The sequence below is a fragment of the Fischerella sp. genome, assembly GCF_013388695.1.
GTDB lineage: Bacteria > Cyanobacteriota > Cyanobacteriia > Cyanobacteriales > Nostocaceae > PCC9605.
The window spans coordinates 1-57671 of the sequence record NZ_JACAEU010000092.1; the positions used below are offsets into that span (position 1 = coordinate 1).

57 protein-coding genes and 1 other RNA gene (1 of these 58 running past the window's edge) are annotated in these 57671 nt (G+C 44.0%); 24 read left to right on the plus strand and 34 right to left on the minus strand.

What is annotated here, in order from left to right:
- Window positions 1-204: 204 nt before the first annotated feature.
- The 12 genes from HXY43_RS12140 to nifH form a co-directional block, all read right to left on the minus strand.
- Complete coding sequence (locus tag HXY43_RS12140) at window positions 205-576, minus strand: iron-sulfur cluster assembly accessory protein (RefSeq protein ID WP_290883475.1); 372 nt, start codon at window positions 574-576, stop codon at window positions 205-207.
- A gap of 94 nt (window positions 577-670) precedes the next feature.
- Window positions 671-1459: a HesA/MoeB/ThiF family protein gene (locus HXY43_RS12145; protein WP_290883476.1), complete on the minus strand. Its 789-nt coding sequence runs from the start codon at window positions 1457-1459 to the stop codon at window positions 671-673.
- A gap of 10 nt (window positions 1460-1469) precedes the next feature.
- On the minus strand, window positions 1470-1787 hold the full coding sequence (gene nifW, locus HXY43_RS12150; protein ID WP_290883477.1) for a nitrogenase-stabilizing/protective protein NifW: 318 nt from the start codon (window positions 1785-1787) through the stop codon (window positions 1470-1472).
- Window positions 1784-1984 carry a CCE_0567 family metalloprotein gene (locus tag HXY43_RS12155; RefSeq protein ID WP_290883478.1) on the minus strand — a complete coding sequence of 67 codons (201 nt, stop codon included), beginning with the start codon at window positions 1982-1984 and terminating at the stop codon, window positions 1784-1786. Before HXY43_RS12155 ends, nifW begins: the two co-directional genes overlap by 4 nt.
- A 101-nt stretch (window positions 1985-2085) precedes the next feature.
- Window positions 2086-2562 carry a NifX-associated nitrogen fixation protein gene (locus HXY43_RS12160; RefSeq protein WP_290883479.1) on the minus strand — a complete coding sequence of 159 codons (477 nt, stop codon included), beginning with the start codon at window positions 2560-2562 and terminating at the stop codon, window positions 2086-2088.
- On the minus strand, window positions 2559-2969 hold the full coding sequence (gene nifX / locus HXY43_RS12165) for a nitrogen fixation protein NifX (protein WP_290883480.1): 411 nt from the start codon (window positions 2967-2969) through the stop codon (window positions 2559-2561). The genes HXY43_RS12160 and nifX overlap by 4 nt, the downstream gene beginning before the upstream one ends.
- A gap of 196 nt (window positions 2970-3165) precedes the next feature.
- Window positions 3166-4491 (minus strand): nitrogenase iron-molybdenum cofactor biosynthesis protein NifN, encoded by a 1326-nt coding sequence (gene nifN / locus HXY43_RS12170; protein WP_290883481.1) that lies wholly within the window; start codon window positions 4489-4491, stop codon window positions 3166-3168.
- Window positions 4491-5948, minus strand: coding sequence for a nitrogenase iron-molybdenum cofactor biosynthesis protein NifE (gene nifE, locus HXY43_RS12175; RefSeq protein ID WP_290883482.1), 1458 nt, complete (start codon window positions 5946-5948; stop codon window positions 4491-4493). Before nifE ends, nifN begins: the two co-directional genes overlap by 1 nt.
- Before the next feature lie 144 nt (window positions 5949-6092).
- The gene (locus tag HXY43_RS12180; protein ID WP_290883483.1) at window positions 6093-6419 is read right to left on the minus strand and encodes a Mo-dependent nitrogenase C-terminal domain-containing protein; all 327 of its coding nucleotides are present in this window, start codon (window positions 6417-6419) and stop codon (window positions 6093-6095) included.
- Between the two features lie 155 nt (window positions 6420-6574).
- Window positions 6575-8113 (minus strand): nitrogenase molybdenum-iron protein subunit beta, encoded by a 1539-nt coding sequence (gene nifK, locus HXY43_RS12185; RefSeq protein WP_290883484.1) that lies wholly within the window; start codon window positions 8111-8113, stop codon window positions 6575-6577.
- 109 nt (window positions 8114-8222) lie between these two features.
- Window positions 8223-9713, minus strand: a complete 1491-nt coding sequence (gene nifD, locus HXY43_RS12190) for a nitrogenase molybdenum-iron protein alpha chain (protein WP_026731054.1) — start codon at window positions 9711-9713, stop codon at window positions 8223-8225.
- A 138-nt stretch (window positions 9714-9851) separates the two neighbouring features.
- Window positions 9852-10742 (minus strand): nitrogenase iron protein, encoded by an 891-nt coding sequence (nifH, locus tag HXY43_RS12195; RefSeq protein WP_290883485.1) that lies wholly within the window; start codon window positions 10740-10742, stop codon window positions 9852-9854.
- Between nifH and HXY43_RS12200 the strand changes: the two genes are divergently transcribed.
- Window positions 10741-10914 (plus strand): hypothetical protein, encoded by a 174-nt coding sequence (locus HXY43_RS12200; protein WP_197035982.1) that lies wholly within the window; start codon window positions 10741-10743, stop codon window positions 10912-10914. The genes nifH and HXY43_RS12200 overlap by 2 nt on opposite strands.
- A gap of 35 nt (window positions 10915-10949) precedes the next feature.
- Here HXY43_RS12200 and nifU read toward each other — a convergent pair whose 3' ends face one another.
- The 4 genes from nifU to HXY43_RS12220 form a co-directional block, all read right to left on the minus strand.
- Window positions 10950-11837 (minus strand): Fe-S cluster assembly protein NifU, encoded by an 888-nt coding sequence (gene nifU, locus HXY43_RS12205; RefSeq protein WP_290883486.1) that lies wholly within the window; start codon window positions 11835-11837, stop codon window positions 10950-10952.
- A gap of 64 nt (window positions 11838-11901) precedes the next feature.
- Window positions 11902-13107, minus strand: coding sequence for a cysteine desulfurase NifS (gene nifS / locus HXY43_RS12210; RefSeq protein ID WP_290883487.1), 1206 nt, complete (start codon window positions 13105-13107; stop codon window positions 11902-11904).
- A gap of 88 nt (window positions 13108-13195) precedes the next feature.
- A complete protein-coding gene (locus HXY43_RS12215; protein WP_290883488.1) occupies window positions 13196-13540 on the minus strand; it encodes a 4Fe-4S binding protein in 345 nt (114 codons plus the stop codon).
- A gap of 118 nt (window positions 13541-13658) precedes the next feature.
- Entirely contained in the window at window positions 13659-13955 is a 297-nt protein-coding gene (locus HXY43_RS12220) for a NifB/NifX family molybdenum-iron cluster-binding protein (RefSeq protein WP_290883489.1), read from the minus strand.
- 1467 nt (window positions 13956-15422) lie between these two features.
- Here HXY43_RS12220 and HXY43_RS12225 point away from each other — a divergent pair.
- Window positions 15423-15917 (plus strand): GNAT family N-acetyltransferase, encoded by a 495-nt coding sequence (locus HXY43_RS12225; RefSeq protein WP_290883490.1) that lies wholly within the window; start codon window positions 15423-15425, stop codon window positions 15915-15917.
- 173 nt (window positions 15918-16090) lie between these two features.
- Here the strand turns inward: HXY43_RS12225 and HXY43_RS12230 are convergent, their stop codons facing one another.
- A complete protein-coding gene (locus HXY43_RS12230) occupies window positions 16091-16315 on the minus strand; it encodes a hypothetical protein (protein ID WP_231510200.1) in 225 nt (74 codons plus the stop codon).
- A 314-nt stretch (window positions 16316-16629) separates the two neighbouring features.
- Between HXY43_RS12230 and HXY43_RS12235 the strand changes: the two genes are divergently transcribed.
- The 4 genes from HXY43_RS12235 (at window position 16630) to HXY43_RS12250 (ending at window position 21844) form a co-directional block, all read left to right on the plus strand.
- Window positions 16630-18966: an ATP-binding protein gene (locus HXY43_RS12235; protein WP_290883491.1), complete on the plus strand. Its 2337-nt coding sequence runs from the start codon at window positions 16630-16632 to the stop codon at window positions 18964-18966.
- A 67-nt stretch (window positions 18967-19033) separates the two neighbouring features.
- Window positions 19034-19495: a response regulator gene (locus tag HXY43_RS12240; protein WP_026731043.1), complete on the plus strand. Its 462-nt coding sequence runs from the start codon at window positions 19034-19036 to the stop codon at window positions 19493-19495.
- Window positions 19496-19653: 158 nt separating this feature from the next.
- Window positions 19654-21321 carry a hybrid sensor histidine kinase/response regulator gene (locus HXY43_RS12245; RefSeq protein ID WP_290883492.1) on the plus strand — a complete coding sequence of 556 codons (1668 nt, stop codon included), beginning with the start codon at window positions 19654-19656 and terminating at the stop codon, window positions 21319-21321.
- A gap of 358 nt (window positions 21322-21679) precedes the next feature.
- Window positions 21680-21844, plus strand: coding sequence for a hypothetical protein (locus HXY43_RS12250; protein WP_197035981.1), 165 nt, complete (start codon window positions 21680-21682; stop codon window positions 21842-21844).
- 123 nt (window positions 21845-21967) lie between these two features.
- On the opposite strand, the gene HXY43_RS12255 is transcribed toward HXY43_RS12250, so the two are convergent.
- A complete protein-coding gene (locus HXY43_RS12255) occupies window positions 21968-22765 on the minus strand; it encodes a D-alanyl-D-alanine carboxypeptidase family protein (protein ID WP_290883493.1) in 798 nt (265 codons plus the stop codon).
- 101 nt (window positions 22766-22866) lie between these two features.
- On the opposite strand from HXY43_RS12255, the gene HXY43_RS12260 reads away from it, so the two are divergent.
- Both HXY43_RS12260 and HXY43_RS12265 read left to right on the plus strand, forming a co-directional pair.
- Window positions 22867-23793, plus strand: a complete 927-nt coding sequence (locus HXY43_RS12260; RefSeq protein WP_290883494.1) for an AEC family transporter — start codon at window positions 22867-22869, stop codon at window positions 23791-23793.
- 226 nt (window positions 23794-24019) lie between these two features.
- Window positions 24020-24442, plus strand: a complete 423-nt coding sequence (locus tag HXY43_RS12265; RefSeq protein ID WP_290883495.1) for a DUF6658 family protein — start codon at window positions 24020-24022, stop codon at window positions 24440-24442.
- 293 nt (window positions 24443-24735) lie between these two features.
- Here HXY43_RS12265 and HXY43_RS12270 read toward each other — a convergent pair whose 3' ends face one another.
- Window positions 24736-25248 (minus strand): phosphoribosyltransferase, encoded by a 513-nt coding sequence (locus tag HXY43_RS12270; protein WP_290883496.1) that lies wholly within the window; start codon window positions 25246-25248, stop codon window positions 24736-24738.
- Between the two features lie 70 nt (window positions 25249-25318).
- On the opposite strand from HXY43_RS12270, the gene HXY43_RS12275 reads away from it, so the two are divergent.
- Entirely contained in the window at window positions 25319-26764 is a 1446-nt protein-coding gene (locus HXY43_RS12275) for an MFS transporter (protein WP_290883497.1), read from the plus strand.
- Between the two features lie 17 nt (window positions 26765-26781).
- Here the strand turns inward: HXY43_RS12275 and HXY43_RS12280 are convergent, their stop codons facing one another.
- Window positions 26782-27240 (minus strand): RRXRR domain-containing protein, encoded by a 459-nt coding sequence (locus HXY43_RS12280; RefSeq protein WP_290883498.1) that lies wholly within the window; start codon window positions 27238-27240, stop codon window positions 26782-26784.
- A 406-nt stretch (window positions 27241-27646) separates the two neighbouring features.
- On the minus strand, window positions 27647-29749 hold the full coding sequence (locus tag HXY43_RS12285; protein ID WP_290883499.1) for a cytochrome c peroxidase: 2103 nt from the start codon (window positions 29747-29749) through the stop codon (window positions 27647-27649).
- 526 nt (window positions 29750-30275) lie between these two features.
- On the opposite strand from HXY43_RS12285, the gene HXY43_RS12290 reads away from it, so the two are divergent.
- The gene (locus HXY43_RS12290; RefSeq protein ID WP_290883500.1) at window positions 30276-30950 is read left to right on the plus strand and encodes a HEAT repeat domain-containing protein; all 675 of its coding nucleotides are present in this window, start codon (window positions 30276-30278) and stop codon (window positions 30948-30950) included.
- A gap of 189 nt (window positions 30951-31139) precedes the next feature.
- On the plus strand, window positions 31140-31706 hold the full coding sequence (locus HXY43_RS12295; RefSeq protein WP_026731034.1) for a phycobiliprotein lyase: 567 nt from the start codon (window positions 31140-31142) through the stop codon (window positions 31704-31706).
- 76 nt (window positions 31707-31782) lie between these two features.
- Here the strand turns inward: HXY43_RS12295 and HXY43_RS12300 are convergent, their stop codons facing one another.
- Window positions 31783-33270 (minus strand): site-2 protease family protein, encoded by a 1488-nt coding sequence (locus HXY43_RS12300; protein WP_290883501.1) that lies wholly within the window; start codon window positions 33268-33270, stop codon window positions 31783-31785.
- A 152-nt stretch (window positions 33271-33422) separates the two neighbouring features.
- Here HXY43_RS12300 and HXY43_RS12305 point away from each other — a divergent pair, with 152 nt between their 5' ends.
- Window positions 33423-34109 (plus strand): MBL fold metallo-hydrolase, encoded by a 687-nt coding sequence (locus tag HXY43_RS12305; protein ID WP_290883502.1) that lies wholly within the window; start codon window positions 33423-33425, stop codon window positions 34107-34109.
- An 89-nt stretch (window positions 34110-34198) separates the two neighbouring features.
- Here the strand turns inward: HXY43_RS12305 and ctpA are convergent, their stop codons facing one another.
- On the minus strand, window positions 34199-35446 hold the full coding sequence (ctpA, locus tag HXY43_RS12310; protein ID WP_026731031.1) for a carboxyl-terminal processing protease CtpA: 1248 nt from the start codon (window positions 35444-35446) through the stop codon (window positions 34199-34201).
- Between the two features lie 716 nt (window positions 35447-36162).
- Here ctpA and petB point away from each other — a divergent pair.
- From petB to HXY43_RS12325, 3 genes are all read left to right on the plus strand, one after another.
- Window positions 36163-36810: a cytochrome b6 gene (gene petB, locus HXY43_RS12315; protein WP_026731030.1), complete on the plus strand. Its 648-nt coding sequence runs from the start codon at window positions 36163-36165 to the stop codon at window positions 36808-36810.
- Window positions 36811-37075: 265 nt separating this feature from the next.
- Complete coding sequence (gene petD, locus HXY43_RS12320) at window positions 37076-37558, plus strand: cytochrome b6-f complex subunit IV (protein WP_026731029.1); 483 nt, start codon at window positions 37076-37078, stop codon at window positions 37556-37558.
- 289 nt (window positions 37559-37847) lie between these two features.
- Complete coding sequence (locus tag HXY43_RS12325; RefSeq protein WP_026731028.1) at window positions 37848-38291, plus strand: anti-sigma regulatory factor; 444 nt, start codon at window positions 37848-37850, stop codon at window positions 38289-38291.
- A gap of 184 nt (window positions 38292-38475) precedes the next feature.
- Here HXY43_RS12325 and ssrA read toward each other — a convergent pair.
- From ssrA to HXY43_RS12375, 10 genes are all read right to left on the minus strand, one after another.
- Window positions 38476-38864: a transfer-messenger RNA gene (gene ssrA / locus HXY43_RS12330) on the minus strand.
- A gap of 163 nt (window positions 38865-39027) precedes the next feature.
- On the minus strand, window positions 39028-39975 hold the full coding sequence (locus HXY43_RS12335) for a F0F1 ATP synthase subunit gamma (protein ID WP_026731027.1): 948 nt from the start codon (window positions 39973-39975) through the stop codon (window positions 39028-39030).
- A gap of 150 nt (window positions 39976-40125) precedes the next feature.
- Complete coding sequence (gene atpA, locus HXY43_RS12340) at window positions 40126-41646, minus strand: F0F1 ATP synthase subunit alpha (protein WP_026731026.1); 1521 nt, start codon at window positions 41644-41646, stop codon at window positions 40126-40128.
- Window positions 41647-41744: 98 nt separating this feature from the next.
- Complete coding sequence (gene atpH, locus HXY43_RS12345; RefSeq protein ID WP_290883503.1) at window positions 41745-42299, minus strand: ATP synthase F1 subunit delta; 555 nt, start codon at window positions 42297-42299, stop codon at window positions 41745-41747.
- 2 nt (window positions 42300-42301) lie between these two features.
- Window positions 42302-42847, minus strand: coding sequence for a F0F1 ATP synthase subunit B (locus HXY43_RS12350; RefSeq protein ID WP_290883504.1), 546 nt, complete (start codon window positions 42845-42847; stop codon window positions 42302-42304).
- A 318-nt stretch (window positions 42848-43165) separates the two neighbouring features.
- The gene (locus HXY43_RS12355; protein WP_290883505.1) at window positions 43166-43597 is read right to left on the minus strand and encodes a F0F1 ATP synthase subunit B'; all 432 of its coding nucleotides are present in this window, start codon (window positions 43595-43597) and stop codon (window positions 43166-43168) included.
- 155 nt (window positions 43598-43752) lie between these two features.
- Complete coding sequence (gene atpE / locus HXY43_RS12360; RefSeq protein WP_016874655.1) at window positions 43753-43998, minus strand: ATP synthase F0 subunit C; 246 nt, start codon at window positions 43996-43998, stop codon at window positions 43753-43755.
- A 123-nt stretch (window positions 43999-44121) separates the two neighbouring features.
- Window positions 44122-44877, minus strand: coding sequence for a F0F1 ATP synthase subunit A (atpB, locus tag HXY43_RS12365; protein ID WP_290883506.1), 756 nt, complete (start codon window positions 44875-44877; stop codon window positions 44122-44124).
- 101 nt (window positions 44878-44978) lie between these two features.
- Window positions 44979-45431, minus strand: a complete 453-nt coding sequence (locus HXY43_RS12370; RefSeq protein ID WP_290883507.1) for an ATP synthase subunit I — start codon at window positions 45429-45431, stop codon at window positions 44979-44981.
- A 202-nt stretch (window positions 45432-45633) separates the two neighbouring features.
- On the minus strand, window positions 45634-46818 hold the full coding sequence (locus tag HXY43_RS12375) for a class I SAM-dependent methyltransferase (protein ID WP_290883529.1): 1185 nt from the start codon (window positions 46816-46818) through the stop codon (window positions 45634-45636).
- A 261-nt stretch (window positions 46819-47079) separates the two neighbouring features.
- Here HXY43_RS12375 and HXY43_RS12380 point away from each other — a divergent pair, with 261 nt between their 5' ends.
- From HXY43_RS12380 to HXY43_RS12405, 6 genes are all read left to right on the plus strand, one after another.
- Window positions 47080-47229 carry a hypothetical protein gene (locus HXY43_RS12380; RefSeq protein WP_290883508.1) on the plus strand — a complete coding sequence of 50 codons (150 nt, stop codon included), beginning with the start codon at window positions 47080-47082 and terminating at the stop codon, window positions 47227-47229.
- Window positions 47230-47242: 13 nt separating this feature from the next.
- Window positions 47243-47809 (plus strand): 2-phosphosulfolactate phosphatase, encoded by a 567-nt coding sequence (locus HXY43_RS12385; RefSeq protein WP_290883509.1) that lies wholly within the window; start codon window positions 47243-47245, stop codon window positions 47807-47809.
- Between the two features lie 353 nt (window positions 47810-48162).
- Window positions 48163-51573, plus strand: a complete 3411-nt coding sequence (locus HXY43_RS12390; protein WP_290883510.1) for a phycobilisome rod-core linker polypeptide — start codon at window positions 48163-48165, stop codon at window positions 51571-51573.
- A 479-nt stretch (window positions 51574-52052) separates the two neighbouring features.
- Window positions 52053-52538, plus strand: coding sequence for an allophycocyanin subunit alpha (apcA, locus tag HXY43_RS12395; protein ID WP_026731016.1), 486 nt, complete (start codon window positions 52053-52055; stop codon window positions 52536-52538).
- A gap of 65 nt (window positions 52539-52603) precedes the next feature.
- Window positions 52604-53089 (plus strand): allophycocyanin subunit beta, encoded by a 486-nt coding sequence (gene apcB / locus HXY43_RS12400; protein ID WP_026731015.1) that lies wholly within the window; start codon window positions 52604-52606, stop codon window positions 53087-53089.
- Window positions 53090-53315: 226 nt separating this feature from the next.
- On the plus strand, window positions 53316-53519 hold the full coding sequence (locus HXY43_RS12405; RefSeq protein WP_026731014.1) for a phycobilisome linker polypeptide: 204 nt from the start codon (window positions 53316-53318) through the stop codon (window positions 53517-53519).
- A gap of 194 nt (window positions 53520-53713) precedes the next feature.
- On the opposite strand, the gene HXY43_RS12410 is transcribed toward HXY43_RS12405, so the two are convergent.
- On the minus strand, window positions 53714-54709 hold the full coding sequence (locus tag HXY43_RS12410; protein WP_290883511.1) for a hypothetical protein: 996 nt from the start codon (window positions 54707-54709) through the stop codon (window positions 53714-53716).
- A gap of 754 nt (window positions 54710-55463) precedes the next feature.
- Between HXY43_RS12410 and HXY43_RS12415 the strand changes: the two genes are divergently transcribed.
- The 3 genes from HXY43_RS12415 to HXY43_RS12425 all read left to right on the plus strand — a co-directional run.
- Window positions 55464-56234: a class I SAM-dependent methyltransferase gene (locus tag HXY43_RS12415; protein ID WP_102146221.1), complete on the plus strand. Its 771-nt coding sequence runs from the start codon at window positions 55464-55466 to the stop codon at window positions 56232-56234.
- Window positions 56231-56977: an iron-containing redox enzyme family protein gene (locus HXY43_RS12420; RefSeq protein WP_235657166.1), complete on the plus strand. Its 747-nt coding sequence runs from the start codon at window positions 56231-56233 to the stop codon at window positions 56975-56977. The genes HXY43_RS12415 and HXY43_RS12420 overlap by 4 nt, the downstream gene beginning before the upstream one ends.
- A 208-nt stretch (window positions 56978-57185) precedes the next feature.
- Window positions 57186-57671 carry the 5' portion of a heme NO-binding domain-containing protein gene (locus HXY43_RS12425; RefSeq protein WP_290883512.1) on the plus strand. The gene runs 66 nt beyond the window's last position, so 486 of the gene's 552 nt are visible here — the first part of the coding sequence; its start codon is at window positions 57186-57188; the stop codon falls past the right edge of the window.

The following is a 57671-nucleotide window of genomic DNA, read 5'->3' on the forward strand; positions in this document are numbered from 1 at the left end:
ATATGAATTTACAATTCACGGGTATGACCAGACGTAGCATTGCTACGTCTCTACAATGATTTGGCATCGAGCTACAAAAATGTATGCAAACATAATTCATGACCAAATTCAGCAACGCCGTTGGTTGATAGTTGTTAGTTGATATTTGTTAGTTATTAGTAGTTGTTTGTTTCCCACTAACCACTAACTACTAACCACTAACCATTAGTTGCAAGGTACACCAGCTGACTGACAGTCAGCTGTTTTAAATGACTTGCCACAACCGCAGGTTTCAGTTGCATTAGGGTTGATAAACTTGAAGCCGCTTTCCAGCACACCGTCAATAAAATCGATGACAATCCCTTCTAATAACGGCGCACTTTTAGCATCAACATAAATGGTTACTTTGCCTTGCTGGATTACCAAATCTTCTGGTTGTGGCTTGCTGGTAACATCCATTGCATATTCATAACCACTGCAACCACCATCACTAACAGAGATGCGGATACCTTTAGTTGCATCATTGGTATCAGCAGCAGAACCTGCTAAAAATGCCCGCAGACGAAATTCTGCTTTTTCTGTCAAAGTAACAGTCATCCAACCTCCTGACTTTTAAAATTTGTTGTTTGTTGGTAGTTGGTGGTTGGTTGTTGTTCCAAACAACAAAGAACAAACAACAAACAACAATTTACTAATGACTAATGACTGTAGATTTAGATTGCAAGTATCTCCAAGGTGCATTGTTACCGCAGACTGGACAACAGCGATCGCGATAAGAACGGCGCTTAGCAAATTCCATGCGAGTCAAATCCATTGTCAGCAGTTGCGATAATAGAGGTTGACTAAACCCAGTGATGAGCTTGATTGCTTCCAGTGCCGTCAGACAAGCGAGAGTGCCAGACACAGCACCTAACACTGCAAAACCACGCCTATCCCAATCTGGCTTCTCTGGAAACAAACAAGATAAACAAGGTGTTACACCAGGAATAATCGTAGTCAGGTAAGCCTCCATTCCGTCCATTGCTGCTTCCACCATTGGCTTACGCCAGCGTACGCAAGCTGCATTCAACACATCGCGCTCTGTAAAATTATGGGCGCAGTCAAGTGCCATATCAGCGGATTTCACCAAAGAGTCTACATTCTCTGGGGTGATATATTCATGAATCGCTTCCACCTTGATATCAGGATTGATGGCTTCTAGAGTTTCTTTTGCCTTGAAGACTCTTGGCTGACCAACCCAATCGTGCGTCATCAAAATTTGACGATTCATATCATCCAACCGCAAGTCGCCACCCCGGACTAGGATCAGCCGCCCAACGCCTGCTACCGCTAGGTAAAGCGCTGCCGTACCGCCTAATCCTCCCACACCTGTTACCAGAACTGTCGCTGACTTTAGGCGCTTCTGCGCTGTCTCGCCAAAATTAGGGAGCATAATTTGGCGACGGTAACGTTCTAACTCGGTAGGCGTCAGGTCTATCACTTTTTACCTCCTAATCAGAAGTGATTTCTGTCAGCGTGATTACATTTTTAGGCTTCTGTTTAAATACTTTGAACAGCTTTTGTTCTTGAGGTGTGGATTCGAGAAAAATCTGATAAGCTTTTTCCAAAGCCTCACAATATTTATTTAATCTATCTTCTACACTAATATCAGTATAATTCTCATCAATTTCTTGAATATATTGTGAGAATTTTTTCAAAATATGCAGACGATTTATACTTACAATTTTCTGATCGTAAGGTAATTGAAAAAACTCAAAATATTCCTCCGCTTGTGTGAGCTTTTGGAATTTGTTCCAATCTTCGCTCATTTGCCTTGCTCCATATTTTTTAGTTGTTGCTTCAGTTCTTCTAACTGACGATAAATTTCATAAGTTGCAGCAGCAACATCCATAATTTTTTGGTAATCTGTTGGCAACCCCTCTGCTAAATCGTGCAGATCCATTTTCATTTGACCTGCTTTACTGTTGAGGCGTTTTATCTGAGTTTTTAGTTCTTCAATGGTCATTTGTGATGTGTTTTTTGTTGGCTGTTGTTTGTTGTTTGTTGTTTGTTGTTGGTTGGTTGTTACAATTAACTACCAACTAACAACCAATATTTAATGGCTAATTACAATCTTCCAACTTCAGGAAATTTCTGAGCCAATTCCACGCCTTTTTGGACTAACTTTTCTCCTTCTTCTGCTACTTTTTCTAGTGATTCAAAACCAAAACGATGAGCATCTCGCAAGGTTTTCACTGTCAGTAAAAGACGACCAGAAAAGACCAGCGCCCAGCCAAATCCTTCGTGGCTCAAGTCAACTACAACCTGAGATAACAAACCGGTTTCTTGCTCAATACGGGCAGCTACAGCGCGATAAAATGCCATAATCCGTCCAACTGTTACCGGATCGACATCACCCTCAACAGAAATTTCGCGTTTCTTTTGTTTGCTAATAACATACGGTTTGAGAATTAATTCATCTGACCAATTCCGATAAACACCGTAAGTATCTTGACCCCGGATTTGTTGAACGATCGCTTTCAGAAAAGGTGAAGTTACAACTTCATTAGGGACGGTTCCATTAACACTATTAGTTGCACTCATACAGTGGTTTCTTCTTCCAATTCATCAAAGTTCAGGTTTTTTTGTTGTAAAGCTTTACGCAGCCAAGGTGGTGGGCTTCCTTTGAGAGTTTGAACTAATTTATTGAGCACATCAGTAATTTCTTCTTGGTCTGAACGTGCTTTGACAGGAGTGACACCTTTTTTGATTAATTTGGCAGCCGCAGTTCCACCAATTGCCGAAACATAAACAATCGTGCAATCATTCAATGCATCAAGTTTAGGGGCAACTTTGTCCTCGTTGCCATCTTGTTTGAGGTCGCCATCAAAATTGAGAGTTTCCACAAATTGATAACCCTCTGAGGAAATCTCATAAACATCAATCATCTTTGCCCAACCGAAGTGAGCATTGATATGAATTTGGTCACTAGTTGTGAAGGCTATTTTCATTGTTTGGTTAGTAGTTAGTAGTTAGTAGTTAGTAGTTAGTAGTTAGTAGTTAGTAGTTGGTAGTTGGTAGTTAGTAGTTAGTAGTTGATTTTTTACCACTAACCACTATTCACTAACCACTCACCACTATCTCTTTTAGTAGTTAGTGGTTAAATTTCCTACTAACCACTATCCACTAACCACTAACTCTTTCTTATTACCAATCACCTTGAACATCTCTATCTCTGACTTTTGCTTCCTCTTCATGCAAAAAGAGATTGCCCAAATCAAATAAAAACTCCATTGTGCCTCTGTAACCCACTTTGGTAAATTGACCATTACCTAAACGGTCAAAAATGGGGATACCTTGGCGATAGAGGGGAATTCCCAAGCGTTTGGCGATCGCATTTGTATGAGAGTTACCAATCAACAGATCAGAACCAGCAGCAAGGATCTCAAAGTCTTCAAAATCACCGATGGTGACGCTATCGATGGGGAGTTTTTCCAAAAGTGGCGATCGCGTCGTAGTCACAGCAGCTTGAATTTCTGCACCCATTGATTGCAGAAAATACACTGTTGACCACAGTAAATCCGGTTCCAGCGCCAGAGACACCTTTTTCCTACCGAAATAAAAATGAGTGTCCAACATTGCGTCTTGTAGTTGGCGGCGTTGGCGGCGGTATTTTTCCGGAACTGCATTCCCGCTCAAATTCGCTAAAAATAGCATGAATCTGTCTACCGCTTCCAACCCAGTCAGTTCGGTAAACACTTCGTAAGGTGTGCCAAATTTTTGTTCCAGGATTTTGGCTGCACCCCGCATACTTTCACCCAGCGCCAAGGTATAGACAGAACTACCGACTTTGTGGAGTTGCACTAAAGTTGTACCACCGCCAGTGATGGGACTGTAGGAATCATCCAAGTGACCATCCAAAGAAGCGGAAAGATCGGGAACAACAATTGGCGTCAGCCCAAAAGTGCTGACAATTTCCTTGATTTGCTGCACATCCCCCGGTGTGAAAGCAGAACTCATCAAAATTGTCACTTGTTGCGTTTTCGGTTCTCCTGGTTGGGGAACTTCTTTGACGATGCTTTCCACCGCCGCTGCAAAACCATCTTGCAGTGAGCCTTTAAAATCCGGTGAGGAGACTAATATAATTGGCAACTCATCCAACTCTGGGTGACGTTGGCGAAAATCCCTGAGAATGCCGTCCATATCATCTCCTCTGGTTTCCGTCAGCCCAGTAGTACACAAACCGATGATTTCTGGTTGAGACTTCTGTACCAAGGTGAGAATTGCTTGTTCGACATTCTCCTCACCACCCAAGATGGTAGTGACTTCCGTCATTGCGGTTGTAGAAAGGGGAATCGCCTCTCGGAAATGCCGCACTAGTATGACTTTAGCGAAGGCAGTACAACCTTGGGAACCGTGGAGTAAAGGCATCATCCCTTTCAAACCCAAAAAGGCCAGGGCTGCACCTAAAGTTTGGCTTTGCTTAAGGGGATTGACGATAACTGGCTTGTTAGGAATGACAACCTTTGCCATTATTCATCCTCCTCTAAAGATAAGGAGATGGAAAGACGTGGTGACGTGGTGACATTTTCTTGGTCGTCTTCCCAAGGTGCTGGTTTGCGGACTTGCTCCCACACGGGGCTGTAGAGGGCTTCATCCAGTTCTCGCGCCATTTCTACCATACCGCTATAACCAGCGTAGGCGTGGTGGCGTTCCTGGTTGATGTCGAGGAAAGGAATCCGGGCTTTTAGAGCAGTGTATTGGTTACGACCCCCAGCAATCAACATCTCTGCGTTGGTTTCGTTAATCACTCGCAGTATTTCTTGAGGATTGCCCTTTTCCAACGTAATGCCATCTTGACCGAGTAACTGCTTGATGCGGGCTTTGTCTTCCTCAGTACTTTTCTTGGTACTGGTAGCAACAACTTCCATCCCCAAGTCCTTTGCTGCCGAGATAATAGACCAGCTTTTCACACCTCCGGTATAAAGGACAACGCGCTTGCCCTTGAGGCGATCGCGATAGGGAGCGAGTTTTACATTTAAAGCGGCAGTTTCTTCGGCAATCAGCTTTTCTGTTCGCTCTTGCAAATCGCGTGAAGCGGAGCTATCCCGAAGGGACTCGCCCAATTTTGCCGCAATGTTTCGCAAACATCGATTTATATCTTCTACACCGTAGAAAGACTCTTCGATGTAGGGGATGCCGTAACGCTCCTCCATTTTCCGCGCCATGTTGATCAGGGCTTTGGAGCAAATCATCACATTGAGTTTGGCACGATGGGCGCTGCAAACTTCCTTGTAGCGAGCATCGCCTGTAATTTTTGCCAAGACGCGGATGCCTAATTTTTTGAATAACGGCAGCACATTCCACATTTCACCGGCGATATTGTATTCACCAATGAGGTTGATGTCGTAAGGTGTGGTGTATTCTGGTTCTTCAGTACCGACGACGTATTCCAGTAAAGCTTCGCCACCGATGCGGTTGCCAAGATTTTTACTACCAACAAAGCCAGGGGAATTTACAGGGATGATGGGAATACCGATTTTCTTAGCAGCAGCTTTGCAGACTGCATCCATGTCCTCACCGATGAGAGCAGTGACACAGGTAGAGTAAACAAACACCGCCGCAGGTTGGTAACGTTTGTGAATGTCCAAAATTGCTTTATAGAGCTTTTTCTCTCCACCGAAAATCACATCATTTTCACTCAAATCGGTGGTAAAGCCAAATTTGTAAAGCTGAGGCCCGGAGGAAAGACTGCCGCGACTGCCCCAGGAATTGCCAGCGCAGGCGATTGGCCCGTGGACTAAATGAGCAGCATCAGTAATGGGTACTAGGGCAATCATTGCACCGTCAAAGGCACAACCCCCTTGAGCGGCTCCAGGCTGAGCTTGTTGTTTGCAAGCCTTATTTTTCTTGTCTCCATGCGTGTGTTGATTATGTTCGCATCCTGACTCAGAGAGCAGCTCGTTGATTTTGCCTTGGGTGATTATCATCTCTTTCCTCGCGCTGGATAAAGTTTGCTAGTAGTTAGTAGTTAATAGTTAGTAGTTGTTTGTTGATTCTTTCCCCACTAACCACTAACCACTAACTAATTAGTAATCGATAATGAGTAATGAATAATGAGTAATATGTAACGACTAGCAAATATATTTCGTGACATCTTCTCCACATTCATCGCTGAGGAAAGATAATGCACGAAAACGCAATCCTACAAAGTTGTCATATAAAGGATTGAGTTTGCACAGTGCAGGAATATGGAAGTTACGTCCAAACAATCTAATTTTCCGCTCAAAGGGGCAACAACAAGGAATAATTTGGCAAATTAGATGAGCAAGACGATAATTTTTGATCTGGATACTATCTACTAACCTGCGTAATGGATGTAGAATATCAAAACCGCCAGATTTTTGATAGTTAGGTGGGTGGTAATTAGGATGGATATGTGTGTGATTTACAGAAGTCATATGCACTACTTAGGTAATAATTTACAAGGAAAAGGTAAAAGGAAAAGAAAAGAATTATGAATTATGAAATATTTGATTCATTCATAATTCATAATTCATAATTCATAATTTCTAATCCTTTTCCTTTGTTGGCACGCTGCGAGTTGATGAGATGATTAACGAATCAAGTCGAAGGAAATATCGGTCTTACCAGCAATGTTGGTGTTGCGATCCAGTTCATCGAGAATGGTGTTGACAACCCAGTTGAGCAGGTTGAGTCCACCTTGATAACCGATGGTAGGATAGCGGTGTAAGTGATGGCGATCGAAGAGAGGATAACCAATCCGTACCATTGGAATCTTGGTATCACGCCACAGATACTTACCGTAGGAGTTACCAACAAAGAAGTCTACGGGTTCGGTGAACAGCAAACTCCGCATATGCCACAAGTCTTTTTGAATCCAAACTGTAGCTTCTTTTCCGAAGGGGCTAGCGCTGAGGATTGCTTCCATTTCTTTCTTGAATTCCTCGTCGCCGTTGTTGCAGAGGATATGTACTGGTTCAGCACCCAACTCTAACAAGAAACTAGTGACACTGTAGATTAAATCTGGGTCGCCGTAAATTGCAAACTTCTTGCCATGAATCCAAGCGTAGGAGTCGGTCATTGCGTCTACCAAACGACCGCGCTCATCTTCCAACTCTTTGGGAATGGGCTTGCCGGTCATTTCAGACAATGTCATCAAGAACTCATCGGTTCCCTTGACACCCCAAGGACGCAGAACAGTGGTCTTTTGATTCCACTTAGTTTCGATATATTCGCGAGTCTTAGGTGTGGTGTAGCGTTGCAGAGCAACAGTAGCTTCGGCGTTGCAAGAATCAGCAGCATCTTCTAGCTTAGTACCACCTGGGTACATATTGTACTCACCTGTATTGGGAGAATCCAGATATTCACTGTTATCTGCCAAAATGGTGTGGTCAATACCCATCAGGTTGAGTATCCGCTTTAATTCGCGGTTGTTACCAGTGTAGGTATCAAAGCCGGGGATAAAGTTGAGCTTACCGTTGGTAGTGTTTTTCTTCTTGCCTTCTGTCAAGTAAGACAGAATCCCCTTCATCATGTTGTCGTAACCAGTGATGTGGGAACCAACGAAACTGGGGGTGTGAGCAAAAGGTACTGGTAAATCTTGAGGAACAGAACCTGCATTCTTAGCGTTGGTGATAAATGCACCCAAGTCATCACCGATAACCTCTGCCATACAGGTGGTGCAAACAGCAATCATCTTGGGCTTGTAAAGTTGGTAAGAAACTTGCAAACCTTCAATCATGTTGTTCAAACCACCAAACACGGCTGCATCTTCAGTCATGGAAGAAGACACGGCGGAGAACGGCTCTTTATAGTGACGGCTGAGGTGGGTACGGAAGTATGCAACGCAACCTTGAGAACCTTGGACAAAGGGAAGAGTACCTTCAAAACCAACAGCAGCAAAGATAGCACCTACGGGTTGGCAACCTTTAGCAGGGTTAACTGTTAACGCTTCCCGGGCAAAGTTCTTTTCGCGGTACTCCCAGCCTTTAGTCCATTCAGCAACACGGGCAACTTCTTCAGCGGAGTGTCCACCCTCAAATTGTTCGTGTTTATTCTTGAATAGCTCTGTATACTCTGGCTGTTTGAATAGGTCTACGTGGTCTACAATTTTGTCGGGATTCTGTGGCATTTCTGTATCTCTCTGTTGCTTGCTGGGTTTGTGTAGGGTATCGGGGATTGGGGATCGGGGATTGGGAAAGAATCTAACCTAGTTCCCAATCCCTAGTCCTTAGTTCCTTTTATGCAGCTTTAGCCTTTACTTCTTTCTTGTTCCAAGGAGTATCAATTAATCCCCAAGTTGGGCTGTTGAGTGCCATATCCATGTCGCGAGCGAAGATGGCGAAGCCGTCGTAACCGTGATAAGGGCCGGAGTAATCCCAGGAGTGCATTTGCCGGAAAGGCAGACCCATCTTCTGGAATACGTATTTCTCTTTGATACCAGAAGCAATTAGATCGGGTTTCTTCGCTTTGACGAATTCCTCGAACTCGTAAGCTGTAACGTCGTCGTAAATAATTGTGGCGTTGTCGATGTAGTGGGTGGTGCGCTTGTAGTCGTCGTTGTGAGCAAACTCGTAACCAGTACCGATAACTTTGATACCGAGGTCTTCAAAAGCAGGCACAACGTGACGAGGACGCAGACCGCCGACGTATAGCATGACGGTGTTGCCTTCGAGGCGTGGGCGATACTTCTCAACTACCGCATTCATGATCGGTGTATACTTAGCGATCACTTTCTCAGCATTTTCTTGGATCTTAGAGTCAAATTTAGCAGCAACCTCGCGGAGAGATTCAGCAATCTTGGTAGGGCCGAAGAAGTTGAACTCCATCCAGGGCATACCGTAAGCTTCTTCCAAAGCACGGCAGATGTAGTTCATCGAGCGGTAGCAGTGGATGAGAACTAACTTAGCGGAAAGACCGTTAACCAGTTCGTTGACGGTACCGTCACCAGACCACTGAGCAACAACACGCAAGCCAATTTCTTCCAACAGCATCCGGCTAGACCAAGCGTCACCACCGATGTTGTAGTCACCAATCAGCGCTACATCGTAGGGGCCAGGTTCAATGCTCAGTGTATTTTCCTTCTTCGCTTTGTCATAGCGAGGAAACATGTGGTCGCGGATAGCATCGTTAGCGATGTGGTGTCCAAGGGACTGAGAAACACCCCGGAAACCTTCGCAACGTACGGGAACAACGGGCTTACCAGTCTCTTTGGATGCTTTCTTGGCGACGGCTTCAATGTCATCCCCAATTAAACCGATAGGACACTCAGACTGAACGCTGATACCACGGTTGAGAGGGAAGAGTTCTTCAATTTCTTGAATAATCTTAGCCAGCTTTTTGTCACCACCGAAAACGATGTCGCGTTCTTGGAAATCGGAGGTAAAGTGCATGGTACCGAAGCTGTCAACTCCGGTAATACCCACGTAGTAGTTACGACGACCAGACCAAGACCAGTAACCGCAACCAACGGGACCGTGGCTGATGTGGATCATGTCCTTGATAGGACCCCAAACCACACCCTTGGAACCTGCATAGGCACAACCACGGGCGGTCATCACACCAGGAACTGATTTGATGTTGGACTTAACGCCACAATCGGACTTGCCTTCTTCGTGAACGTTAAGGTGTTTTTCTCGCTTTTTGCGAGATTTTTCTGGATAAGCTTGGAGAACTTCTTTAATTAGTTCTTTATGTTCTTCTATGAGATTGTTGTTTTCTGGAGGTGTCATAGTCTGCCTCGGTTAGACTTATGGGTTCGGATAATTGCAGGTATGGAAGGGAGGAAGAGGAAGGTAAAAGTAAAAAGTTAAAAGGCAAAAGAATTTTTTACTTTTTACTTTTTACTTTTTACTTAACTACGGCATCAGTTATTTAGCAGTAGCTTCAGCTGGCTTGCCGATGATCTCTGCATGCTTGGTATCATCGTCGAGAATACCGTACTCAATCAATAGGGCTTCCAGTTCATCCATTTCCATAGGAGTAGGAATAGTGAGCTTGGTGTTGTTGATGATCTTCTTAGCTAATGCGCGATATTCTTGAGATTGGTTGCTGTCAGGTGCGTACTCGTTAACGGTCATACGACGCAATTCTGCGTGTTGAACGATGTTGTCACGAGGTACGAAGTGAATCATTTGGGTGTTCAAACGTTCAGCCAGGTTTTCGATCAGTTCAGCTTCCCGGTCAACTTTACGGCTGTTACAAATCAAACCACCCAAGCGCACACCACCAGAGTGCGCATACTTGAGAATACCACGAGCGATGTTGTTGGCAGCGTACATCGCCATCATTTCACCGGAGGTAACGATGTAGATTTCTTGTGCCTTACCTTCACGGATGGGCATCGCGAAACCACCACAGACAACGTCACCCAACACGTCGTAAGATACGAAATCTAGGTCTTGGTAAGCACCGTTTTCTTCCAAGAAGTTGATGGCGGTGATGATACCACGACCAGCGCAACCTACACCAGGTTCGGGACCACCAGATTCCACGCAACGAACACCGCGAAAACCGGTTAACATTACTTCTTCAAGTTCTAAGTCTTCTACTGCACCTCTTTCTGCTGCTAAGTGCAGCACGGTGGTTTGAGCTTTAGCATGCAGCATCAAACGGGTCGAGTCAGCTTTGGGGTCGCATCCCACAATCATAATCCGCTGACCCATTTCTGCCATAGCGGCAAGGGTGTTTTGAGAAGTAGTAGACTTACCGATACCGCCTTTACCGTAGAAGGCTATCTGTCTGATTTTATCGTCGGACATGATTATTTTTCTCCTGCAATTGGTTGGTTTGGTGGGTCTAGAGGATTTGTGTTTAGGTTCATGTTGGGTCAGCAGTGACCGCTTAATAGAACGTCACCAACGGTGGCGATCGCTCTACTGCAAAAATAGTTGTCATAATGTTGTTTGTTGTTTGTTGGTTGTTGGTGGTTAGTAGTAAACAACCAACAACCAACCAAGAACTAATAACTAAACTGCTTCAACTACAAGGTCTTTGCTGACGCGATCGCGCAATCTAGATTCAATCGCAATCTTTAATGTCGCCGTGCTGCTAGAACACGAACCGCAAGCACCTTGCAGTACTACTTTGATACGATCGCCTTCGACGTCGAACAGTTCTACGTCTCCCCCGTCGGCAATCAAAACGGGTCTGACTTCTTCATCTAATACTTTTTGTATCAGTGCAATTTTTTGCACTGGGGTCAGCGGTTTTACAGATGAACGCTCATTACTGTGATTAGCAGAAGTACTTACAGGGGTAGCAGATTCTTTTTGCACGGACGCAATAATATCATCGATAGTTGCCAAACACGAACCGCAGCCACCACCCGCTTTCACATAATTTGTGACTTCTTCAGCGGTGGTGAGGTTGTTTTCAACAATCACGCGCCGGATTTTTGCGTCACTGATGCCAAAGCAAGTGCAAACTAGCGCCCCTTCGTCATCATCCTCATGAACATCTAGAGGTATACCTCGGTAATTATAAATAGCTGCTTCTAATGCTTCTTGTCCCATTACCGAGCAGTGCATCTTTGCTTCTGGCAACCCGCCCAGGTAATTGGCAATCTCTTTATTAGTAACTCTCAGGGCTTCATCTAAAGTTTTACCCTTAATTAGTTCTACCAGAGCTTCAGATGAAGCGATCGCACTAGTACAACCAAAAGTTTGAAAACGAGCATCAAGAATTTTCTCTGTATCTTCCTCAACTTTAAGATGCAGTCTCAGGGCATCTCCGCAAGCAATGCTGCCTACTTCACCAACGGCAACTTTAACACCTGCTTCACCCTTGTCTTCAATTACTCCCTGATATTTGGGATTGTAGAATAGCTCCAATACTTTATCTGTATAGTCCCACATTATTTTTGTCCTTTGTTCTTTGTCATTTGTCCTTTGTCACTTGTCCTTTGTTATTTACCAATGACTAATGACTAATGACCATTGACCGTTCTTGCAGCCAACTTGCTTCATCATTCTTGAAGGGTGAGAGGGCGCGTAGGCGTTCGACAATACCGGGCATTACTGCTAGCACAGTATCAATTTCGGCGTCTGTGGTGTAACGACAAAGGCTGAAGCGAATGGAACCGTGCAAGATTGTGTATGGTAAACCCATTGCCCGCAAAACGTGGGAAGGTTCCAAAGAGCCAGAACTACACGCTGAACCGGATGAGGCACAGATACCGTATTGATTGAGCAAGTAGAGAATTGCTTCACCTTCAATGTACTTGAAGCCAATGTTGGTGGTGTTGGGCAATCTCTGTGTAGAATGACCGTTGACTTGGCAGTCGGGAATAGTTGCAATAATAGTTTGTTCTAAGCGATCGCGCAATTTTCTTTCTCTGGCGGTAGCTTCTTCTAAATGTAGTAATTCTAATTCGGCAGCTTTGCCAAGGGCAACGACTCCCGGAACATTCTCTGTTCCCGCCCTTCTGCCGCGTTGCTGTCCGCCACCGATGAGCATAGGGCGAAATCTCACACCGCGCCGCACGTACAAAGCACCAATTCCTTTGGGTGCATGAATTTTATGACCAGACATGGTTAACATATCAATGGTGCTAGTCTTCATGTTCATCGGAATTTTACCGACTGCTTGCACCGCATCTACATGGAAGAGAGCACCGCGTTCTTTGACTTGTACACCAATTTGCTCGATTGGGAAAACCACGCCGGTTTCGTTGTTGGCATACATAATCGTCACCAAGGCGGTGTTACCTGTCAGTGAGGCTTCCAGTTCATTCAGATCCAACTGTCCCTCGTGATTCACTGACAAGTAGGTAACGTTGTAACCTTGTTTTTCCAGCTGTTTGCAGAGACTTAGTACTGCTGGGTGTTCTACTTGGGTAGTGATGATGTGTCGCTTGTCTGGTTGCGCCAATAGTGCAGCCCTAATGGCGGCGTTATCTCCCTCTGTACCACCACTGGTAAAGATAATTTCTGATTCGTCAGCACCAAGGAGGACTGCAACTTGTTCCTGTGCTTGATTAACTGCTTTCTTAACTTGCCCACCAAAGCTGTGCATACTGGAGGGATTACCGTAATAATCCGTCAAGTAGGGCAGCATCGCCTCTACAACTTCTGGGTCTACTTTGGTGGTGGCATTATTGTCTAGATAAATACAATTTTTCTGCATTGCTTCCAATTCTATTTAAATTTTTGTTACTTGTTGTTAGTAGTTAGTGGTCGAAAATTACTACTAACTACTAACCACTAACCATTAACTAACAGGCAACTTGGTGCTGACGTTTCTGCAATTGTTCGGAGAATTTCTCTGAATAGAAGTTAAACCAATTCTCCCAATAATCTTGTTTTTTTGTTAATTTTGCTACAAAATGGTAATAAGTGTTAAACCAGCTTTCCCAATAATCGGCGGGCACTTTTACGCAACCATTGGATGTAGGACAACCAGCTTTGCACTGAGGTACGGTATGAATACTACCAACACAGTTTGTGCAAAGTTCAGGATCGATCCAGGGGCGATCGCCATCTATTTTGATTGCACCGGTGGGACATACAGATTGACAGAGATTACAGGAAATGCACTCGCTGGTTATTTGGTAAGCCATGACTATTCTCCATAGAGGGCAGATTGAGGCTTGGGTAGTGGGTAATGAGTAATGAGTGCTGGGTAATGAAGAGAATGATGAATGATGAATTATGAAAAAACAATTCATAATTCATAATTCATAATTTCTGTACGTATTGCTGGTAATACTCCAAAGCAACCTTGTCAATTACGTCATAAGTTTCAACGGTTTGTATGCCAGCTGCGTACAATTTTTCTTTGGGACAATCACCAATCTTGGCAACAAATACCGCTTTACAATCTGCGATCGCTTCGATGATGTTTTCAAGAGTCGCTGTCTCTCCATAACCGCCTTGGCAGTAATGGTAATGGAAGCCGCGTCTGTTTTGAGCGCTGCCTACTGGGATTTGGGGTAGGCTATAAACCCAAATTTTCAAGGGCTGGTGTGTCTGCACAAAATGTGGGTGGAAGACAGCGCCTACAGCCGTGGCTACCCTACACCGTAGAGCGTAGCCCTTCTCGTAGAGTAGACGTTATACGTCTACGATTTCACAGGGGCATGGTGCTATCTTATTTCTCCACTCACTTATCGCTCCTTGATTAGTGCGTCAAGTGATTGGCGATATATGTTTTATATCAGCCTCCGGAAATAGACTGTAGCCTACAACCAGGATAAGATTTATTAGATTTATTAAGTTTGTACTCAAAATATGAAATCCAGATTTCCAAAGCATTAAGAGAATTGGAAATTTTTTTTTGGGTAGGGGTACTAGTATTTTAGGGTGGAAGTACAAGTATTTATGGAGAAGGGGGCAAGTGTTTTTGTACTCAGATGAAACCCAGTTCTAGCAATGGTTTTAACTCGATTTGCATTCTTTTAAGCTTGCACAGCGTTGTACTCAAAGACCCTTCTCAAATAGCCCAGAGCATCTATTTTGGCGCAGTTTTTACTTTTGGAAATCAGGAACAGGTTACGGACTCTACTTCAGAAAATTGCGAAATTGAATTCTGTATTCAACATATCACTTTTTTCTGATAGAAAATGCGATTTAATTTTTTTTAATTTTTCAATCGGTAAATAGAACTTGGGGTGAGAGAAGCCTTAATTTCAGCCACTTCGAGCAACCTTAACAGGCAGAAGATGAGAATTCATCGCAAGATCCAGGAGCTAAAGTTCTGGTTGGACTTCTATATTCCTGAAATACTGCATTTCCAGTTGCAGAGAATTGCTAGCTGCTGGAGGCTATTTCAAGGGGGCACAAAGAGGGCTAAGGGAGAAGGTAGGGCTAATTCATTGTTGTTCGTAAATACCTTCTTTGGCGTCATCCGATTTTGGATGCGTGGATTGACTCCACAGATAAATCTGGGGGCTTGTACCATCGCGGCAACGGTGGGATGAATTTGATAGCTTTCGTGATTGTGTCGATGCTGCTTTCAAACAATGTCCTAACGTGTATGTATAGCGCAATACCACGAAAAACTAATCTCTAATGGCTGAAATTCATACCCCATGTTTGGTATTTTCTGTCAATGCGTAAGTCCTAGAATTGTCAAATCATCGCTTGAATAGAAACTAAGTAGAATCTAGTCTCAATTTCAATGAACTTGTGCAATTCTGCAATCAGTAAGCGATCGCCAACTATATCAAGCCAGACGCCCATGCGATTTCATCACACACCAAACGGATGAAAATAAGTACTCAGACAGAATTAATTACACACATTGTTTTCCTGTTAAGCATTCCCCGTTACTTGTTCCCTGTCTCCACGAATGAATTTAATTTTGCCCAACTACTTAAATCTTTCCTTTCCCCCTTAACCTTTCCCTTTTCCCCTTTCCCCTATTTTCAAGATAGAGAAGAAATGACTACCAAGATCGCTGTATGATTTTTTAATATTTTCCGATTTGTTCTGGGAATAGCAATGACTATCCGCCATGCCGTTGAAGCTGACTTGCCAAAAATTGTGGCAATTTATAATGCTGCAATTCCCAGCCGCATGGCAACTGCTGATTTAGAACCTGTGTCTGTGGAAAGTCGGTTGGCTTGGTTTGCTGCGCGATCGCCCTCGAAAAGCCCACTTTGGGTAATTGAAATAGAGAGTATGGTGGTTGGATGGCTGAGTTTACAACCCTTTTATGGACGACCAGCCTATCATGCTACTGCTGAAGTTAGTGTTTACATTGCTCCAAAATATCATCAGCATGGTTTGGGAAAGCGGCTGCTTGCCCAGGCAATTAGCCAAAGTCCGAATTTAGGTTTCAAAAATCTAGTATGCTTCATTTTTGCCCATAATCAGCCCAGTTTAAAGCTGTTTGAAAAATTTGGCTTTGAAAATTGGGGCTACTTACCCAAGGTTGCAGAACTTGACGGTGTAGAACGCGATTTAATCATTATGGGACGACGTATTCAGCAATAATGTCGGGCTAGACGAATAGCGATCGCACCTATTCGTGACTTACTGCAAGCAGAGTAATTCTCGCTGGACTTGAAAAAGTTCAGCAATTGGAAATAAAGTTACCATGCCTTTTTTTATTATTTCTTAAGATTTTGCTGCCAACGCAGAGGAAAAAAGTAAAGCTGACATGAGTATCAGGCGGCAAGGCGGGATTCAGCCATATCGCGGATCAGTGCTGTTTTCGACCCAATGTAGCTATACAATGCACAGACTTCTTCACCGCTAAGCAAAATCTTGGTGGCTATTTGCTGTAGTATCAGCTTGATTAACGCTGTATCTGTGAGAGTCAGCAGTTCAGAGCTTGCGGTTTCTTCAATCACAGCCCAGGTTAAACGCAGCATTGAGGAGTTAATCAGCATTGCCCTATTCCTCAGAGTATTTAATATTTTCTTTATATTCTATTGAACAGGATCACATTGCATCTGTCTATTTGCAGAATAATTTAATATTTTCTTTAGATTTTGTTGACTGCTCTTAACTCATCGAAATATTATTCAAGAAACTGTAATACTAATGAGAACCCTTACTTGATCGGTGGGGAACTGGATATTGGGTAGTGGGCATTGGGCATTGGGAATTAGGAATGGGTGAAAATGATGAATGCGATTGGGCTGAAAATTTCATAATTCATAATTCATAATTTTTATGCCCCAGTTATCCAAAAAGTTCAGCCATGAGTGGGTCTGAATCCAGCAATTTCCAAATTCCAAATTCAGTTAATGTCAATTGTGAACCTGTTCATTTTTCAGGTTCGATTCAGCCGCATGGCATCCTGCTAGCGCTGTCGTACCCTGAGCTAACAATCCTGCAAGTAAGTGCCAACACTCAGGATTACTTCAGCATTCAGCCCCAGAATTTGCTCGGTCAATCCCTTGATACTCTACTAGATGCCCAATTCGTTGCAGCTTTTCGGCAGAACTTGGAGGACGTTGACAACGTTATTCCCCTGAAACTGTCTATCTGCACCTCAGTAGGTGAGAGATGCTTCAACGGTATAGTTCATCGAACCGGAAATACGATCATTTTGGAACTGGAACAAAGCCAACAGACGGACGTGAGTTTCTTTAGTGTTCCTGCTTTGGTGAAACGAGCGATCGCCCAACTGCAACAGGTATCCAATCAGCGTGAATTTTTCCAGTTAGCAACACAAGCAGTTCGCAAACTCACAGGCTTTGACCGGGTTATGGTCTATCAATTTGACTCGCAAGGGGCAGGAGAAGTGATTGCAGAGGCGAAACGGGACGACTTACAAACCTATCTGGGGTTGCACTATCCCGCCACAGATATTCCACAGCCAGTTAGGGAATTATATGCACGTGGATTGCTGCGATTTATTCCCGATTTGACCACGCCAGCGATCGGTCTGGTTCCAGCAGAAAACCCAGTTACGCAACAACCGCTCGACCTCAGCCTGACGGCAATCAGAGGAGTTGATCCTTGTTGTGTGGAATACCACCAAAACATGGGTGTAGCAGCCATCTTGGTCATCGCCTTGATCCGCGATCGCCAACTTTGGGGATTAATAGCTTGCCATCATCAGACACCTAAGTATATCCCTTACGAAATTCGGGAAGGTTGCGAGTTGCTGGGGCAGTTCGTGTCATCAGAATTAGCTAGTAAAGTCAATTACGCAGAATTGGACTACATTGTCAAACTCAGGTCTTTGCAATCAGAGTTTGTGGAATCAATTTCTCAAGTCGACGATCTGAAAGAAGCCCTGGTGAATCCAGCCCCTCGCTTACTGGACTTGGTGAGTGCACAAGGATCTGCCGTTTGTTTGGAGGAGGAAATCACATTAGTTGGCGCAACGCCAACCCTTGAGCAGGTGCGTACCTTGATCGAGTGGGCAGATACGCAAGTCAATGACTCTCTTTTTCATACCGATTCGCTGCCCAAACTTTACCCAGAGGCTGAAAAATTTAAAGATGTTGCTAGTGGCTTGCTGCTACTGCGAATTTCCAAAGTTAGACGATATTACATCCTCTGGTTTCGTCCGGAGATCCTGCAAACATTGAACTGGGCAGGCGATCCGAATGCCTCTATTACGGTTGGGGCAGATGGTAGTGTCACCCTGTCTCCCCGCAAATCGTTTGAACGATGGCAAGAAATTGTTCGTTGCACCTCGCTCCCTTGGAAAGCGTGTGAATTGGAGAATGCACTAGATCTCAGGAGCGCTATTGTTGGTATTGTCCTTAACAAAGCAGATGAATTAGCCCAGATCAACCAAGAACTAGATTCCTTTGCTTATGCCGCTTCGCACGACCTCAAGGAACCCTTACGCGGCATTCATAATTTCTCGGCGCTTTTATTGAAGGGGTATGGGGAAATACTAGACGACGTAGGTAAATCCCGCCTGCAAACTTTAGTTCGTCTAACCCGTCGCATGGAATCGCTCATCGATGCCCTGCTTAAGTTCTCGCGGCTGGGACAAGCGCAACTACATCTACAACCTACGGATCTCAACGAATTAGTAAATCGAGTGCTTGAGGATCTGCGTATCAGTCTTCAAGGCGTTCAACCTGACATTCGTATTCCGCGTCCGCTGCCCATCGTTTGCTGCGACCCTATCCTCATGGGTGAGGTGTTTATGAACTTACTCAGCAATGCCTGCAAGTATAACGATAAGGCAGAGCAATGGATTGAGATTGGCTACCTGGGCAGGGAAGAAGATACGGGGAATGAGGAGGACACGGAGACACGGGGAGGTGGAGACACGGGGAATGTAAATAAAAGTTTCTCCGCGTCACCGCGTCTGATGCTCTCCACGTCTTCTTCCCCCTCTCCAATTACTCTCTACGTAAGGGATAACGGTATCGGCATTCGCGAACGGCATCTCGAAACAATCTTCCGGTTGTTTAAGCGGCTGCACGAGCAACATTTGTATGGTGGAGGCACAGGAGCAGGACTGACGATCGCCAAAAAGATTATCGAGCGTCACGGCGGACGAATTTGGGTGGAGTCTGTCTACGGTGAAGGCTCGACTTTTTACCTTACTTTAGTGAGATGTTAAGTTTTTATAATTTTTGCAAACTATTGTAATATTAGTTGAAATAATAATTTAGTCTCCGATCGCCCAGATGAGGACAAAACAGTATCATCCCCTGCTCATCGCTGAGGATAGTGATGAAGACTTTGAGCTATTCCAACTGATCATGCAGCAAATGGAGGTTCAAAATCCCATTTATCGCTGTACAAATGGAGATAAGGTTTTAGACTTTCTTTATCAAGAAGGGGACTACTGCAATTCGGATGTTGCACCACGTCCCTCTGTGATCTTGCTCGATTTAAATTTGCCGGGTACTGATGGTCGCGATGTGCTAGAGCAAGTCAAGAAAGACCAAAAATTTAAGGAAATCCCGATAGTCGTCTTTACTACATCTTCAAACCCCAAAGACATTGAATTTTGTTATCAAAAAGGGGCAAATGGTTATCTCATCAAACCTTTTGACTCTGGTGAATTAGAGAAGACAGTTCAAGCATTTGTAGACTACTGGCTAGAAGCCAACACACCACCAATATCATATTCTGCCGAAATCTGAACGTCTAAATCCTGAAACTCTCTATAGATAAGAAATTTCGCGTTTTTTCTGGAAAAGATTTGCTATTATCAACAGTATAAAAACAGAAGCCTGCACTTATATCACCCTGTCATTTGTCGCGATTTTTTACCTGAAAGAGATTTCTCAGTTTTCCGCTCATGTCAAATGTCTGGACACTACTGATTGCGGATGATTGTGCGGAGGATCGAGAAGTTTACCGTGAATATCTTTTAAGCGATCCTCACCAGTCCTACCAAATTTTAGAAGCAGCCTCAGCAGAACTGGGTCTAGCACTCTGCCAGAAAAAACACTGCGATGCAATTCTGCTCGACTTTCGCCTACCTGATATGAGTGGGCTAGAGTTCTTAGATGAACTTAAGCAACAAAAATTGCCAGTACCGCTTCCCGTGATTATGTTAACTGGACAGGGCGATGAACGTATTGCTGTACAGGCGATCAAACGAGGCGCTCAGGATTACCTAGTGAAGCAACATCTACAACCAGATGTGCTGCAATTAACCGTCCGCAATGCAATCCAGCAGTCACACTTACAAAAGCAGTTCAGTAAAATTCAGGAACGACAGCAATTGGCTGCGGCGGTTGCCCTACGCATCCGTCAGTCACAAAACCTGGAGAAGATCGTACAGACAGCGGTGACGGAAATGCAGCAACTGCTGGAGTGCGATCGCGTGGTAGTTTACCAGATCGGTGCAAATCCTGATGACAACAGAAGTAGCGAATCCGCCAAACTTTATTTGACGAAACTGTGTGAGGCTGGCTCAAGTAGTTGTGCTGATGCCATCGAGCTATTTACGTCTTTTTTAAGAGACAATTACCAGCCCAGTTTTGGAGAAGTTGAAGGAGCAACCACGCTGGCGAAAGCTAAAGCCTCAATCATCGTGGCGCGAAACCGGAAAAAGACTCAACAGGCATATTTGCTTGTTCCCATTCTGCTGAATAACCAAGAAAAATCTGCGAGAATTTGGGGCTTGTTAGTTGCTCATCAGAGTTCAAATCAACGGCAGTGGCGGACAGAAGAAGTAGAGATTTTTAACCAATTGGCTGAGCAGCTGGCGGTAGCTATCCAACAGTCTGAACAACTTAGCCAAGCTCTGATGGTATCAGAAACCGAAAAGCAACTCAATGCCTTCAAATCTCAACTTGTCTCCACAGTTTCTCATGAATATCGAACTCCCTTGGCATCTATTTTGATGGCTGCAACAACTTTGAAGCAACACGGCTACAAGCTGGATGAGACTAAACACCAACAGTTTTTGCAGATCATTGAAGACAAAGCCAGACAAATGGCTCAATTGATAGACGATTTGCTGGTAATTGAAAAATTTGAATTAGGCAAAGCAAAATTTAGACCACTTCCATTTGAACTGCTGCAATTTTTCTCTGACATCATTGAACAACAACGCCAGACTCTGAGCGATCGCCATGAATTAACTTTTAAGATTACGGGAAATACCAAGGGCTTCTGGGGCGATGGGCAACTTTTGCGGCAAATTCTGGTCAATTTACTGTCGAATGCCATCAAATACTCTCCAAATGGGGGCAATATCGAAGTTCACCTGATGGGGAACGATTCGCACATTATTTTTAATGTCATAGATCAGGGAATTGGTATACCCATTGAGGACAAAGACCGCCTGTTTCAATTATTCAGTCGTGGCAGTAACATTGGCAGTATTGCCGGAATGGGCTTGGGATTAGCTATTGTGAAAGCTTGCGTTCAGATGCATGGTGGCAATATTACGGTAGAAAGCCAAGAGGAGCAAGGAACCAAGGTAACAGTCTGCTTACCGAAGCGGTTGAGCTAGATTTAGAATTCAGGGATGATACCGCGTACCTAAGTGGAAAGACTTAGCCCTGTCAAGGTGTGAGTCTTGGAAATGGATTTTTCTTGGTGTCTTAGTGTCTTAGTGGTGAAGAATGATTGAAACACTAAGACACTAAGTTGGTGCGATCGCACTTAAAATATTTAGTGTTCTGTAAATAAATATTTCAAACATTAAAACGAATATCAAGATTAGCTAAACTTATATCATTCTTTAGATTTACTTAATAATTTGCTTGCCATACCTAGAAAGTCTTTTTGCTCTAGAAAAGAAACCGACGTGGATCTCGAAGAATAGTTTTCTAAATCGCTGTCATATGTCTAATTCTCCAAATACTTTTATGACCATTATTCCAGGTACACTTGTCAAACTCCCCAATGGTCGTAATGGCGTCGTTATTCCTTCCTCTTGGTGGAAACCCGGTAGTGTATTAGTAAAATTGCCGCGTGGTAGGAAGCGGTGGTTTAAGGTAGATGAGTGTACTCCTATCCTATGTGACTATTAACTGCTGCTTCCTGAAATTTCCTGAACCTCCCACAGATGAACAAGTTTTGTACTGAATGCTCAATTATAAAGAAAAAATTAAATTTGTAGTTTAAGCAGAAAAATAGAAGATATCCTCTTAGTCTTACTGCGGAGTCTGAACTGGTTTGATATTTTTGGCTCTGTAGAAAGTTTCTAAGCTGTCGCGATCGCCGACAAAACGCCAATGCCAAGGTTCATAACTGACACCTTGCGGATTATTTCTAGGGAAGGACATCTCAAAGCTGAAACGGGCAGCATTTGCTTGCAGCCATTGAAAAGCTTTGGTATTTTCAAAATTCTCAGTTAAGTTTGTTGCTGGGGCTGTGCCGTCTCCGATATCTACAGCGTAACCCGTGTGATGTTCGCTATGACCGGGAGGAGCGCTAAGAGACGCTCTTTGCGCTGGCGTTTGATTCCGCTGGGCACCAATATTAAAAAATAACTGTTCCTGTTCTTTGATTGAACGAAAGCCAGAAACTGGCACTAAAATTACACCTGCACTCCGCGCCGCTGCTGACATTTCCTGAAATTTTTGGGCAGCTGCTTTACGCATTCTTTGTCGCCCATCTGCGGAAATTGCTGCTAGTTCTGACTCAGGCGCTTCCGGGTAAGATATATGTCCCAAAACGTGATCTGTAGAGTTGTTTTGAGCTTTGCCAGACGTTAAATTATTTGGGGAAGACTGAGAATCTGCGTTTTTTTTCGGTGCAGTCAGCGAGAACAAAATACCGCCGATCGCAGCCAGCAGTACAAGTCCTACCACTCCTGCGATCGCAAAAACGAATAAGCGTGTTCGCTTATTAGGCGCTACATCAGGAGTATCGCGTAAAGCTGCCGGAATATCTTCACCAGAGGCAGGCGATGAGTTTCGTGGTTTTCTAGAAAACTCAGCGTTGTTCAAGGGTTCACTCCTGCTTTTGTTGAGTATTCATAACAGATTGTAAACTGGAGAGGAATAAAGACAATTAGTATCATTTTACATATTTAGTTCAGGGTGTAGTTTTGACAAACCTCTTAAAACTATACGTCAAGCTGGTAAGTCTAGTCTTGTTAGGATTCATTCTGGGACGCAAACTACCTGCCGCTGTTCCCATTCGTTTAGCCCAGTTCCTTTTTTGGGTAGGAGTACCAATCAGCATTGTAGCTTTTTTACGCAAAACGGACTTGTCGGGGCAGATTTGGATTGCGCCAGCGATCGCTCACTTAGCCATTTTCCTAGGAGCACTTTTAGCTTGGATAGGGATGAAATGGCAAGTCCTCTTCACAAAAACCGTTCCTCGACAACCAACTCAGGGTAGTTTTCTCCTGGCAGCAATGGTAGGTAACACTGGTTACTTGGGTTATCCCATTACACTAGCAGTAGTTGGCACTCAGTACTTTGCTTGGGCGCTATTCTACGATTTGCTAGGTACAACTTTGGGTGCTTATGGCTTGGGTGTGGCACTAGCGGCACGTTTTAGCAGCGGTGTTCACAATCGTGGAGAGATTGTGAAGGCTATTTTAATTAATCCAGCCTTGTGGAGTTTTGGCTTAGGTTTGCTCTTGCGTCAGGTTGTAATTGCTACCACGGTTGAATTTTACTTGGACATATTTGCTTGGAGTGCCGTAGCATTGTCGCTGCTATTAATAGGAATGCGATTGAGCAAGCTCAATTCTTGGCACAGCTTACCACAAGCAGGGATGAGCTTGGGAATCAAAATGCTATTAGTGCCTCTGATTTTGGGTAGTACTTTACCACTTTTCGGTATAACAGGTGCAGCAGCACAGGTTATAGTGCTACAAATGGCTATGCCTCCAGCTTTCGCTACGTTGGTACTTGCTGAGACATTCAATCTAGATCGCGATCTTGCAGTCACTGCCTTAGTAGTAGGGGCGATTGTATTACTGGTAACTCTGCCTGTTTGGTTGTGGCTATTCTCCGTAGGGTAGCGACACTATCCATTAACAGCACCTAAAGCTGTAGGTTTTCAAGTTAGACCTCCACGGGCTTTTCGCCGACAACGATGGAATAAAAATCTTTTCCCCAATCCCCAATCCCCGATCGCTGTTAAGCGTTTCCTATTTTCAACTTAGATAATTCCCTTGCTTTTGTCGTGAGTTTGTCACTTTGTTTAGTCTATATCTAAATCTACAGACTGAATGAAAGGAGGAGTTTATGAACAGGTTAAAAGCTTTCTTGAAAAAACTGCGACTCAGGCTAGTTTTAACGGTTTTGTTTTCAGGAATTTTGTTGTTTGTTACACAGGCTTGTGTTGGGACACAAACGGCTGTTAATCCTGAACAAGAAGTTCCAATAGGTGCTGTGACGAATGGTAACAAAGAGGGAATAAATCAAGCTAGTGACACAGACGCCTCGGAACTGGTCGAAACCGCACCCGATACCAAAGCTGAGATTCTCAAAGAAAATGCAGAACAAAACATTATTGAGGAAACAAGCGATGTAGCAGAAAACACCAGCGGTATATTAGACAAAAAAGCTGAAAATATTGAAGAAGACAGCAATAATTTTCAATCCAGTGCTAAAGAAGCTATAGAACAAGCTAAGGATACTGTTGAAGAAGTAGCAGCCCAAACCTAACAGGATACTGTTGGTCACTGACGAGGTGTTACCCCTGGCTGGATTCCACATCTTTGGGTGATTCCGGCAAATGTAGAGACGTAGCATTGCTACGTCTCTACAAGATTTTTTTGGGTAAACGAGGGGTATGAACCAATACGGTTCAGTTAAGGTTTTGATCCCCCCTAACCCCCCTTAAAAAGGGATAATGGGGGAGCTCCAAAGATTGAATTCTACTAACTGAACCGTATTGGGGTATGAACCCCTATTCACTAATGGCATCCTTTAAGAAGTCGGGGATTTGGGCATCTATCCTACCCACTCACAACTTCCAAAAGTTCCGCTGGGTTCATAAACTCGTAAGGTTCAAATGGTTGATGAATCCAAGGATTGTCAGCTAGATAGTCAACATAATAATCTGGCGCTATTACTGAGCAAGCTTTATACCAAATTACACCAGTACGAATTTCCTCAATTGGAGAATCAGAGTATGTCTTCAGCCAAGGTATAGTTTCCTTGAGTGTCACTCCAGAATCTACCAAATCATCCACTAAAAGAATGCGGGAACCTAACTTTTCTGTAGTCATCGTCAAGTGGCGAGAAAAGGTTAAACATCCTCTTTCTTGCTTGCCGGGGCTACTATAAGATGATGTTGCCAAAATTGCCAGTGGCTGTTTATAAATACGAGAGAGAATATCTCCTACCCTCAGTCCCCCTCTGGCAAGGCAGACAATCTGGTTGAACTGCCAGCCAGATTGATAAATTTGAGCAGCCAGTTGTTCAATTTTGCGGTGATAATCTGACCAAGAAACGTAAAGGTCTGGCATAGGGAAAGGATTTATAGCTAATACTGGATGACAAACCAAATTCATTATTCTAATACGAGGGCAAGTTAATATGAGTGATTCTGCCCCTGATAGCCATTCCCGACCAAGTTCTAACAGTGAAAAATTAGACTTGACTACCAAAATTGCTTTTGGTGCTGGGGATTTGGGCACGGCGATTACTGCCATGATTGGTATATCTTATTTATCGCCTTTCCTGACAGATGTAGCTGGTTTGAATCCGCAATTAGCAGGACAAACTCAACTAATTGGCAAAGTCTGGGATGCGGTAAACGATCCGATGGTGGGAGTATTGAGCGATCGCACTCAAAGCAGGCAGGGAAGGCGCTATCCTTGGATGATTTGGGGAGCAGTTCCCTTTGGAATTTTCTTCTTTTTGCAGTGGATTGTACCTCACTTTAGTAACAACGAAAATGCGAATCAGTGGGGCTTGTTTTGGTATTACACTGCGATATCAATTTTGTTTAACGCCTTTTATACTATTGTCAATTTACCATACACAGCTCTCACAGCAGAACTAACCCAAGACTACGACGAACGCACGAACCTTAACAGTTTTCGCTTTGCTTTTTCGATTGGCGGTAGCATTCTCGCTTTAGTAATCGCGTTAGTCATCTCCTTCATCATTCCTGATAACCGCAGCCTACAGTTTTTATTATTGGGAGCTATCTGTGCGATTATTTCTGTTTTGCCTGTGTATTGGTGTGTTTGGGGAACGAAAAAACGCGCTCAAGCTGTAGCAAGATTACATCCAGAAACGGAACAACAAGTCTCTATACCTTTTTTGCAGCAACTCAAAATCGCTTTTAGCAATCGCCCTTTTTTATTTGTAGTCGGAATTTATCTGTGTTCCTGGTTAGCAGTCCAACTCACGGCTGGTATTATTCCTTATTTTGTGACTAGTTGGATGCGCCTTCCTCAATGGCACATTAGCTCAGTTCTGCTGGCAGTGCAAGGAACCGCTATGGCAATGCTGTTTGTGTGGAGTGCCATCAGTCAGCGTGTTGGCAAACAAGCCGTTTACTATATGGGAATGACTTTATGGATTATTGCTCAGGCTGGACTATTTTTTTTAAAGCCAGATCAGGTTGTGTTTATGTACTGTTTAGCAGTACTGGCTGGTTTTGGAGTATCCACCGCTTATCTAGTGCCTTGGTCAATGCTACCTGATGTAATTGAACTGGATGAATTAAAAACCGGACAGCGACGGGAAGGCATTTTTTATAGTTTCATGGTTTTTTTGCAAAAAATCTGTTTGGGGTTGGCAGTCAGTTTCGTTTTGCAAAGACTGGGTGCAGCGGGATATATTAAACCCACACCAGAAACTCCCATGCCGATCCAACCAGATTCAGTATTAGAAGTAATTCGCGTTTCTATTGGCCCTCTACCAGCGATCGCTCTAATTTGTGGCTTGGTTTTAGTGTATTTTTACCCAATTACCCGCGCAATGCACGCCGAAATTTTGCTCAAACTCCAAGAACGTCGAAGGAAGATTTAACCAAGTAAATATAAATTTCAACAAAACTCGCGAGATTCCCCCATCCTCGCGCACTTCTGTGGGGGAGGGATAGTTGAGACTGGGAATAGTCGCATCAACTCTTTGACAACTCGCAACTCAAATTCATGGTTAGCACGGATAGATGGAACCAGTTTTTTGTGCCTGCGATTGTCAAAGCGTTTTTGACGATGCGCCCTAAGATGGAATGGAATTTTGCGGTTGATACGTCTTGAGCGTCTCGCACATCTTAAAATTCGTCTCCCCGTCATCTTTTTAGTGACATTAGGAAACGGCAATACCAAGTGTGCTGCGAACAAAGTGAACTGACTAGATTGAACAGCAATTCCTGAAAACTTTTTACCAGGGTCAATGCCGATCGCAACGGGCTGAGTTGCGTTACCGGATGGTTCAACTATGACTTTTAATTTAACTGACGCTCTCCAAGTTGTCCTGATTGCTTCTATCGCCAGCATCATGTTATCTTCCGGACTTTGTTTGACGCTGCCCAAAGCTAAAAGAGCGTGAGATAGTTGGGTGCATTACACCATCGGTAATGCACCCGACATTCTGATGGCAGACAAACCGTTGTTAACTTTAGAGCAAGTACAGGATTTTACAAATTCGTAGCAAATAACTTATCAATTTGTGCAAGTCCATAAAAAAACCTGGTTTTCCAGGCTTTTAGTAAATTAGATGATTGTCCCTGCTGTTATCTTGATTAGAAGTTAACTAAACGACTAAGTACAATGTTGCACAAATTCGTAACGAATTAAATGTAGAAAGACTCTGCGCCTCTCTGCGTTTACTCCGCGTGCCTCTGCGTTTAAAAAAACTACGATTTTATGCAAAGCTGCACTAAGTAGAATTTACTTCTGTCGTAAATCAGGTTCCAAGGAAGTTGGGAGGAAGTTTACGACCTCTACGACCAACTGCAGGTAGTTCTAATAGCCGATCCGTAGCTTGTGTTGTTCCGTCTTCAGTTTTGACATTGCGGTCGATAGTAACAGAATTTTGGTTGCCAGGATGACCGTTAGGAATAAACAACTGCGGATGGTCGAAGGGTGCTTTTTGATAGCGGACTCGCTCATCAGTCAAACCTTTGAGAAAGTCTACTAGCGCCTGTTTTTCTTCTTCAGTCAGGTTAAGTGGTGGCAAATTTTGACCAAAGTCACCACCGCGATTGTAGAAATCAACCACTTGTTCTAGGGTCAATTGTCCGCCATTGTGGAAGTAAGGAGCAGTGAGTTCGATGTTGCGAAGTCCTGGTGTCTTGAAAGCTCCATCTGCGGTCAAGTCTTGTTCGCCATTGGGAACTACAGGTGGTTCTTCGCCGAGTAACTGCTTAAATGTACCTTCAAGAGCTAGCCGTGATTCTGAAAGCGGATTGCCTAACAAGTCATTACCACCCACACCAAGGTCGTCTTCGCTAGGTCTAACACCAATATTAAAGAAACCAGCATCTTCAACTCGTCCTCCTACAAATGCCGGGGCGCGTCGGATGCGTCCTTGGCTAGTCACGCTGCTAACAGAAGCAGTGGTCAACTCTGAGCCACCATGACAGCCGAAGCACGCACCTTTGGTTTGGAAAATTCGCCATCCCTGCTGTTGCGATTGTGTGAAAGCGTTGGTGTCCCCTGCCAGAAACTTGTCAAATGGTGTCTGGTCGGAAATCAAAGTAGATTCGTACGCTTGCACAGCCAACCCGAAGAACAGCGAGAAATTATATTCCATCAAAGTGTATTCGTTGGTAGACAAATTCTTCTTCGGCTTACGGATGAATCTGCGCTCTCCAGTTTCGGGATTAATGCTGATGATGAGATTGGATCTCCACCACTGCGGCTGAAAGGCATCTCTGATTAACGCTGCGTAGCTGCGGTTCAGACCAGTTCGAGGGTAACGGCTGTAGGCACCGAGAACGCTGTCATCTCTTGCTACCTGTTGCTTGCCAAGGGGTCTGAGGGCGAGTAGCTTTTTACCCAACTTTCTACCAATCCGTTTAAATGGCTGATTAGTTGTTGGAGATATTTGCTCTTCTGATGGCGATAAGTCGTTGCTACCACTGATGGTTTCACCTTCGTCATTTAGCACCGCTAATTGTTGACCGCTGTTAGCATCAATCACCGTAGTTGTGTCACTGGTTTCGGATGCTTCTACTCGGAATGGTGCAATGGGAAGGTCTTCAGCTGCTGTTTCCAAAGCACTGAGTGGTGGTTCAACGGCTTGGGAAGCCAAAGAAGAATTATTGATACTAACTTTCACATCTTCAAGAAATCGAGGCTTGGTAGCCTTTAAAACATAGGCATTTGGATCTTTTAACCCCAGCCCGTTCACCCCATTAAAAATGGGTTGTGCTCTTCCGTCCCAGAAGTTGCGGAAATTAAATACTGAGTTAATCGTGCTTGGCGAGTGACGAGGTGTGACTTGGCGGACGTTTGTGCCTTGCACGTTGAAAATATCATCCCTGAGCGGAGTGACGTTGTCATTGGCACTACCAGGAACGACATCAACAAACCTTGATCTGAACACGCCTTGAGAACCGACGACATCGTTGCTGTTGGATAGTACTGCTGAAGAACGATTGTTTGGGTCTGATAACTTGTGGAATGGAAAATCTGCGACGTTGAGCTGGTAGTTTGGGCCTCCTCCCGTATTGAAAATTGTATCCGGATTCTCAACTTTGTTCGGATTTACACGCAGTCGTCCCGGATCGAGTTGGTTTTTGGATCTGTTGTCTGCTCCAGCATGAAAGTGACAACTAGCACACGACTGAATGCCATCCGTACCTAGTTGCATGTCCCAGAACAAAGATTTCCCTAGAGCGATCGCAGCTGTTTTGTCCCGAATAAATTCCCCTAGATTGTCAGGTTCTGGAACCTTGACATTACTAAGTGGCGGCGGCTGCGGAGGTGTTACCTGTGCCGAAACAGTATGTCCTGCCAGGATGGTAGCTATCACCAATGCGGCAATAGTTGCACCCTTTTTCATGCTCCTAGACGAGCCAAATTTTATTTGAGTGAATCTACTGAGTATTCCAGTTGCAAAAATCGTAGCAGCTTGTGTTATATTTGAGACAACTGAAAGCAAATAGGTAAAAAGAAGAGGGAAAGTAGCATTACTTTCACCTTTGTAAACTGCTTGGGTTTTGTCTTTGAACTCCTCAAACCCAGGCCGTTTGCTATGTTTGGCGGTTCCACAGTTTTTCATATTTTACGGACTTGCAGCCAAAATTTGTACAATATGTAACTTGTCAAAGGTTCTGTGTTTATATGCAAAGTACCGCTTAGTTGTAATATTTGTTCACAATAACCAGATTTTCACTGAATTCTAAGCATGACAAGATTTACACTGTTTTACGTCTTTTCCCTAAGTCTTAATATTTAAAAACACTTATAGTTAACAAGTATTAAGTTTTGAATTTCTAATAACTCTGACTTTGGCATCAGGCTAATGCGTTGAAAGTTACGCAATGATACTTATAGAGACATTAAGTAGCAAAATCGTATTAAACCAGATGGCAGTTCCAAACTTAGAGGAAATTTCCACTCAGTTAGAAAGTCCGAATCTGCGCGATCGCATGGTTGCCCTTGCTTGTTTGCGGGATGTACCAGCAGAAGACGCCGTACCATTAATTAAGAAGGTTTTGGATGACGAATCGATGCAACTGCGGTCAATGGCAATATTTGCCCTAGGGATCAAACAAACCACAGAATGCTATCCAATTCTGATCAAAATTTTAGAAACTGACCCGGATTACGGCATTCGTGCAGACGCAGCTGGTGCGCTAGGATACTTGGGTGACACCAGAGCCTTTGAAGCGCTGTCAAGAGCTTTTTATGAAGATACAGATTGGCTGGTGCGCTTTAGTGCAGCTGTATCGCTAGGTAATATTAAAGACTCCCGCGCTCGTGAAATCCTTTACCAAGCCTTAGATAATGAGGAAATAGTAATACAACAAGCAGCGATCGCGGCATTGGGAGAAATTAAAGACATCAACGCAGTAGATCGGATTTTACGCTTTGCTCAATCAGAAGATTGGTTAGTGCGGCAACGTTTGGCAGAAGCTTTAGGTAATCTTCCCACTCCCAAGAGTGTCTCGGCGTTGAAATACCTGGAAAAAGACAGCCACGAAAATGTTGCGGAGGCAGCAAGGATTTCTCTTAAAAGGCTTGAAGAAGCAGGTAATTAATTTTGAATAGAGGGAGAGGAGGGAAATAGGAGTGGGAGAGGGGAACAGAGGGAGAGGGGGAAATGTTAAAACAACTCCCCCACAGCTCCCAACCCCAGAGGGGGCCCCTAGCCCCCACTCTCCCAATCCTCTTCTGCTACCTTGTAATAAGTGGGATTAAAAGGATTTTGACACAAGGTAATTTGATTCATGAATATTGAAGAGTTTTTTGAGTTAAGTGCTGGTAAATGGTTTTCCCATCGTACTAGTCACCACTTGGCTTTTAAGCAATCAGAATCCGGCAAATCAGATATCATTATTGAAATGCTAGCGGCGGATCATCCAGAGGTAATCAAACTTTGCCAACAGTACGAAATTGACGCTAGTCGTGCTTCCTGTGGCGCAAGAGTAACTTGGAACGGCACGATGGAGTGGGATGAACAAGATCACAAGGGTTCTACAGTATTAGTACCAGTGCCTAATGAAGATAATCCCTTTGAAGGCAAGTTACTGCGGGAAATGGGCTATGCCGAGAAAATGCCAGTTGCCGGCAGCTACAAAATGGGTGACGATGAGGCGTTGACTTTAATTACAGAGTACGAAACGATGTGGTCTGAAGAACGCCTCTGGTTTGCTAGCCCTAATTTGCGGATGCGGGTAGGTGTTCTCAAACGCTTCGGTGGCTTTAGTATGGCTTCGTTCACTTCTGAAATTCGTATGGGTGGTGCTGCACCAGCAACGAAAGCATCTGAAGCGACTAATTCAGCATCCAGTTAACGAGGATAACAATCTCACGCAAAGATGTAAATACACTGAAAAACACTTGCATCTTTGCGTGGGTTCTCATATCAACCTAAATCTGCAACAAGCTAGCGATCGCCTGTGGTAGTGGCAATATAATCAGCACTAACAAAGCCATTGCCAGCAATCCCCAAATATCACGTTTATTATCTAGTTCTGTGACATCATTGAGAGCGGGTTCATCCATCAGTGGGATAAATAATAAAATAATTGCCCATAAGAAAAATCCCGGCTGTACTAAAGAAAGTAACAGCAGCAGCAGGCGAGCAACTTGACCAATTAGCATGGCACTTCTTTGCCCAAACATCGCATGGACTATGTGACCTCCATCGAGTTGTCCCACTGGCATCAGATTTAACGCGGTCACGATGATTCCCAAACAAGCGGCTACTGCGATTGGATGTAGGTCAATAGCTGATTGTGGTGTTAACTGACTTCCCAAGGCTAGCTTCGAGAGTAGCGCTAACAATATAGAGTATTTGGGATTAAGCGCATCAGGATTCAACAGCCCTGTTTTTTCTTCTGGCAGGGAAACCACTGTGGAATTAGCTAAGCCCCAGAATAATAAAGGCAAGGTTACTACAAAACCTGCAAGTGGCCCGGCGATACTGACATCAAATAAAGCTTTGCGGTGAGGTACGGGACTACGCATTTGAATAAAAGCACCGAAGGTTCCCAAGAAAAAAGGCATTGGGATAAAGTAAGGCAGAGTCGAGCGGATTCTATAGTACCTCGCTGTTAAGTAATGACCCAGTTCGTGAATGCCCAAAATAAACATCAAAGCTAAAGCATAGGGCAATCCCTTTAAAATTACACTCGGGTCGGATTGAAGCTGACGTAGTGTGAATTCCACACCAGCAATTCCTGCTCCTACCTTTGTAGTAGTTACCAAAGTGGCTATTAATAGTACTAAAGCTAAACCTGGTCGCGTTAACCTTTCTGTTTGGGGTGCATTAGCTTTAGCAGCTTGGGTATTAGGAACAAGTACAAAGAAGGGTTTGCCATTCAAACCTTCTTGAAAGACGAGCAAAAAGCGATCGCCAAATTGTGCTTCAATATTTTCCTTAATTCGTTGATAAGCTTCGGCTGGTTTAGTTCTTAACTGACCTCGGCAAATCACAGCTTGAGGTCTATATTCAATGTTGTGGATGTAATATACAGACCAAGGAAAACAATTTCGCAATTGGGTTTCTTCATTTGGTTCTATGGGACGCACGGGAGTTAATTCTGTAGTTGACTGCTGTGTAGCTAAGTCTGGTTGTGGTATTTCTCTTTGAATCTGTTTGTCCTTTTGGGGTTGTCGGCCCCACTGAAATAGCACCCAGTATAACAAAGGGCAAATTACCAATGGCCAAATCATCAACGCCCGCGGTGGAGGTTGTTTTTCTCCATGCATTACCGTCCATCCCGTCCAAAGCATTGCTGGTGTCATTAATACCAACCACAATAGCCACACAGGTGTCCGGGTGATACGAGCAACACTACGCTGCACCATCAGATAAGTAATTAGTCCCAGTAGAAGAAGAAACCAAACAGTCATGTTATTTTCATTTATTTTGAAACGTCAGTCTCACGGAATAGTCAAAAGCACCATAACTCTTGCCACAGAATAGACCCCATCCCCCTATTTGAAAAGAAAAGTCTTATACTTGAACCGGATCTGTTACAACTCTTCAATTAGTAGCTTTTCTCATGTGTCCCTCATCTCAAGAGTCTAGTCAAATAGCCAAGCCACCACGAGAAGTCCTAGATACTATTTTTGCATTTCCACCAAATCGGGACACACTGGGGGGAACCGCTTATTTTATTGTAAGAAATGAAGGCAATATCCTGATTGACTGTCCGGCATTTGAGCAGACAAATCAGGACTTTTTGCGATCGCATGGTGGTATACGCTGGTTATTTCTCACCCATAGAGGTGCTATTGGTAAGACAGCAGAATTTCACAAAACTTTCAACTGCGAGGTTTTGATTCAAGAGCAAGAAGCCTATCTATTGCCGGAATTAGACGTAACTACTTTTCATCAGGAATTCACTTTGAGTTCAGCCTTCAAACTGATTTGGACTCCTGGACATTCTCCTGGATCATCTTGCCTTTACTACAGTGAGTTTGGAGGTGTGCTGTTTTCTGGACGCCATTTAGTCCCTAACCAGCAAGGCGAACCAGTGCCATTACGAACAGCCAAGACTTTTCACTGGTATCGGCAAATTAAAAGCATAAAAAACCTCATAGAAAGTTTTACACCAGAAACACTCCAGTATATTGCTCCTGGTGCTAACACAGGTTATCTTCGCGGTAAACGTGTCATCGATAATGCCTATCAACGCTTAGCGAACTTGGATTTCACAGCCTTATTAAAGGCACAAGCCATCCTGTAAGTAGTAAGTAGGAGTAGAGGAGTGGAGGAGTGGGAAAGTTGTTTTAACATTTTCTCCCCTCTCCCTCTGTTCCCCTCTCCCACTCCTAGTCACGCTGCTCCTGCTGCTACTACTGAGTTTTTCGTCAGCAGTTCCACGGCAGCTTGATATTGAGAGTCAAAGTCTGAGCCAATCTGTTCGTGAGCGATTGGTTCAGAGGGGATTATTTTGTCTGGCTTTATACCTAGCTTGTTAATATCTTTATGTTGAGGAGTTTCGTACTTAGCAATGGTGACTGCTAAGCCGGAACCATCTGACAACTCAAATAATGACTGGATTAAGCCTTTACCAAACGTGGTTTCTCCAACCAGCGTAGCACGGCCGTTATCTTGTAGTGCGCCTGCGAGAATTTCGCTAGCGCTCGCAGTTCCTTGATTGACCAAAACAACTAGCGGATCGTCAGTCAGTGCTGGACCAAATGATTCAAAACTGCCTTGAATACCTTGCCGATTGACTGTGTAGACTATAGTGCCAGAGTTTAACCATAGACGAGCTATTTCTATTCCGGCTTGCAGCAGTCCACCGGGATTATTTCGCAAATCCAAAATGTATGCAGATGCACCTTTTTTTTCTAAACTATTAATGGCGTGTGCCAGTTCCATTGGAGCGTTGGCATTAAATTGAGTGAGACGAATGTAGCCAAAGGGTGCTCCCTCAGAGGTAGTATGTAACTCTGCGACTACAGGATTCAGAGAAATGCGATCGCGCATAACTCTGAATTCTCTTTGTCCTTCTCCCTCTCGTTCGATTAGCAACGTCACCAGACTGCCAATCGGACCCCGCATTCTGGTTGCGGCTTCATCGAGGGTAAGATTTTCCGTAGAGAAACCCTCAATTTTAACGATGCGATCGCGTGGTCGAATTCCAGCTTTTTCTGCTGGTGAACCAGCGATGGGAGTAACTACTTCCAGCTTGCCTGTGTGTGGATTCAGAGCAATTTGCAAGCCCACCCCCGTCAATTCCCCAGAAGTATTTACCTGCAAACTGCGGTACTGCTCAGGATCTAAAAAGCGGGTAAAAGGGTCATTCAGGCCCTTAAGCATCTTTCCAATTGCCGCGTAAGCTGCTTGATGATCTGGCAGTGGCGTTGCCAGAACTTTTTGCCGCACTGCTGCCCAATTTTGATGATTAAATGTGTCATCCAGATAAGTGCGGTTAACAATTCGCCAAACTTCCGACACCAGCTTTTGTTCTTCGCTCAGAGCCATTGCTGGCTGACAAAAACTGCAAAATCCTAACCAAAACGCCACTAGCAGTGACAATCCAACCCGAAAAACCTGTTTGTGCATTAACCTCATTTTTAATTCCACTTTCAACCCAAATTGCCTAGTTCGACGCAGTTGCCTTCAGACTTCTTGCAGAAGTCGGGAAAGGGAAGGGGGGGAACTCGGGATTCCCGTTCCCCTTAGGAGTGAGGATTAGGGGTAGAGGTTAAAAGAATTGGAAAATTATTACCTTTAGCCTTTACCCTTTGCTGTTGACCTTAAACCCCAACGTACTAGCTCTTGCGTGGGAACCCGAGTTTCCTACCTCTTGCAAAAGTTACTTTTACAAGAGTGTTTATGAAATCTATCTCTCGACTATGTTACTTTTTTTATAGAAGTGGTGGATCGGGAAATCAAGTGGTTAAGACCAGTGATTCCAGCCAATACCACTCCACAAACGATAAAATCTACTTTGTATCCAGCATTTTTTGTTTGGGCGCAAAGAGAACGCAATATATTCTATTTTTGCAGAGTGTTAAGTTTTTAAACAATTCTTAACACCCTCACGGTTCATAATTAAAGGAGCTTCTCCCCTCTTTGCTAAAAAAGACTGGGGACTAGGGACTAGGTACTAGGGCATGGGGCAAGGGGCAATGGGCATCGGACAAAGGAAAAATCAGTACTTCAATTCCCAATCCCCAATCCCCAATTCCCAATCCCCAATCCCCAATTCCCGATACCCTTTTCCCCAATTCCCAGTAATTAGGGAGATTTATTAACCGCGATCGACTCTAGGAACTTGAGATTGTATGGCCAACGTTTACGACTGGTTCGAGGAGCGCTTAGAGATTCAAGCGCTTGCTGATGACGTTACCAGCAAATACGTCCCTCCCCATGTCAACATCTTCTACTGCCTGGGTGGAATTACTCTGACTTGCTTTTTGATCCAGTTTGCTACTGGATTTGCCATGACATTCTACTACAAGCCAACCGTTACGGAAGCTTATGCCTCCGTGCAGTACATCATGAATGAAGTGAGTTTTGGTTGGCTGATTCGCTCCATCCACAAATGGTCTGCAAGCATGATGGTGCTGATGATGATTCTGCACGTTTTCCGGGTTTACCTCACAGGAGGCTTCAAAAAGCCCCGCGAGTTGACCTGGGTAAGTGGAGTCATCCTGGCAGTAATTACCGTTTCTTTTGGCGTGACTGGCTATTCTCTGCCTTGGGACCAAGTTGGCTACTGGGCTGTGAAAATCGTTAGCGGTGTACCAGAAGCTATTCCCGTAGTCGGCACATTGATTTCTGAACTGCTGCGCGGCGGTTCCAGCGTTGGACAAGGGACGCTGACTCGCTACTACAGCGCTCACACCTTTGTGCTACCCTGGCTCATTGCCGTTTTCATGTTGCTGCACTTCTTGATGATTCGCAAGCAAGGAATTTCTGGTCCGTTGTAATTGAGTAGGGGCGAAGCGTTCTTTGTGGTAGATAGCCCTTGAGCTATAAATTCTTACTGCAAATTCTTCGCCTGTAGAGTAATAGGCATTAGCTTTCAGTTTCCAGATTCAGTTGTTTGTTTTAAACTTGTGAAAAATAACAAATTTATTGACACATAGAAGACAGAAAAACAAACAATAGCATCTTAAGCTGAAAGCTAGTGCTTGAAGCTCGAGGCTTAAACAAATGCTTTAACTCGACGTAAGCAGGAGAGCACATTTAAAAATGGCAACACTAAAAAAACCAGACCTCAGCGATCCTAAGTTAAGAGCCAAACTTGCAAAAGGCATGGGTCACAATTACTATGGTGAACCTGCTTGGCCAAACGACTTACTCTATGTCTTCCCTGTTGTAATTATGGGAAGCTTCGCTTGTATCGTGGCTCTAGCTGTTCTTGATCCAGCTATGGTTGGAGAACCAGCAAATCCCTTCGCCACACCATTGGAAATTTTACCAGAGTGGTACTTATACCCTGTATTTCAAATTTTGCGTTCAGTTCCTAACAAACTTTTAGGGGTATTATTGATGGCGTCCGTACCCTTGGGACTGATCCTTGTTCCCTTTATTGAGAACGTCAATAAGTTTCAAAATCCTTTCCGCCGTCCTGTAGCAACAGCGATCTTCTTGTTTGGTACTTTGGTTACCATTTACTTAGGTATCGGTGCTACCTTACCATTAGACAAATCCCTTACCTTGGGACTGTTCTAAATCAGTCACGATAAAGCTTTTTGACGCCTGTGAGTTTCTCAGCAAGTGCAAATGTCAATGTACTTTTGAGAAAATTTTACAGGCGTCAATTTTAATAATCCGGGTTGCATGTGAGATTTTAAATTTTTTAGATTTTAAATTTTGGATTAAAATGCTATTCCAAAATCTAGAATCTGTAGATTACAACAGATAAGTAATTAGGTGTAAAAACATAACAACTAAGTTGTTTATTTATGCCTACCTACTTGCAAAGATTTTTACCCACACATATACATTTAAGTCAAGGTCAATGCTTAGCATGGTGCAGCAAGACCATCTGACGGTTAAGAGCGAACTAGAGCTTCTAAACCAGGTGCAACAGTGGTTTGAACAATTCTGCCTACAACATTTGTCTAAACTTGGTTGGTCAGAAAGCCAACTGTATCGTTTGAACCTAGCATTAGCAGAAGGTTTTACCAATGCCGTTCGTCATGCTCATCATGCTTTACCTCCGGAAACAACCATTGAGATAGACGTTTCTCTCTGGATTGATCGACTAGAGATTAGAATCTGGGATTATGGCAAACCTTTTAATCCTGATGCGATCGCCGAACCAGAACCAGGTACTCTACAAGTCGGGGGGTATGGATGGTTTCTCCTGCGGCGCTTGGCTGACCGAGTTGCCTACGAACGTGGTACAGATGGTAGAAATTGTCTGCTCATCGTCAAATATGGTCTACAACGACAGCAATAAGGGTTTTGTGTAAATTTTTACTTGTAAGTTCCACCTAAGAAATTATCGGAGCATTTTCAAACTTGGCAACAAATGCTACTGAATTTTTTGTTAATGTATCAGCGATCGCTCGCAATCTGAACTTTAGCGATCAAACAAAATCCACCTAAATACTACAGCTTTAGGTGGACTTGCAACTTATTCTTAGTGGATCCGAGCAGAGTCGAACTGCTGTCCAAACTGGGTATTGACCCCCCACTCGTTCACAGGCTTAGCCTTTCTTACCCTCAAGGCAGGGAACGTTCATTATCCCGAACGGCAGGATGCTCTGATTAAGTCTTTGCTAACAAGTCCACCAGAGAAAACTTATTAGCGCATCCGTTGGGGTTTGCCTCTAGCCCTTAACGGAGTCAGACTAGAAGCGCTCGAACCTATAAGAGGCTATTAGGCAGCTACAAGAGCTTCCTTACGAGCAAATTTTACGATGTTGTTCGCATTTACTTTTTTTTGAGCCTTGGATTTACGAGAGGAGACTCACTCTCGACCTGAATCACAGGGCAGCTTTCGCCAGCCTGTCGAAACCGTTACGGACCCATGAGGTCATATACTCTTATTATAGTGTGCGGTTGTCAAATGTGCCACTATCTGCTTGAAAACTAAAAAGATTTTGCTTGGTGTCTTAGTGCCTTGGTGGTGAAAAAATGTCTTTTAAACCACAAAGACACTAAGACACAAAGGTAAAAATCACCTGATTCACCTAAGTAAGTGCTTCAGCGCCGCCCACAACCTCAAGAATTTCCTGGGTAATTGCCGCTTGCCGTGCTTTGTTGTAAGACAGGGTAAGGTTATTGATCAATTCACCGGCGTTATCGCTGGCGTTGCTCATAGCTGTCATCCGCGCGGCTAGTTCGCTGGCAGCAGATTCTTGCAGCGCCCGCAATAGCTGGTTAGTCAGATAGAGAGATAGCAGAGAATCCAGAATTTGCAGTGGATCTTGCTCGAAAATCATATCGCGAGGGAAAGGGCGGACTTGAGTAGTGACTTTTTGCCGTTCTACTTCAAACTGACCACCACGAGTTGTCAGACGGAATATTTCGTCATCTGCGGTTTCTAGACCTTGGGTGTCAAGGGGAAGCAGAGTTTGCACTACCGGACGGGAACTAACCAAAGAAACGAAACGAGTGTAAATTAATTCGATGCGATCTACGCTTTCTGATAAAAACAGGGAAAGCAGTTCATTGGCAATGTTAGATGCTTCCGCAGCGGTGGGAATTTGTTCTAAGCCAGAATAGGTAGCGTCAATAGGTTGGTTACGACGCTGGAAGTACTGGGTAGCTTTACGCCCTACGATCACAAATTTGTAATCTACACCTTCTGCCTTGAGTTCGTTGGCGCGAGTTTCCGCACGTTTAATCACGTTGTTGTTGTAGCCACCGCACAGACCACGATCGCCTGAAACTACCAACAGCCCCACTGACTTAACTTCCCGTTTTCTCAGCAAAGGCAAGTTGGCTTCTTCAAACCGCAGACGGGCTTGCAAACCGTAGAGTACTTGTGCCAGGCGATCGGCAAAGGGGCGAGTAGCTAACACCTGTTCTTGAGCGCGACGAACTCTTGCGGCAGCTACTAGCCGCATAGCTTCTGTAATTTTTTTGGTATTTTTTACTGACTGAATGCGATCGCGTATTGCTTTGAGATTAGCCATATTTTTGTCCTGAGTCCCTAGTCATTAGTCATTTGTCCTTAGTCATTAGTCATTAGCGATCGCCAATGACCAATGACCAATGACCCTTACGGGTTCGCCAGTCGCTCATGGGGGAAACCCCCAAGACCGCGCTGGCTCACCAATGACTACTTACACTGTTGCTAAGAATGTCTTCTTGTATTCATTGATAGCTTCTTTCAAAGCTGCTTCTTCGCTATCACCCAGTACTTTCTGTGATTGTACTCCTTGTACGTACTTAGGTTTGCTGGTCTTTAAGTACTCCCGCAGACCCTTGGAGAAGGTAGTAATTTTATCTACAGGAATATCATCTAAGTAACCGTTAATACCAGCGTAGAGAATGGCTACTTGCTCGTATACTGATAGCGGAGAGTTTTGCGGCTGCTTCAGGAGTTCCCGCAAGCGCTGACCCCGTGCCAGCTGATCTTGGGTAGCTTTATCAAGGTCAGAGGCAAATTGCGCGAAGGCTTGCAATTCATCAAATTGCGCCAACTCCAGTTTCAACTTACCAGCAACTTTCTTCATTGCCTTGGTCTGAGCAGCGGAACCCACGCGGGATACGGAAATACCAGGGTTAATGGCGGGACGGATACCAGCGTTGAACAGGTCAGAAGACAGGAAGATCTGACCGTCGGTGATAGAAATCACATTGGTGGGGATGTAAGCAGACACGTCACCTGCTTGAGTTTCGATAATTGGCAGGGCGGTCATGCTGCCTTTACCCAATTCGTCACTCAGCTTAGCTGCCCGTTCCAACAAGCGGGAGTGGAGGTAGAATACGTCACCAGGATAGGCTTCCCGTCCGGGGGGACGACGCAGCAGCAGGGACATTTGGCGATAAGCTGCGGCTTGCTTGGAGAGGTCATCGTAGATAACGAGGGTAGCTTTGCCTTTGTACATGAAGTACTCAGCAATTGAGGCGCCAGTATAAGGAGCCAGGTATTGCAGGGACGCAGGGTCACTGGCGTTAGCGGCAACAACGATGGTGTAATCCATTGCGCCCTTGTCCTGCAATGTCTGTACGACGTTAGCCACGGTGGAAGCTTTTTGACCGATGGCAACGTAGACACAGATTACATCTTCTTCTTTTTGGTTAATGATAGTGTCGATCGCGATCGCTGTCTTACCGGTTTGGCGATCGCCGATAATCAACTCTCGTTGACCGCGACCGATAGGAATCATCGCGTCGATCGCGGTAATACCAGTTTGCAGGGGTTCGTGTACAGACCGACGTGCCACAATACCAGGTGCTGGAGATTCAAGCAAACGAGTTTCAGTGGTTTTGATTTCTCCCTTACCATCAATTGGACGACCCAAAGCATCGACAACGCGTCCAACCAAAGCTTCTCCCACTGGCACCTGAGCAATTTTGCCTGTGGCGGTAACGGTACTGCCTTCTTGAATTTCATGGCCTTCGCCCATCAGCACTGCACCGACGTTATCTTCTTCCAAGTTGAGGGCGATGCCAATCGTACCATCTTCAAACTCTAACAGTTCTTGAGACATGGCCTTTTCTAGACCATAGACACGAGCAATACCATCACCTACTTGCAGAACGGTACCAACGTTAGCAACTTTGACTTGTTGGTCGTATTGCTCGATTTGTTGCTGAATAATGCTGCTAATTTCGTCAGGTCTGATGCTAATTGCCATTTTTCTATCTTGCTTTTTGGTGAGACAACAGGAGTTAAGAACTATGAATCATGAATATTAAAAATTTTCATAATTCATAATTCATAATTCATAAATTTTTACGCGCTAGTTAAGCGCAAGGACAAGCGACGCAGTTGACCTCGCAAACTAGCGTCAATTACCTGAGAGCCTACTTTGATGATGACACCACCAATGATATCGGGGTCAATTTTGGTTTCTAGTTCTACTTCGCGAGCGTTGGTCATTCCTATGACCTTTTCTTTAACTGCTTGTTGCTGCGCTTCCGAGAGAGGAACGGCAGAAACCACTTCTGCTAACACTGTTTGCTTGAGCTGCCGCAAAAGCGCCAAATATTGTTGGCAAACATCTTCTAACAACATAATGCGCCGTCTATCTACCAACAGCATTAAGAAATTACGGAGATATGTGTTAGCACCTTCACCAAGAATGCGGTTGATAACTGCTTTTTTGTCCTCAGCCTGAATAAACGGGTTGTCAAGAAACTTTTGCAGTTGCTCACTCTGTGACAACAAATTCAGCAATGCACGCACATCATCACCGAACTCTTCTGTGAGATTTCTTGATTGCGCTACCGACATCAAAGCTTCTGCGTAAGGAACGGCTACTTCTGTTAATGCTACATTACCTTTCATCCCTAGCCTCCTAGTAGCGCGATACTACGGTCAATTAATGTTTGTTGAGCATCGTCGCCAATTCCACTACGGAGTTCGGACTCGGCTTTTTGCAATGCCATAGCCACTACCTGCTGCCGCAGTTGAGCAAGCGCCCGCTCTCTTTCTGTGTCTAAATCGCGAGCAGCTGTTTCTCTCATACGTTCCACATCTTCTGCTGCTCGTGCCAAAATTGCCTCACGAGCTGAGCGAGCATTTTCTTCAGCAGCTTTGCGGATTTGCTGCGCCTCTGCTTGTGCCTGGGTCAACTTTTGCTGCACCTCGGAAAGTTTGATCGCTGCTTCTTTTGCGCGTTCTTCTGCTTCCCGAATCGCTGTTTCAATATTTGAGCGTCGCTCGTTTAGTGTGTTACTTATAACTTTACGCCCAAAATAAAATAGAACGCCAATCAGAATTGCCAGGTTAATTATATTGGTTTCAAGAATGTTGAAGTCAAGACCGAAACCGCCTTGCGATTCTGCTTCTGCCGCCTCTGTGGCTAATAATAAGACAGTTCCTATGATACCCATCTACAACTGCGCTGCTCCCTTGCTAATATCAGTTAGAACTTTCCCAAAGGAAAAAAGTGCCACTTTCGACTAGCAATTTTAGATTTTAGATTTCAGATTTTAGATTTTTTGATTTATGCCTCGGCCAAGCGTGGTCGAAAATAATCCAAAATCGCTAGTCTAAAATCTTTAATCCCTATTCCCTTGCGGGTGGGGTCAATCCAAAATCCAAAATCGTAAATCCAAAATTGGTTGACACTTAATTCAGCGCTCACCGGACTAATGCCCCGCAGCGCGTATACTTTTTGGAACCGATGTTGTGAGCTATCAAAAATCACTTTATTTAACTAAAGTGGGTCCCAAGAGTTTTTCCAGAATCTGCCTGCTGAAGGCATCTACCTGTTGCTCTAAGGAACGTAAAGCTTCCTGCTTTTGCTGTTCTATTTCTTGAGCCACTTGTTCTCGTTGAGCCTGAGCTTCCCTTTGCGCCTCAGCGATTTTCTCGGCAGTAATTTTTTGAGCTTCAGCTTGAGCTTCAGCCACAACTGCTTGAGATTGCCTGCGAGCTTCTGCTAGCTGCCGCTCATATTCTTTGGTCAATCGCTCGGCTTTGGCCAAGCGTTCCCGAGCTTCAAGGTTATTCGTTCGGATGTAATTATCCCGATCGTCCAGTGCCTTGGTCAATGGCTTATAGAAAATCACATTTAAAACAGCTGCCAACAGCAGGAACTGCAATGCCATCAAGGGCAAGGTAGCATCGAAATCAAACATTTCTCTCCTCTTTGGCTGTAACAGCAGTTTTCATGGCAAGCAATAATGAATTCAACTTTTCATCGTAATACTCTAGAGACCCTATAACCATAAAGGGTAAATCTAGATTAGAGACGTGAGTGATCACGTCTCCAAACTACGAAAAGTTTTAGAGTCTAGGAAAAGGGGTTAGCAAACAGCAGTACCAGAGCAATCACCAGACCGTAGATTGTCAGTGATTCCATGAACGCCAAGGTTAACAGCAGAGTACCGCGAATTTTTCCTTCTGCTTCTGGCTGACGGGCAATACCTTCTACTGCTTGACCAGCAGCATTTCCTTGACCAATACCAGGGCCAATCGCAGCTAAACCAATTGCTAAAGCAGCAGCGAGAACTGAAGCAGCAGAAATCAATGGATCCATGTCGATTTTCCTTACCTTAAATACACAACAAACGGTTTTTGATTTGAGATTTTTGATTTTAGATCTGGAACCGAATTCAAAATTCGGGTATCCAAAATCTAAAATTACATCAACTGAGGACTGTTAATGTCCTTCATGCTCTTCACCACCATGCCCCTCCATGGCCTCATGTATGTAAGCTGCTGCTAAGGTGGCAAAAACCAGGGCTTGAATAGCACTTGTAAACAACCCCAGAGCCATTACCGGCAGAGGCACAAATAGAGGAACCAAAAGAACTAGTACCGCCACCACTAATTCATCCGCCAAAATGTTGCCAAAAAGACGGAAGCTTAGGGAAAGAGGTTTGGTGAAATCTTCTAGAATCGCGATTGGTAAAAGAATCGGTGTTGGCTCGATATACTTTTTAAAGTAACCCAAACCGCGCTTGCTAAAACCGGCGTAAAAGTAAGCCAAAGAAGTCAACAACGCCAGTGCAACTGTCGTATTGATGTCATTAGTCGGAGCTGCCAATTCACCAGATGGCAGTTTGATGAGCTTCCAAGGAACTAAAGCGCCCGACCAATTCGATACGAAGATAAACAAAAACAACGTGCCGATAAAAGGCACCCAAGGACGATACTCTTTCTCACCAATCTGGTTTTTCGTCAAATCCCGAATAAATTCCAGGGCATATTCCATAAAATTTTGTATGCCACTAGGAACCCTCTGGATGTTCTGAGTAGCAGCTAGTGAAGCTACCACTAGAATGCCAATTACAAACCAGGAGGTGAGAAAAACTTGTCCATGTATTTTTAGATTACCCAATTGCCAGTAGAAATGATTTCCTACCTCTAATTCGGCAAGGGGAACAGAATTGAAGAAGTTCAGAAAATTGAGCATTTTCTTCCCATATCAATCATTTCTCCAATATTACTTGGAGAACAGGAACTAAGAGCCTTGTGTGGATTTACTTAAGGCAAACTCACATTGGCTTTTCAAGGTTATCGAGGTGTCGGCAAGCCAGAGATAAACGCCTCTCTGACTACATAGATGATGAGCGTTGCTTTATAGGTGAGAAATCCCAAAAATATGGGCAAAATTTGTAGTTCATTCCACCGGGATGCCAGTAGGATTATGACTACTAATAGGGCCAACCGATTTTTATTCAGCTGCCGCTTTTCTGGGCCCAAACGCTCAACATCTTTTGCCAACATCCTCATGTAAAGCATACCCGTAAATGCCCCAAGAATATAATTCAGGGCAATATTTAGGGAATAAAAAATCCACACAGAGATAAAAATAATCCCCGTTAAGACAAGTGTGATTAGCAAAAACTCCTGGTAGAGTTTGTAGAACTCTTGCATAGAGTTTACTGGTTCTGGGTCCTCAAAACCAGATTGAGTATCTTGTCGTGTTGTCGGTGTGGGATCATTTGATTGATCGGACAAGCTCACGGGACTTGAAACCAGTACAGCTAATGATGTTGACTGCACATTCAGTCAGCTAAATCATATCACGATAGAGTAACAATACTTTAGAAAAAAACAATTAACTTAGTCATTGGGGATCGGGGATTAGGGATTGGGGATCGGGGATTAGGAACTAGGCAAAGGTAATTTCCCAATCACCTATCACCTATTCCCGATACCTTATTTTTCAGCTTGGTGTTAACATCATCAACTGCTGCTTCAGGAGCGATCGCACTTGCTTTAACTCTAGCGGCACATCATCCCGCAAAATTTCCGCGACTGTTTTCTTCCCCTCACAGGCTTGCAGAAATTTTAATTCGGCTTCCGACAAGTTGACTATCTGGTAATCATAATTAAACACGCACTGGCTCGGAAACCCATCTATACAGGGATTGCGTTCTGGAATCGCTGTCATTAAAGCATCATCGGCTGACCAGTCGGCTTTGGTTATTGGCGGACGACCAAGGAAAAATTCATAGTGGGTTACTTCCGGATCTAGCAATTCTATCAAACGGTAACGTTGGCGAGCGCTTAACCCAACTGCCCGTTCAATTAGTTCCGGTGCTTTGCCCAAAAGTCTCTCCAATTGCCAAAAACCAGGATTTGAGAAGCCGATAAACTCTAATCCTGAAGCGTCGATGAGTTCAAACAGCGTGTCTATATTGTAATCAATTTCCTGGGGATGGACATACATGTCAGCAAAGCATTCATCGCGCTGATTTTCCAAAGACCAACGTTCTCTTTCTCGCTTGACAATTCTGTTATTTTCTGGTAAAGCAGAAAATATTTTTCGTCCTACCTGTACACCATCGCGATAATCGCCCTGTTTGTCACCTTGGAGGAGAGCGATCGCTTTTTGCATGAGTTGAATTTCCCAGCGTCCCAACTCTCCATACACGAAGATGTGCATTAAACCGCCTGGGGCTAATTTCTTCGCCAAAGCTTGAATACCGCGAATGGGGTCGCCTAAGTGGTGCAGTACCCCCACACAATTAATGAAATCAAATTCACCTGGAAGTTGTTCGACGTCGTACAAGCTGAGATGGTGGAACTCGACACGGTTTGCTTTGGAACGTTTGCAGCGTTCTCGTGCCACTTGTAGCGCTCCAGTACTGAGATCAATTCCAACTACACAAGCGTAGGGGTTGAGGTGAACCAAGTACTCTGTTCCCACCCCCGTACCGCAGCCAGCATCTAAAATGCGGATGTCTTGTTTTTGGGGTTTTTGTCCGGTGCAGAAGTTATAAGCAGCTAGCCAATTCCAGCGCCAGTTGTAGCCTGGGGGTGGTTCATCAAGCAACGGTTCTGGAGGGAAGGGGTAGGTATCGTAGAGTTTGGCAACAGCAGTGCTAACAGTTTGAGAGTCGGACATTTCAGGAGCTTTGATCGCAGCATATTTGAGTTTATCTAATGCTGGATACTCAATGTGACACATTTTCTTGTAGTTTTCTTGTGGGACGGGCGACATGAGCCGTCTATTCATCGAGTGCGGGCAAGATACTCATCCCACAATTAATACCATTTTGGATTTTAGATTTTGGATTTTGGATTGGGAATTACTGTCTCTATTGGGGTTCTGTCAATCCATCTGTCGCAATCATTTTTTTAATTGGTATAACTTGGAAATAAATTAATGATTTTTGACCAATCAGAATTTGACCTGCGCTGCGAGTGGGGCGATCGCGGTGTTACTCACCTAGCTCCCATTAGCGATGTGGTTGTGATAGTTGATGTTTTGTCTTTTTCTACCTCTGTAGAAATAGCCACCAATAACGGCGGATAATTTTTCCCTACGAGTGGAAAATGGGTCAGCGCATGATTATGCCAAATCTTTACAGGCGCAATTGGCAGGCGATCGCACTTCCAAAAATAGCTATTCTCTCTCACCTGCATTACTAATTAAAATTCCGGCAGGAACAAAACTAGTTTTGCCATCACCTAATGGTTCTTCCCTCACGTTGCGAACTGGCAGAACACCTACTTTGGCGGGTTGCTTGCGGAACTGCGAAACTGTGGCAAAGTTGGCTCAAAAATATGGTTCCAAAATCGCAGTTATCCCCGCAGGTGAAAGGTGGGAAGATGGCACGTTAAGACCTGCTTTTGAAGATTTGATTGGTGCTGGGGCAATTCTTAGTTATCTTAATGGCAGTTTATCACCAGAAGCTGAAATTGCTGTGGTAGTATTTCATGATTTTAAAAAAGATTTGCTGGCTTATTTGAAAAAATGCAGTTCTGGAAAAGAGTTAATTGCACGTGGGTTTGAATCAGACATTGAAATTGCAGCAGCTTTTAACGTGAGTAATTGTGTACCTTTGTTTATAAAAAATGCCTATGTGAAACAGGTTATGAATTATAAATTATGAATTATGAATTATGAATTATGAAATTTTTAGCATTCAGTATTCATCATTCATATTCCCAATCCTCAATCCCCAAGTTGGGTTTTTGTTACGTATAGATACAAAACTTCGATTTTTTCTCATAAACCTGAAGCATCAGCGTTAAAAAGCCGATACATCAACGCTACAGTTTCTACATACTTCTTAATAAAGCCCCTGATAAATCTCAAAACGTTCTAATCTAAAAGCTGACTGGGTTAATTTTTTCTGGCAACTTAGCAGGCGGCACAGGGGAAGCATGAATATACCGATGTGTCAAGCCTAAAGTGACCCAGACTTAACACATAAACGCATATGATGGGAGTTTTACAAATCCGATGAGTGTTAAGGCAAGTGGTGGAAGCTCAGTTGCGCGTCCGCAACTATATCAAACCCTAGCTGTATCAACAATTTCCCAGGCGGAGCAGCAAGACCGTTTTCTGGGAGCCGGAGAACTAAGTGAACTGGCAAGCTATTTTGCATCTGGTGCAAAACGTTTAGAAATTGCCCAGGCGCTCACGGACAATTCCGAAATTATTGTCTCTCGCGCTGCCAACAGGATTTTTGTTGGTGGTTCGCCGATGGCTTTTTTAGAAAAGCCTAGAGAACCAGAAGTGGCGATGGCTGTGGCAGCGGCTGCGGCGACAGCGGATGTAAGAGAAGGAATGAAACTAGGAACAGTTACCTACGTAGAATCTCGTGGTGGCTTCCTAGAAAATTTACGTTCCATCTTTAACACTTCACCTAGCGGCCCGGTTCCACCAGGTTTCCGACCAATTAACGTCGCCCGTTATGGCCCTGCTAATATGGCTAAGAGCTTGCGGGACTTATCGTGGTTCTTGCGCTATGCTACTTATGCGATCGTGGCTGGCGACCCCAATATTATCGCCGTGAATACGCGCGGTCTGCGGGAAATCATTGAAAACGCTTGCTCTGGTGAAGCTACAATTGTTGCTTTGCAGGAACTGAAAGCTGCTGCGCTTTCCTATTTCCGCAAAGACTCTGAGGCAACAGACATTGTGTCTCAGTACATGGATGTTTTAATTACAGAATTCAAAGCACCCACTCCTTCTAATAAATTACGGCAACGTCCATCTGGCGACCAACAAGGTTTACAACTGCCCCAAATTTACTTTAATGCGGCAGAACGACGTCAGAAGTTTGTGATGAAGCCTGGTTTATCCGCAGCTGAAAAAACTGAGGTAGTCAAGGCAGCATATCGGCAAATCTTTGAGCGTGACATTACCCGCGCTTACAGCTTGTCGATATCTTATCTAGAATCCCAGGTCAAAAATGGCGACATCTCAATGAAAGAGTTTGTCCGCCGTCTTGGTAAATCTCCACTTTACCGGAAACAATTTTACGAACCATTTATTAATAGCCGCGCCCTAGAACTTGCTTTCCGCCACTTTTTGGGACGGGGGCCAAGTAGCCGGGAAGAGGTACAAAAATACTTTGATATTGTTTCTCGAGGCGGTCTGTCAGCCTTAATCGATGCGCTGGTAGACTCTGAGGAATACTCTGACTACTTTGGCGAAGAAACGGTACCCTATATCCGGGGTCTCGGTCAAGAAGCCCAAGAATGTCGTAACTGGGGTCCGCAGCAAGACTTGTTTAAGTACAGCGCACCTTTCCGGAAAGTACCGCAATTTATCACAACTTTTGCGGGTTACAACCAGCCGTTGCCTGACCAGCATCCCTACGGTTCCGGTAACGATCCTCTGGAAATTCAGTTTGGGGCAATTTTCCCTAAAGAAACTCGCAATCCCAGCAGCCGTCCTGCTCCTTTTGGTAAGGATACAAGACGCATCCTGATTCACCAAGGGCCAGGAATTAATAACCAAACTGGCAACCCAGATGCTCGCGGTGCGTTTCCTGGTACTCTGGGGCCAAAAGTGTTCCGCTTGGATCAAATTCCCAGAACCTTAAGCAAGGGAACTGGCAAGGGAGCAAGTGTAAAATACTCCGAAAGCTCTACCCAAGCCGTAATTCGTGGGGCTTACCTGCAAGTATTTGGTCGCGATGTCTACGATGGTCAGCGCCTGAAAGTGCAAGAAATTAAGCTGGAAAACGGCGAAATTTCCGTACGCGAGTTTGTTCGGGCTTTGGCGAAGTCGGATCTGTTCCGCAAGCTCTACTGGACACCTTATTATGTGTGTAAGGCGATCGAGTATATCCACCGCCGCTTGTTGGGTCGTCCGACCTACGGTCGTCAAGAAAACAACAAGTACTTTGATATTTGCTCCAAGAAAGGCTTTTACGCACTGATTGACGCCATCATTGACAGCGAAGAGTACAGCCAAGCATTTGGCGAAGATACAGTTCCATACGAACGCTATCTTACTCCCGCAGGTGTGGCATTGCGGAAACTGCGCGTTGGTAGCATCCGCGAAGATGTCGGTGCAAAAGTCGAGAAGCAAGAAACACCCATGTTTGTACAAATGGGTACAGTCACCGAAACACGGACGGAACCAGATATCCAGTCCCGCATCAACCAAGGTGTCAGCAAAAAGCGCGAACAAAGGAAAATCTTCAAGTTGGTGGCTGGTACTGGCGACAAAGTCGCGGTACAAACTGTTATTAGCGCCGCCTATCGGCAGATTTTCGAGCGGGATATCGCACCCTACGTTGCTTCTTCCAGGGAATTCAAAGTCTTGGAAAGCAAGCTGAGTAACGGCGAAATCACCGTTAAAGAATTCATTGAAGGTTTAGGCTGTTCTGGTCTATACCTGAAAGAATTTTATGCCCCCTACCCCAACACCAAGGTAATTGAACTGGGAACCAAGCATTTTCTGGGACGCGCCCCCTTAGACCAAGCAGAAATCAGGAAGTATAATCAAATTCTTGCTACTCAGGGTATTCGCGCATTTATCCGGACAATGCTGAATACTCCAGAATATTTGCAAGCGTTTGGTGAAGATACGGTTCCTTACAACCGCTTTGCGACCTTGCCAGCGGCGAACTTCCCGAATTCTCAAAGACTGTACAACCAGTTGACCAAGCAGAACAAGGATATTGTTGTTCCTAGCTTTGAGTCGACCAAGCCGCGTATGGATGTGGCGCAAATGCCAATTATGGCGAAAGCGATCGCAGATATGGCAGCGAAAGCAAGGGCTGTAGACAAGAGCAAGCCGCTGTTTATCGAACTGGGTCGTTCTTACAACGATGGACGCGGACAGTCAGTAGAAGTGGGTGTAGGTACAAACCGCCGCAAACCCGCCCGCATTTACCGCATGACTGTAGGAGCAAACCAAGCAGAAATGCAACAGGTAATGAATGCTATTTACGTTCAGGTAATGGATGTATTTAGCGGTCAGGTTCCTGAGTATTTCCGCCGCAGCGATCTGGAAAGCAAACTGCGGAATGGGGAAATCTCCGTACGCGAGTTTGTGCGTGAACTAGCTAGTTCCGAAATTTATCGCAAGCGCTTCTACACTCCGTATCCCAACACCAAGGTGATTGAATTCCTCTTCCGTCACCTTTTGGGACGCGCACCAGCAACTCAAGCGGAAATTCGCCAGTACAACAAACTACTGGCTGATGGCGGTTTGAGAACTGCTGTAGAAGCGATGGTAAATAGCCCAGAGTATACCCGTTACTTTGGCGAGGATGTAGTGCCTTATCAGCGCTTCCCCTCCTTGCCTGCGGGTAACTACCTCGGCAGTGTCCAAGCAGCAGCTGACTTAGTGAAGCAGTCTTGGTCTAGCTTGTCACCGTCCGTACTAACAGGACGTTACAGTCAAGGTTAAAGCCTAGGGAGGATAAGGGCATAGGGCAACGGGCAACGGGCAACGGGCATAGGGCAATAGGCATGGGGCATCGGAAAAACAAGAGGGGGAAGGGGAAAAGGAGAAAAGTGAAAGGTTAATAAATTCTTTTACCCTTTACCCTTTAACCTTTACCCAATGCCCAATCCCCAATGCCCAATTTGCAAACTTTCGTAACATTGCTTTAATATTGTTGCCGCGACAGCAAACATGAAAAAGAATGTTACAAACTGTTAAAAGCAGTCATATATGCTCAACATAATGCCCGAAAATAATTCCGGAAGGTAGCTGAGTTTCAAGGCTTGTGTACTTGTAATTACTCAAGCAGGCTCGAAATGTAATAGTTTCAGCAGTTATTTGACTGTTGAGTCTAAAAAACGAGAACATAAGCTCAGTCAACCCGTAAAGTCGCACCAGTTTAATTAAATTCTGGTTTCATTACGTTTTGGAGGAATCCATTAATGAGTATCGTCACGAAGTCCATCGTGAATGCAGATGCAGAAGCCCGCTATCTCAGCCCTGGCGAACTGGATCGGATCAAGAGCTTTGTTACCAGCGGTGAGCGCCGTCTGCGGATTGCTCAAGTTTTGACAGACAACCGCGAGCGGATTGTTAAGCAAGCTGGTGACCAGCTGTTCCAAAAGCGCCCTGATGTTGTATCTCCTGGTGGCAACGCTTACGGTCAAGAAATGACCGCTACCTGTCTGCGTGACTTGGATTATTACCTCCGCCTCATCACCTACGGTATCGTAGCTGGTGATGTCACCCCCATCGAAGAAATCGGTGTTGTAGGCGTCCGTGAAATGTACAAGTCTCTCGGAACTCCTATCGATGCCGTTGCTGGCGGTGTCAACGCAATGAAGAATGTTGCTGCTTCCCTGTTGTCTGGTGAAGACGCTGCTGAAGCTGGCGCTTACTTCGACTACCTCGTTGGCGCGATGTCGTAGGTGAAGCTGTTTCTCCTATTGAAACAGAAGTATTGCAATACGGTTGGAAATAAGGAAATAACAACATGCAAGACGCAATTACCGCTGTTATTAATTCTTCGGATGTTCAAGGTAAGTACCTCGACACCGCAGCTCTAGAGAAGCTCAAGAGCTACTTCAATACTGGTGAACTGCGCGTACGTGCTGCTACCACCATCGCTGCTAATGCTGCTGCGATTGTGAAGGAAGCTGTGGCTAAGTCTCTGCTGTACTCTGACATCACCCGTCCCGGTGGTAACATGTACACTACTCGTCGCTATGCAGCTTGTATCCGCGATTTGGATTACTACCTGCGCTATGCAACCTATGCTATGCTGGCTGGCGACCCCTCCATTTTGGATGAGCGCGTACTGAATGGTTTGAAGGAAACCTACAACTCCTTGGGTGTACCCGTAGGAGCTACCGTACAAGCTATCCAAGCTATGAAGGAAGTAACCGCTAGCTTGGTTGGTCCAGACGCTGGAAAGGAAATGGGCGTTTACTTCGACTATATTAGCTCTGGCTTGAGCTAGGATCTAGTTTGCGCTTAATAATTTAGGTGCGACTTTAATTAAGGACTGGAAATCAATCGTGAGTGCTAGGACGTTATATCGCTTATCAAGCTAAATTTATGAATGATGAGTGTTAACGGTCTGGTATTGACGCCTGATTTCCAGCCTTGCAGTAAATAGAGACAGATTTGCACTCAAGATTTTGAGATAAAAAAGTTTTCACCCCAGCTACAGGAGATTTAAGACCATGCGGATGTTTAAAATTACTGCTTGCGTTCCTAGCCAAACTAGAATTCGTACCCAGCGGGAATTGCAAAATACTTACTTCACTAAGTTAGTTCCCTATGAGAACTGGTTCCGCGAACAGCAACGTATTCAAAAAATGGGCGGTAAAATTGTTAAGGTAGAATTGGCTACTGGTAAGCAAGGAACAAATGCTGGTTTAGCTTAATTTAATTCCTAATAGACCAAATTATTGATTGTAGGGAGTTGCTAAGAGGTCAATCAGACCTCTTTTTTGTGTTATTTGTCAGTTGCCAGAAGAGGTGAATATATCTGGCTGAATACAAAAATAGTGCAAGCATCTTGCCTACTCAGGTGAAATGCCTGCACTATCAAACTATGCGATCGATGACCAAATATGATTTAGTCAAACATTTTCAGGAGACGATATCCACGCATATATAGCGGAACAGAACTGCTGCTATTGCGTTTGAACTTTGCCTCCTCGATAGTTTCATCAAATATAATAAGTGTTTCTTTACCAACCTTTAGCCATTCTTCGTAAGGTACACTCATATCTTGCTCTACACCACCAAGACTTGGTGACAACATTGCCCGATATGCTTTATTGAATTTTCTGCGGAACCTAAAATCTACTGAAATTCTCACACCATCTGTTTGACGTCTGACTGTTTGGTGCAATCCACGAGCATCATTAAAATACATCGTACCGTGCTGTAATTGTGCTTCTGTGTAGGAGACAACCATTGGAATATCCCTACCTTCATCGAAGTCGGACATGATCCGCATTGCTTTGAGTTCCATTTCGCGGGGCATTTCACCAGCTTCGATAGTGATGTTTTCAATATTACCAAAGAGGGGCAAAATTACAACTGTTGCATCAGCAGGAACACCTGCCCAGACATCGCTATGTAGCTTTGAGCTTGCGAAAGGCAAACGAGTTTTTTCTGGATCGGTTTTACCATAAACCATACGGAGATTTACTGGTAAATCTACTGCATCGATCAGATCGTTAGCTCCTAATTGGTAAAAAGCTTCAGCTACACTTCTTTGAAAGAGGTTAAAAGCCAAAGTATGTTCTCGCTTTGGCATTAAAAGTCCGGTGCCAGTGTAGTTCGACAGAGTATTTCTCTGTTCGAGTAATCTCTGGAGCATTTCCTCTTCCGAGAGAATGATAGGACTGTTTAGGCAGGCTGAAATGTAACCAGCAGCAGCAATTTGGATCTGCTGAAATAATTCAGGCTTTAACTTGTGTTCAAACAGCAGCCGATACTGCCGTTTAGTAGAAATACGATCGCTAAGTTCATCAAACAGGCGATCGCCTAACTCAGAGAATGCGATCGCTTGCTCTAGTTCTAATTGTTTATCTAATTTTGGCTTTGCTAATAATTTTGCCATTATTATCCTTTCTATCATTTACTAGAAGTTGTTGTAGTGGCTAATACCATTTCCTAGGGCAAGCTGCTGTTGTATTCACGCAGTAGTCAAAAGCATGCCGTAGGGTAAGGTATAGTCAACAAATTTTAATTATTGACTTTCGACCTCTTTGCGCTCGGTGGTTGATTTTTACTGATAATTACTAGTTGTTGATTGTTTGTTATTTGGTAAAACTAACAACTTATCAATCACACTAAACACACTTGATAGTCATGTTTATTTACACTTTGCTACTAATATTCTCCAAATAAAATTGTTTTAGTAGAGTATTTACTCTGAATTTTTTTATAAATTCAATATAAAGTTAAAGCTAAAAATAATTTTTGAGCAATAAATTTGTTAAACAAATATTTTGCTCATCAGCAACATTAACAAGCTTTTATAAAGATTGGTAGATACAAACAGCTAGCTACCTGAAAAAATAAGATTAAAATCAATAAGATAAAAATCCGTACAATCAACATTATCAACCAAATATACAAATGATACAAAAGAAATATCTCATCAAATGTAACTTTTCTAAAAACTAAATAGATAGGTATTAACACAAGTATTTATTGCTACTTATTTTTGTCGTTTGTTGTTCCTACGATCGGTGAAAAAAGCGCACTTACTTTGCTTATGCTTTTGAAAAAGCAGTAACTATTATCATCAACTACCAACAATCCTCATACTTATATTTATTTAAACCTGATTACTAGATAAATCTGTCAACATGCCAAACTCAGATAACAAAAATTCCACTAAAAACCTTTATAACGGCACAGCATCACAGTGGATTCGAGGAGAACCGACTTCACTTTCTGATTTTACGGCACGCCCTTTCGTACTAAAGCTTTGTGAGCCTGTTGCCGGGTTGCGAGTGCTTGACTTGGGTTGTGGTGAAGGTTATTGCTCTCGGGAATTACGCCAAAGAGGTGCTGCCCAAATATATGGTGTAGATCTCTCTGAAGCGATGATTGCAGGAGCAAAATTGCAGGAATTAAAAGATCCCTTGGGCATTCAGTATGAATTAGGGTGTGCTACTGACCTCAAACAGTTTGGCGATCGCGAATTTGACTTAGTCATAGCAGTGTTTCTATTTAACTATTTGACAACTGCTCAAACTCAACAATGCATGACCGAAGTTGCACGTGTACTTCGTCCAGGGGGTCGATTTGTTTTCAGTGTTCCACATCCATCTTTTCCATACATGCGCTCAGCTGCCTATCCCTTCTATTTTGAGGTTGAGGGTAAAGGCTATTTCAGTAAGCGAGATCGGCAATTTCCGGGTCGTATTTGGAAAAGAGATGGGTCTTGGCTAGATGTGCAATTGGTTCACAAAACCTTAGAAGACTATTTTGATGCCCTTAAAAACGCTGGCTTCAATACGATGCCAACTTTGCGGGAATTACGAGTTACTCCAGAACACATAGCACTAGATGAATCTTTTTTCGGTTCTTTGATTGATTTACCACTCCATTTAGCCATACAAGTATTACGATGATGACAAAGCTATCTTGTTCTATTCACGAATCCTTACGGGAAATTACGGCTCATCATCCACTGTGGAAGCATGATTTCCTCAGCCGTTGTCGCGCTAGACAGTTGTCTTTACAAGAGATACGCTTACTAGCCGTTCAGATGTACAAATTCTCCAAAGAATTTAATCGAATTTTGGCTAGTATTTTATCTTGCTGCCAAAATGAAAGCGCTCAGTTAGTCCTCTTAGAGAACTTGTTTGATGAAATGGGACAGGGAGATTTAAATAAATCCCATACCGAGTTATTTCGTCGTTTCACCCGTGCTATTGGTATTGATGACGAGATTTTAGCAATGCTGCCCACAATACCTGAAACTAGAGATCTAATTGATACCTACCTACGAATACCGCATCAGTATGGTTTTTTAGCTGCACTTGGGGCAGTGTGTTACGCATCTGAAGGAATTGTGAGTACGCTATACACTCAACTTTATCAAGGCATTATTGGCACTGCACCTTTATCCAAGGAATCCTTGATATTTTTTGAAGTCCATATTGATGTGGATGATAGCCATGCGGCAAAACTCGCAGCACTGATTGAACCTCAGTTAATTACAGAAGAAGAAGAAGTCAAGCTAAAGCTTGCTATTGTCGAAGCAATGGATGCCCGTGTGCAATTCTTTAATGGGATTCAGCGTCAAATTCACGAATATGACTTGAATGCTAATCCATTTTTGCTTTTGAATGCATGGCAATCGGTAAGTTAAAAGGGTGAAATTACGGATGTTATTATTCTGGATGAATTGCTAAAAATAGCAGGAAGTTTATAGTGTTTTTTCTCTTTTTCAGGCAATTAAGCACAGGCAAAATAACATGTTTATACAGCAGATATAAAAATTTGAATACTGCTGTAGAGCCTAAAATTATTGAGTCTGATGCACAAATTATAATTGGGTGCAAAAATCAGGAGTCTTTATGTATGGATTAGTCAACAAGGCGATTGAAGAGATGGTATGCAGTCGCTTTGGCAAAAATACTTGGCAAGAAATTAAGCAGAAAGCTGAACTAGAAGTAGATGTTTTTATCAGCATGGAAGCCTATCCTGATGATATTACCCACAGGCTTGTAAAAGCTGCAAGTGTTGTCTTAGGTTTATCAGCAGCAGAAATTATGCAAGCTTTTGGAGAATATTGGGTACAGTACACAGCAGATGAAGGCTACGGCGAACTGATGGATATGAGCGGAGATAACCTACCTGAATTCCTGGAAAACCTTGACCATCTTCATGCTCGTGTGGGAATTAGTTTTCCTAAGCTAATGCCCCCATCTTTTGAATGTACTGATACAGAAGAAGAGTCTCTGAACTTACATTATCGCTCAACCCGAGAAGGACTGACGCCAATGGTAATAGGTTTAGTCAAGGGATTAGGAAAAAGGTTTGATACAGAAGTTGATATTACC

Bases quoted from the DNA above. Each gene is read 5' to 3' on its own strand.
- HXY43_RS12140 (WP_290883475.1), bottom strand. From the start codon at position 576: ATGACTGTTACTTTGACAGAAAAAGCAGAATTTCGTCTGCGGGCATTT.
- nifW (WP_290883477.1), bottom strand. From the start codon at position 1,787: ATGAGCGAAGATTGGAACAAATTCCAAAAGCTCACACAAGCGGAGGAA.
- HXY43_RS12155 (WP_290883478.1), bottom strand. From the start codon at position 1,984: ATGACCATTGAAGAACTAAAAACTCAGATAAAACGCCTCAACAGTAAA.
- HXY43_RS12160 (WP_290883479.1), bottom strand. From the start codon at position 2,562: ATGAGTGCAACTAATAGTGTTAATGGAACCGTCCCTAATGAAGTTGTA.
- nifX (WP_290883480.1), bottom strand. From the start codon at position 2,969: ATGAAAATAGCCTTCACAACTAGTGACCAAATTCATATCAATGCTCAC.
- nifN (WP_290883481.1), bottom strand. From the start codon at position 4,491: ATGGCAAAGGTTGTCATTCCTAACAAGCCAGTTATCGTCAATCCCCTT.
- nifE (WP_290883482.1), bottom strand. From the start codon at position 5,948: ATGATAATCACCCAAGGCAAAATCAACGAGCTGCTCTCTGAGTCAGGA.
- HXY43_RS12180 (WP_290883483.1), bottom strand. From the start codon at position 6,419: ATGACTTCTGTAAATCACACACATATCCATCCTAATTACCACCCACCT.
- nifK (WP_290883484.1), bottom strand. From the start codon at position 8,113: ATGCCACAGAATCCCGACAAAATTGTAGACCACGTAGACCTATTCAAA.
- nifD (WP_026731054.1), bottom strand. From the start codon at position 9,713: ATGACACCTCCAGAAAACAACAATCTCATAGAAGAACATAAAGAACTA.
- HXY43_RS12200 (WP_197035982.1), top strand. From the start codon at position 10,741: ATGATTATTTTTCTCCTGCAATTGGTTGGTTTGGTGGGTCTAGAGGAT.
- nifH (WP_290883485.1), bottom strand. From the start codon at position 10,742: ATGTCCGACGATAAAATCAGACAGATAGCCTTCTACGGTAAAGGCGGT.
- nifU (WP_290883486.1), bottom strand. From the start codon at position 11,837: ATGTGGGACTATACAGATAAAGTATTGGAGCTATTCTACAATCCCAAA.
- nifS (WP_290883487.1), bottom strand. From the start codon at position 13,107: ATGCAGAAAAATTGTATTTATCTAGACAATAATGCCACCACCAAAGTA.
- HXY43_RS12215 (WP_290883488.1), bottom strand. From the start codon at position 13,540: ATGGCTTACCAAATAACCAGCGAGTGCATTTCCTGTAATCTCTGTCAA.
- HXY43_RS12225 (WP_290883490.1), top strand. From the start codon at position 15,423: ATGACTATCCGCCATGCCGTTGAAGCTGACTTGCCAAAAATTGTGGCA.
- HXY43_RS12230 (WP_231510200.1), bottom strand. From the start codon at position 16,315: ATGCTGATTAACTCCTCAATGCTGCGTTTAACCTGGGCTGTGATTGAA.
- HXY43_RS12235 (WP_290883491.1), top strand. From the start codon at position 16,630: ATGAGTGGGTCTGAATCCAGCAATTTCCAAATTCCAAATTCAGTTAAT.
- HXY43_RS12240 (WP_026731043.1), top strand. From the start codon at position 19,034: ATGAGGACAAAACAGTATCATCCCCTGCTCATCGCTGAGGATAGTGAT.
- HXY43_RS12245 (WP_290883492.1), top strand. From the start codon at position 19,654: ATGTCAAATGTCTGGACACTACTGATTGCGGATGATTGTGCGGAGGAT.
- HXY43_RS12250 (WP_197035981.1), top strand. From the start codon at position 21,680: ATGACCATTATTCCAGGTACACTTGTCAAACTCCCCAATGGTCGTAAT.
- HXY43_RS12265 (WP_290883495.1), top strand. From the start codon at position 24,020: ATGAACAGGTTAAAAGCTTTCTTGAAAAAACTGCGACTCAGGCTAGTT.
- HXY43_RS12270 (WP_290883496.1), bottom strand. From the start codon at position 25,248: ATGCCAGACCTTTACGTTTCTTGGTCAGATTATCACCGCAAAATTGAA.
- HXY43_RS12275 (WP_290883497.1), top strand. From the start codon at position 25,319: ATGAGTGATTCTGCCCCTGATAGCCATTCCCGACCAAGTTCTAACAGT.
- HXY43_RS12280 (WP_290883498.1), bottom strand. From the start codon at position 27,240: ATGATGCTGGCGATAGAAGCAATCAGGACAACTTGGAGAGCGTCAGTT.
- HXY43_RS12285 (WP_290883499.1), bottom strand. From the start codon at position 29,749: ATGAAAAAGGGTGCAACTATTGCCGCATTGGTGATAGCTACCATCCTG.
- HXY43_RS12290 (WP_290883500.1), top strand. From the start codon at position 30,276: ATGGCAGTTCCAAACTTAGAGGAAATTTCCACTCAGTTAGAAAGTCCG.
- HXY43_RS12295 (WP_026731034.1), top strand. From the start codon at position 31,140: ATGAATATTGAAGAGTTTTTTGAGTTAAGTGCTGGTAAATGGTTTTCC.
- HXY43_RS12300 (WP_290883501.1), bottom strand. From the start codon at position 33,270: ATGACTGTTTGGTTTCTTCTTCTACTGGGACTAATTACTTATCTGATG.
- HXY43_RS12305 (WP_290883502.1), top strand. From the start codon at position 33,423: ATGTGTCCCTCATCTCAAGAGTCTAGTCAAATAGCCAAGCCACCACGA.
- ctpA (WP_026731031.1), bottom strand. From the start codon at position 35,446: ATGAGGTTAATGCACAAACAGGTTTTTCGGGTTGGATTGTCACTGCTA.
- petB (WP_026731030.1), top strand. From the start codon at position 36,163: ATGGCCAACGTTTACGACTGGTTCGAGGAGCGCTTAGAGATTCAAGCG.
- petD (WP_026731029.1), top strand. From the start codon at position 37,076: ATGGCAACACTAAAAAAACCAGACCTCAGCGATCCTAAGTTAAGAGCC.
- HXY43_RS12325 (WP_026731028.1), top strand. From the start codon at position 37,848: ATGCTTAGCATGGTGCAGCAAGACCATCTGACGGTTAAGAGCGAACTA.
- HXY43_RS12335 (WP_026731027.1), bottom strand. From the start codon at position 39,975: ATGGCTAATCTCAAAGCAATACGCGATCGCATTCAGTCAGTAAAAAAT.
- atpA (WP_026731026.1), bottom strand. From the start codon at position 41,646: ATGGCAATTAGCATCAGACCTGACGAAATTAGCAGCATTATTCAGCAA.
- atpH (WP_290883503.1), bottom strand. From the start codon at position 42,299: ATGAAAGGTAATGTAGCATTAACAGAAGTAGCCGTTCCTTACGCAGAA.
- HXY43_RS12350 (WP_290883504.1), bottom strand. From the start codon at position 42,847: ATGGGTATCATAGGAACTGTCTTATTATTAGCCACAGAGGCGGCAGAA.
- HXY43_RS12355 (WP_290883505.1), bottom strand. From the start codon at position 43,597: ATGTTTGATTTCGATGCTACCTTGCCCTTGATGGCATTGCAGTTCCTG.
- atpE (WP_016874655.1), bottom strand. From the start codon at position 43,998: ATGGATCCATTGATTTCTGCTGCTTCAGTTCTCGCTGCTGCTTTAGCA.
- atpB (WP_290883506.1), bottom strand. From the start codon at position 44,877: ATGCTCAATTTTCTGAACTTCTTCAATTCTGTTCCCCTTGCCGAATTA.
- HXY43_RS12375 (WP_290883529.1), bottom strand. From the start codon at position 46,818: ATGTCCGACTCTCAAACTGTTAGCACTGCTGTTGCCAAACTCTACGAT.
- HXY43_RS12380 (WP_290883508.1), top strand. From the start codon at position 47,080: ATGATTTTTGACCAATCAGAATTTGACCTGCGCTGCGAGTGGGGCGAT.
- HXY43_RS12390 (WP_290883510.1), top strand. From the start codon at position 48,163: ATGAGTGTTAAGGCAAGTGGTGGAAGCTCAGTTGCGCGTCCGCAACTA.
- apcA (WP_026731016.1), top strand. From the start codon at position 52,053: ATGAGTATCGTCACGAAGTCCATCGTGAATGCAGATGCAGAAGCCCGC.
- apcB (WP_026731015.1), top strand. From the start codon at position 52,604: ATGCAAGACGCAATTACCGCTGTTATTAATTCTTCGGATGTTCAAGGT.
- HXY43_RS12405 (WP_026731014.1), top strand. From the start codon at position 53,316: ATGCGGATGTTTAAAATTACTGCTTGCGTTCCTAGCCAAACTAGAATT.
- HXY43_RS12410 (WP_290883511.1), bottom strand. From the start codon at position 54,709: ATGGCAAAATTATTAGCAAAGCCAAAATTAGATAAACAATTAGAACTA.
- HXY43_RS12415 (WP_102146221.1), top strand. From the start codon at position 55,464: ATGCCAAACTCAGATAACAAAAATTCCACTAAAAACCTTTATAACGGC.
- HXY43_RS12420 (WP_235657166.1), top strand. From the start codon at position 56,231: ATGATGACAAAGCTATCTTGTTCTATTCACGAATCCTTACGGGAAATT.